Below are 57,671 nucleotides of genomic sequence, written 5' to 3'. Positions count from 1 at the left end.
GCGCTTGCGGAACCCGTGGGAGAACACCATGGCCAGGCTGCGCAGCTGGGTGCCGGTGCCCTTAACGATGTCGCCGATATACTTGAACATGGGTCAAATCCTCACTGGGCCGCGACGGCTGGCGCGTTGTAGAGCACGAGCGCAGCGGTCACCAGCAAATTGATCAGGGTCAGCGGCAGGCAGAACTTCCAGCTGAAGTCCATCACCTGGTCATAGCGTGGGCGCGGGATCGAGGCGCGCAGCAGGATGAACAGCATGATGAAGAACGCGGTCTTCAGCGCGAACCACAGGAACGACAGCTGCGGCAGGATGCCGAACGGGCCGTGCCAGCCGCCGAAGAACAGGGTTACCAGCAGCGCCGAGATGAGGATGATGCCGATGTACTCACCGACGAAGAACATGCCCCATTTCATGCCGGCATACTCGATGTGGTAGCCGTCGGCCAGTTCCTGTTCCGCTTCCGGCTGGTCGAACGGGTGACGGTGAGTCACGGCGACGCCAGCGATGAAGAAGGTGCAGAAGCCGAAGAACTGCGGAATGATGAACCACAGGTTCTGTGCCTGGTAGTCGACGATGTCGCGCATGTTGAACGAGCCCACCTGCACCACCACGCCCATCAGCGCCAGGCCCAGGAACACTTCGTACGACACGGTCTGGGCCGAGGCACGCAAGCTGCCCAGCAGGGCGTACTTGTTGTTCGACGACCAGCCGGCGAACAGCACCGCGTACACCGACAGGCCGGCCATGGCGAAGAAGAACAGCAGGCCGATGTTCAGGTCGGCGACGCCCCAGGTCGGGGTGATCGGGATGACCACGAAGGCGATCAGCAGGGCGCTCATGGCCACGACCGGTGCCAGGGTGAAGATCACGCGGTCGACGAAGGGTGGGTTCCAGTCTTCCTTGAAGAACATCTTCAGCATGTCGGCAGCGATCTGGAACATGCCGAACGGGCCGACGCGGTTCGGACCGTAACGGTCCTGCCACCAGCCCAGCAGGCGACGCTCGACGAAGCTGAGCAGCGCACCGGAGACCACCACCGCCAGCAGGACCACGATGGCCCGCAGCACGGAAAGGATCACATCGATCACTTCGGGGGTGAACCAGCTCATTGTGCTGCCTCCTGCAGACCTTCGACGGATGCACCGAAGATGGCCGGCGGAATGCCGGCCAGGCCTTTCGGCAATGCGACCAGGCCAGCGCCCAGCTGTTCATTGATGCGCAGCGGCAGGCGCAGGGCCACACCGCCGACCGTCAGGCTCAGCAGGGCGCCGTCGTTGACACCCAGGCGGTCGGCTTCGGACTTGGCCAGGGCCACGTAGGCAGCCGGGATGCGCTCTTGCACCGGGGCGGCGCGCGAGGAGCTTTCTTCGCTGCCGAACAGGTGGAAGAACGGCACCGCAGTCCAGCTGCCACGGGCCGGGTTGAAGGCCCCCGGAATGCGGGTGAACCAGTTCAGGCGGTCGCCTTGCGATTCGATCAGGCGTACGCCCGGGTCACCGGCGCGCAGGTGGCCACCGACCTCGTCCTGGAACTTGTTCCAGGCCTGCGGCGAGTTCCAGCCCGGCGACCAGGCGAACGGCACCTGCTGGCGCGGTTCGGCAGAGCCCGAGTAGCCTTCCATGGAGAAGGCGAACGCGGTGTCCTTGTCCTGCGGGGTACGCGGCTCGTGCACGCTGATGTTGGCGCGCATGGCGGTACGGCCGGAATAGCGCAGCGGTTCGCGGGCCAGCTTCAGGCCCTTGATGCGGAACGCGGCAGACGGCGCGGCGTTGACGATGCCGGCCAGTTGCGGGGCGGCTTCGGCGCAGGCGCTGGTGACGTGGTCCAGCTGGGTCCAGTCGACCGGCTTGTTCAGCAGGGTGGCACGCAGGGCGTGCATCCAGCGCCAGCCTTCGTGAACCAGGATGCTGCTGTCCAGGTACTGCGGGTCGAACACCTGGAAGAAGCGCTGGGCACGGCCTTCCTGGCTGACCAGGGTACCGTCGCCTTCGGCGAACGAGGCAGCCGGCAGAACCAGGTGCGCGCGGTCGACGGTCGCGGTTTTCGAGTGGTCGGCAACGATCACCACCTTGGCCGCGGCCAGGGCTGCGTCGACCTTGGCGGCCGGTACGCGGGCGTACAGGTCGTTTTCCAGCACCACGATGGCGTCGGCCTTGCCGCTGATGACGGCATCCAGCGCAGCGTCGACGGACTCGCCACCGAGCATGGCCATGCCCAGGCTGTTGGCTTCAGGCACCACCAGGCTCAGCGAACCGTTCTTCTCACGCAGCTTCAGGGCCTTGGCGATGTTGGCCGCGGCTTCGATCAGCGCCGGGTCGGCCAGCGAGGTACCGGCGACTACCAGTGGGCGCTGGGCAGCGACCAGGGCGTCGGCGATGCGCTGGGCCAGTGCTTGCGCTTCGGCGTCCAGGCCGGCAACGGCAGGCGCGCTCGGGTCGATGGCGTGGGCCACGGCGAAACCGATGCGGGCCAGGTCGGCCGGGGCGGCGTGCACGCATTCTTCGGCGACGTCGTCCAGCTTGGTTTCCGCCAGCGAAGCGATGAACAGCGGGTACAGCGCGTGCTGGCCGATGTTCTTCACCGCCGCGTCGAGCCACGGCTGCACCTTCATCGCTTCGGCCATGGCCTCGGCCTTGCCCTTGGTGGCCTGGCGCACGGCCAGGGCGACGCGGGCAGCGGTCTGGGTCAGGTCTTCGCCGAGCACGAACACGGCGTCGTGGTCTTCGATGTCGCGCAGGGTCGGCACTGGCAGCGGGCTGTTGTTCAGCACGTCGAGGGCCAGACGGACGCGGGCCAGCTCGCCGGCTTCGATACCCGAGTAGAAGTACTCGGCGCCGACCAGCTCACGCAGGCCGTAGTTGCTTTCCAGGCTGGCGCGCGGCGAGCCGATACCGACGATGGTACGCCCGCGCAGCAGGTCGGCGGCCTTGTCCAGGGCAGCGTCCAGGCTCAGCTTGGTGCCGTCGGCCAGTTGTGGCTGGCGTGGGCGATCCTTGCGGTTGACGTAGCCGTAGCCGAAGCGGCCACGGTCGCACAGGAAGTACTGGTTGACCGAACCGTTGAAGCGGTTTTCCACCCGGCGCAGTTCGCCGTAGCGCTCGCCCGGGCTGATGTTGCAGCCGCTGGAGCAGCCGTGGCAGATGCTCGGGGCGAACTGCATGTCCCACTTGCGGTTGTAGCGCTCGGAGTGGGTCTTGTCGGTGAACACGCCGGTCGGGCAAACCTCGGTCAGGTTGCCGGAGAATTCGCTTTCCAGCACGCCGTCTTCGACGCGGCCGAAGTACACGTTGTCGTGGGCGCCGTATACGCCCAGGTCGGTACCACCGGCATAGTCCTTGTAGTAGCGCACGCAGCGGTAGCAGGCGATGCAGCGGTTCATCTCATGGGCGATGAACGGGCCGAGGTCCTGGTTCTGGTGGGTACGCTTGGTGAAACGGTAGCGGCGCTCGTTGTGGCCGGTCATTACCGTCATGTCCTGCAGGTGGCAGTGACCGCCTTCCTCGCACACCGGGCAATCGTGCGGGTGGTTGGTCATCAGCCATTCGACGACGCTGGCGCGGAACGCCTTGGACTCTTCATCGTCGATGGAGATCCAGGTGCCGTCGGAGGCAGGGGTCATGCAGGACATGACGATACGACCACGGGTGTCGTTCTCGTCGGTGTACTGCTTGACCGCGCATTGCCGGCAGGCGCCAACGCTACCGAGCGCCGGGTGCCAGCAGAAATAAGGGATGTCGAGGCCGAGCGACAGACAGGCCTGTAACAGGTTGTCTGCACCGTTGACTTCGAGCGCTTTGCCGTCTACGTGGATAGTGGCCATTGTTCAAAGTTCTTCGTTGGCCCGCGTGAGCGGGCGTGGCTAATGGAAATCGGTGAGCTTGCGACACGCCACGAATGAATCGGGCCTGTCGGCAAGCTGGCGAGTGGCACGGACCACTCGCCTAATCATCTTGTTATGCGCCGACCACGATCGGCCCGGCCTGGATTGGCTTGGCCAGGTCCGGGCGCAGGGTGTCGCCAGCGGATGCTGGAGCGACCCCGGCCTCGAACTCGGAGCGGAAGTATTTGATGGCACTGCCCAACGGCTCGACGGCACCCGGTGCGTGAGCACAGAAGGTGCGGCCTGGGCCGAGGAAGTTGACCAGGCCCAGCAGGGTCTCGATGTCTTCGGCGCGGCCCTGGCCTTTTTCCAGTGCGCGCAGCATCTTCACGCTCCACGGCAGGCCGTCACGGCAGGGCGTGCACCAGCCGCACGACTCGCGGGCGAAGAACTCTTCCATGTTGCGCAGCAGCGAAACCATGTTGATGCTGTCGTCCACCGCCATTGCCAGGCCGGTACCCATGCGGGTGCCGACCTTGGCGATGCCACCGGCGTACATCTGCGCGTCGAGGTGCTCGGGCAGCAGGAAGCCGGTACCGGCACCGCCTGGCTGCCAGCACTTGAGCTTGAAGCCGTCGCGCATGCCGCCGGCGTAGTCTTCGAACAGCTCGCGGGCGGTGACGCCGAACGGCAGTTCCCACAGGCCCGGGTTCTTCACCTTGCCGGAGAAGCCCATCAGCTTGGTGCCGTGGTCTTCGCTGCCTTCGCGGGCCAGCGACTTGTACCAGTCGTTGCCGTTGGCGACGATGGCCGGCACGTTGCACAGGGTTTCGACGTTGTTGACGCAGGTCGGCTTGCCCCACACGCCCACGGCGGCAGGGAAGGGCGGCTTCGAGCGCGGGTTGGCGCGGCGGCCTTCCAGCGAGTTGATCAGCGCGGTTTCTTCACCGCAGATGTAGCGGCCGGCACCGGTGTGCACGAACAGCTCGAAATCGAAGCCGCTGCCGAGGATGTTCTTGCCCAGCAGGCCGGCGGCCTTGGCTTCCTCGATGGCGCGGTTGAGGTTTTTCGCTGCGGTGGTGTATTCGCCACGCAAGAAGATGTAGCCACGGTAGGCCTTCAGGGCGCGGGCGCTGATCAGCATGCCCTCGACCAGCAGATGGGGCTGTTGCTCCATCAGCATGCGGTCCTTCCAGGTGTTCGGCTCCATTTCGTCCGCGTTGCACAGCAGGTAGCGGATGTTCATGGATTCGTCTTTGGGCATCAGGCCCCACTTCACGCCAGTGGGGAAGCCTGCGCCACCACGGCCCTTGAGGCCGGAGTCCTTGACGCTCTGCACGATGTCGTCGGCCGACATCTGCGCCAGCGCCTTGCGCGCCGCGGCATAGCCGTTCTTCGACTCGTACTCGGCCAGCCAGACCGGCTCGCCGTCGTCACGCAGGCGCCAGGTCAGCGGGTGGGTTTCGGCCGTGCGCGCGATGCGGTTGGCCGGGCCGAAGGAAGTAATGGTCATACGTAACCCTCCAGCAGTTTGGAAACGCCAGCCGGCTGCACGTCACCGAAGGTGTCGTCGTCGATCATCAGCGCCGGGGCCTTGTCGCAGTTGCCCAGGCAGCACACCGGCAGCAGGGTGAAGCGACCGTCGGCGGTGGTCTGGCCGAGGCCGATGCCCAGCTCGCTCTGGATCTGGCTGACCACCGACTCATGGCCGCCGATGTAGCAGACCATGCTGTCGCACACGCGGATGATGTGGCGGCCGACCGGCTGACGGAAGATCTGGCTGTAGAAGGTGGCCACACCCTCGACGTCGCTGGCCGGGATGCCCAGTACTTCGCCGATGGCGTGGATGGCACCGTCCGGTACCCAGCCACGCTCCTTCTGGACGATCTTCAGGGCTTCGATGGACGCCGCGCGCGGGTCCTCGTAGTGATGCATTTCGTGCTCGATGGCCGAGCGCTCGGTTTCGCTCAGGGCGAAACGGTCTGTCTGGATAAGCGTGCTGTTCATGCTTAGCGGTCCACGTCAGCCATAACGAAGTCGATACTGCCCAGGTACGCAATGAGGTCGGCGACCATGCTGCCTTTGATCACCGAAGGGATCTGCTGCAGGTGCGGGTAGCTCGGGGTACGGATCCGGGTGCGGTAGCTCATGGTGCCGCCATCGCTCGTCAGGTAGTAACTGTTGATGCCCTTGGTCGCCTCGATCATCTGGAACGACTCGTTGGCCGGCATGACCGGGCCCCACGAGACTTGCAGGAAGTGCGTGATGAGGGTCTCGATGTGCTGCAGGGTGCGCTCTTTCGGCGGCGGCGTGGTCAGCGGGTGGTCCGCCTTGTACGGGCCTTCCGGCATGTTGCGCAGGCACTGGTCGATGATGCGGATACTCTGGCGCATCTCCTCGACACGGACCATGCAGCGATCGTAGGCATCGCCGTTGTGGGCCAGCGGTACTTCGAACTCGAAGTTCTCGTAGCCGGAGTAGGGGCGGGCCTTGCGCAGGTCGAAGTTGCAACCGGTGGCACGCAGGCCGGCACCGGTAGTACCCCAGGCCAGGGCTTCCTTGGTGTTGTACGCGGCAACGCCGATGGTACGGCCCTTGAGGATGCTGTTCTGCAGGGCGGCCTTTTCGTACTCGTCGAGGCGTTTCGGCAGCCATTCGACGAAGTCCTTGACCAGCTTGTCCCAGCCGCGCGGCAGGTCGTGGGCGACGCCACCGATGCGGTACCAGGCCGGGTGCAGGCGGAAACCGGTGATCGCCTCGATCACGGTGTAGGCGCGCTGGCGGTCGGTGAAGGTGAAGAATACCGGGGTCATGGCGCCGACGTCCTGGATATAGGTACCCAGGAACAGCAGGTGGCTGGTGATCCGGAAGAACTCGGCCAGCATCACGCGGATGGTGTCGACCTTCTGTGGCACCTTGATGCCGGCCAGCTTCTCGACCGCGAGCACGTACGGCAGGTTGTTCATTACCCCGCCGAGGTAGTCGATACGGTCGGTGTAGGGGATGAAGCTGTGCCAGGACTGGCGCTCGGCCATTTTCTCGGCGCCACGGTGGTGGTAGCCGATGTCCGGTACGCAGTCGACGATTTCTTCACCGTCCAGTTGCAGGACGATACGGAAGGCACCGTGCGCCGAAGGGTGGTTGGGGCCGAGGTTGAGGAACATGTAGTCCTCGTTGGCGCCCTGGCGCTTCATGCCCCAGGCTTCCGGGTTGAAGCGTGCCGATTCCTCTTCAAGCTGCTGCTTGGCCAGGGTCAGGCTGTAGGGATCGAACTCGGTGGCGCGGGCCGGGTAGTCCTTGCGCAGCGGGTGGCCTTCCCAGGTGGGCGGCATCATGATGCGGCTGAGGTGCGGGTGGCCGGCAAAGTCGATGCCGAACATGTCCCAGACTTCGCGCTCGTACCAGTTGGCGTTCGGCCAGATACCGGTCACGGTCGGCAGGTTCAGGTCGCCTTCGCTGAGCGACACCTTGATCATCACGTCGCTGTTACGCTCGATCGACAGCAGGTGGTAGAACACGCTGAAGTCGGCGGCTGGCAGGCCGCGGCGCTGGGTACGCAGGCGTTCGTCGACGCCGTGCAGGTCGTACAGCATGCTGTACGGCTTGGCCACGCCGCGCAGGAAGCTGAGCACTTCCTTGAGCTGCTCGCGCTTGACCCACAGCACGGGCATGCCGGTGCGGGTTTCCTGGGCGACGAATGCTTCGGCGCCAAAACGGTTGTGCAGTTCGACGACCACATCCTGGTCGTCTGCCTTGTAGGGCGGAATGAAAATAGCGTTGTCCGCTGTCATGGTCTCGGTCGCTTTGGGTCAACGTTAAGAATGAAGCCAGGCCGCCGGCTCCAGGGGAGCGGGCGGCAGGTCGCTGGATCAGACTTCGTCGGGGCTGCGCAGGTTGGTTACGGCGATGCGCTGCTCACGACGCAGGTCCTTCTGGGCTGGCATCTCGGCACGGTAGATGCCTTGATCACCAACAACCCAGGAAAGCGGGCGTCGTTCTTGGCCGATCGACTCCTGCAGCAGCATCAAGCCTTGCAGGAAAGCCTCAGGGCGCGGCGGGCAGCCGGGCACATAGACGTCCACGGGGAGGAACTTGTCGACCCCCTGAACGACCGAGTAGATGTCGTACATGCCACCGGAGTTGGCACACGAACCCATGGAAATGACCCATTTCGGCTCGAGCATCTGCTCGTACAGGCGCTGGATGATCGGCGCCATTTTGACGAAACAGGTACCGGCGATGACCATGAAGTCGGCCTGACGCGGCGAGGCCCGGATGACTTCGGCGCCGAAGCGGGCGATGTCGTGGGGTGCCGTGAAGGCCGTGGTCATTTCCACGTAGCAGCAGGACAGGCCGAAGTTGTACGGCCAGAGGGAGTTCTTGCGACCCCAGTTGACCGCGCCACGCAGCACATCTTCGAGCTTGCCCATGAAGATGTTCTTGTGGACCTGGTCCTCCAGCAGTTGATCGGTGACGGTTTCCCGTTCACCGACCGGGTACTGCTCGTTGGGCGCATCCGGATCGATTCTGGTGAGATTGTATTGCATGCCAAAGCCTCATTGTTTCAGCTTCGCTTGCCGCTTGCGGCGACCTTCGGGAGCCCAATCAAGTGCCCCGACGCGCCAAAGGTAGACAAGACCTGCCAACAGAATTGCTATGAAAACGAGTGCTTCGACGAATCCGGTCCAGCCGCTTTCGCGGACGGACACAGACCATGCAAAGAGAAAGAGGGCTTCGATATCGAAGATCACGAACAGCATCGCGACCAGATAGAATTTGGCGGACAGGCGCAGGCGGGCGCTGCCGACGGGCAGCATGCCGGATTCGAAGGGTTCGTTCTTGGCGCGGCCCCAGGCCTTGCTACCGAGCAGGCTGGACAGGCCGAGCATGAAGGCGCACAAGCCGACGACACCCAGGAGGAAGATGGCAAAGCCCCAGTTGTGGGCGATGAGTCCTGCCGAATCGGACATGCTAGAAATCCTTATACAGAGACCCAGCTCTGCAGTCTGAAATAAGTGTAGAGCGGCGACCTGGTGTCGCACGTGCAGTGACCAAATGTCGCAGCTGAATCAATCGCGCTGATTTTATGGGTAAACCCGGTGCAAGTAAAATTTCTGTCGCAAATTTATTCGTAGGATTAAGTACAAAACCCGCGCGTAACCGGCTGAAAGCCTTGAGGTTAGGGCATTGCATGCGGTTTTGTTAATTATGTTTCTTGCCGCTGGTAACGAAGGACAAAGTTCGTAATGATAATTGATATCATTTGAACTGATCCCTGATAATTCGGCTGTCCTGGACCTTGAAAAGTTCATCTGGCGGTTGCCCCTACTTGCAAACGCGAAAAACGCCTGTTCTAGCAACTTCCGACACCGCTCGCACCGCTCTGGGTCAATACTTTACCGATTGGCCGATGACTGGCCGATGAAGCGATTGCCCACTGGCCGAGCCAGTAGGTGAGGATGATCAGGTACGGTGCGGCGGCAAACGGGCTGACGAAGCGGTCGATGCCGATCAGGCTGTCGGAGCAGACGAACAGGCCGGCGCCGAGCGCGGCCAGGCCACCACGGGCCAGGGAGCGCCAGAGCATGGCGCTGATGGCCAGGGCGTACACTGCGACCGGGATCAGCAATGGGCCGAGGCCGTGGCTGGCGAGTACGCCGAACAGGGTGATGCCGGTGAGGGCGCTGAACAGCAATGCGGGCAGGGCGGGGCGCAAGGTTTGGCCGCAATAGGCGCGCAGGTAGGCCAGGTGGGCACAAAGAAATGCGACCAGGCCGAACACGAACAGGTCGGCGGGGATGGCCAGCAGGATGTCACCGAGTACCGAGAAGGCCAGGCCGAGGGTGATCCAGCGGCGATAAGGTGTGGCGGGAGCGCTACGCAGCCAGGCGATCAGGGCAAGTACCGGGATCGGTTTGGCGAGCAGGGCGAGCAGGGTGTTGTCGCTGGCCAGTGCACATATATAGAGGGCGGCGGCGGCCAGGGCGATTGTGGTCAGGTGGCTTGGACGGGGCATGGGCGGTCCTTGCGGCTGGGCTGCCACAAGCATAGACCTGATCCCGGGTTTTGCTTTGGCCTGTACCGGCCCTTTCGCGGGCATGCCCCCTCCCACAGGATCACCTCGGTCTTCAGGAATTGCGCAGTACTTGTGGGAGCGGGCGCGCGCGCGAAGAGGCCGGCGCAGGCGCTGCCGAATTTCGGCATAAAGCAGATTTGTCCCCTTCCATGTAGGCCATTTCCCAAACATACTCTTGCCGCCTTTTTTCCGTTGCTGCTGCTCTGGCGGCGCTCTAGTCTCGGCATGTCGTTGCTCACAACGATACGGCTTTGACAGGCCGAAACTGAAAGAAGGTGCACTCGCTTTGCCTCAATGGCGGCTATGCGTGTGGGCACGTTCGCGTGCGCCGGTCTTTCTTTCTTTCCACCGGTCTGTCAACCCGCGCATAGCTGCCACCCAACCGTTTGACAGCGGGCGGATGGTAGCCAAACAGGAAAGAAAGGAGCGAGTCATGCTGAAAGTTGTCCCCGATCCACCCCATAACCCCCATTCCCTCGAAGACACCCTGATCCAGGCCACCGACTATGCACTGTGCGCGGCGACCGTGGTGCATCAGGCCTTGCTGCTGCAACCCAAATCACCGGCCTCGATCCTGATGATGACCTCGATGCATGAGCTTGAGGCCCTGCGGGCTTTGCTTGAGTCGGCATTGATCCAGGCGCAGATGCACACAGAGCCTCGGACTTTGCACTAAGGCTTGTTTGATGTGTTGTCTGGGCGGGCCTCTTCGCGGGTAAACCCGCTCCCACAGGTTCATCACAAGCGCCAAGATTTGCACAGCACCTGTGGGAGCGGGTTTACCCGCGAAAGGGCCGGCCCAGGCAGTAGAGAATTTTCAGGGAATTGAACAATGACCACAGAAGACACCCAATTCACCGTCGGCAAAACCACCTTCTACCAAGGCGAGAACGGCACCCACCCACTGTTCCGCATCGAGCCAGGCATTTCCTGCCGTGACGCCCGCGAGCAATCTTCGGAGCTGATGGGCTACGTGCGCGAACTGACCATCACCGGCCTGATGGAAGAGAAGCCGATGATGATCTGGGCCGCCCACTACCTGAGCGCGATGGCCAAGGCGCTGATGGATGATGCCGAGCTGGGCATGAAGCACTGAGGTATCGCAGGACTGCGCGATCATCCCTGTACTCCTGGTGGGTTTGGTGCAGGCAAAAACAAAGGCCCAGGGCTTTCTCAAGCCCTGGGCCTTTATTCAACCGCAACCCACTATCAGTGGAACTGCTCTTCCTCGGTCGAACCGGTCAGTGCGGTCACCGACGAAGCACCACCCTGGATAACGGTGGTCATGTCGTCGAAGTAGCCGGTGCCCACTTCCTGCTGGTGCGCCACGAAGGTGTAGCCTTTGCTGGCATCGGCGAATTCCTGCTCCTGCAGCTTCACGTAGGCGGTCATGTCGTTGCGGGCGTAGTCGTGCGCCAGGTTGAACATGCCGTGCCACATGTTGTGGATGCCAGCCAGGGTGATGAACTGGTGCTTGTAGCCCATCGCCGACAGCTCGCGCTGGAACTTGGCGATGGTCGCGTCGTCCAGGTTCTTCTTCCAGTTGAACGAAGGCGAGCAGTTGTAGGACAGGATCTGGTCCGGGTATTCCTTCTTGATCGCTTCGGCGAAGCGGCGGGCTTCGTCCAGGTCCGGCTTGGCAGTTTCACACCAGATCAGGTCGGCGTACGGGGCGTAGGCCAGGCCGCGGGCGATGGCCTGGTCGAGGCCGGCGCGTACCTTGTAGAAGCCTTCGCGGGTGCGCTCGCCAACCACGAATGGCTGGTCGTACGGGTCGCAGTCGCTGGTCAGCAGGTCGGCGGCGTTGGCGTCGGTGCGGGCCAGGATGATGGTCGGTACACCCGACACGTCAGCGGCCAGGCGCGCGGCCACCAGCTTTTGCACAGCTTCCTGGGTCGGTACCAGTACCTTGCCACCCATGTGGCCGCATTTCTTCACCGAAGCCAGCTGGTCTTCGAAGTGCACGCCGGCAGCGCCTGCCTCGATCATGTTCTTCATCAGCTCGTAGGCGTTCAGCACGCCGCCGAAACCGGCTTCGGCGTCCGCCACGATCGGCGCGAAGTAATCGATGTAGCCGTCGTCGCCCGGGTTCTTGCCGGCTTTCCACTGGATCTGGTCGGCACGGCGGAAGGCGTTGTTGATGCGCTTGACCACGGTCGGCACCGAGTCGACCGGGTACAGCGACTGGTCAGGGTACATCGACTCGGCCGAGTTGTTGTCGGCGGCAACCTGCCAGCCCGACAGGTAGATGGCCTGGATGCCAGCCTTGACCTGCTGCACTGCCTGGCCGCCGGTCAGGGCGCCCATGCAGTTGACGAAATCTTTTTCTGGGCGGAAGGACGGGTGGGCACCTTCGGTGACCAGCTTCCACAGTTTTTCTGCACCCAGGCGGGCCAGGGTGTGCTCCGGCTGCAGGGAGCCACGCAGGCGAACGACATCAGCGGCGGTGTAGGTACGGGTCACGCCTTTCCAGCGCGGGTTCTCGGCCCAGTCTTTCTCGAGGGCTGCAATTTGCTGTTCGCGTGTCAGTGCCATGGAAATAAACCTCGTCGCATCGATCTTGGGGTAATTGTGCTGATGCTCGGGGCCGATCAGAGAAGCTGGCGGCTGTCCTGTTCGAGGAAGTGCGGCGGCGAACGCGAAGGCTCGAAGGGGAAGGGGATGCAGGCCAGGCGCAAGGAACTCCGGCAGGTCGGCTCGTGGTTGCCTTGCTGCGGTGCTACGCGATTGCCAGTACTGCGGTGATGCGCTTCCGTCCCTCGGGACAACTTCTTCGTTGCAGTCGCAATCCCGTCGAACCGCCTTGTGGGCCGTATAGACACGAGACGCCTCCAGGGGTGGGAGGAGCGCGCCTCGAAGGCCCTTGCCAGGGCCCCTGATTAGCGGGAGCGAGGCCATCATGCCCTTGGCAAAAAGACCCTGTCAAATGTTTTGTAGTGCTTTTTTGTGCTTACTACATCTTTGGTCTAATACGACTCGGCAGTCAGTTTCAAGGCCTTTGGTCGAGGCCTTGAATTGCCTGGGATCAGTCGACGAGGTCGACTTTTACCCGCAAAGTCATGTTTTCACCGCGCTGGGTGCTGTAACTGTGGCTGGAGGCACTGCGCTCGGCTTGGCTCTGCTGGTTGAACCCGGCCAGGGTGATCCATTCACCGAGCTTGCCGGTGACCGTCGTGTCGGTGCTCTGCACTTTCACTACATCGGCACGTTCCTGGCTGATACGGTCATTATTGGTGCTTATTTGCAGACGAACCGTATCGCCGCTCAGGCTTGGCGTAACGTAGAAACCCTGGGTCACGTTGCGGTATTCGGTGTTGCTCTGGAAGCGCCCGTAGCTGTCGGTGCTGGTGCTGGTAACCGGGATGCTCTGGCCAACCTGGATCAGCGCCGGCTGGCCTTCGCTGGCCTGCACCTGTTGCATGCCACCGTCGCGGTTGCTGGTGCCGTAGTGGATGACGCGCGCGTTACCGCGGTTGTCCTGGAAGTTGCTGTCATTGTTGTCGACGCTGATCAGCAGGCGCTTGGGGGCAGTGTCCAGTTGTTGCAGCAGGGCGCGCAGGTCGTCGATGCGCTCGGCGCTGGCGTTGACGATCAGCTTGTTCTCGAAGGCAGTGACGCTGCCGTCCTTGCCGAGGAACGCCTGCGCTGCCGGCAGCAGTTCGGCGCTGCTGCGGTGCTGCAGCGGCACGACCTCGGTGGCGGCGTGGACGGTAAGGCTGGTGGCCAGCAGCAGCGAGGCGAAAAGGGGGCGTAGCGGCATGTGGATGATCTCCGCGGGTGGAATCAACATGATGGCAAATTTGTAGCGCTTGTGCCGGGCCCAGGTCACAAGTTGCTGTTCATGCCGCTGAACCTTGGCGCTGGTCGGGCAGTCGCAATGACAGGAAAGGTGGGGGGCTGATCGCATGAAGCGCCATGTCATCGTTCTGGTGGCCATTTTCAGCAGTGCCGTGTCGGCGCAGCCGGACACGCTGCGCATCAAGCAACTGCAGCGTTGCGGTGATCTGTTGGGCGAAGGCGCACAGCACTGGTGCTTGCGCGCCGAGGGCCTGGGTGCCGTTGTGCCGACGGTTCGGCTGGGTGGATCGCAGCTCGCCCCGGCCGGCGTCGAGCGGCAAGGCGACATGCTCAGGCTGACCCTGGCCAAGGACGAGCAACGCAGCGCGCCGCTGTGGCTGCAAGACGGTGAGCGGACCAGCAACGCCGTCTGGCTGAGCACGCAGCGCAGCCACGTGGTCGCCGCAGGGCCTGGCGAAGTGGCGAAGAACATGGATGGCCTGACCACCTACCTCGACCTGGTCAGCCTGTTGATCGAGGAAAAGCACGATGGCGCCGCCGAAGCCCGGCGCATTGCCGACAAGTACGGTGCCCAGGTGGTCGGTGCCATCCCGCCGCTCAATGTCTACCAGTTGCGCTTGCCGGTGCGCGACCTGGTGCAGCGCGATGCACTGGTCCTGCGCCTCGGCACTGAGGTCAGCGTGGATGCGGTGATTGTCGAAGAATCCGCCCCCGAACGCGGCGAGGAGGGTGATGCTGGCGGCCAGTCGGCCATCGACCAGGCAGACGAGTGGGCCGCCAACCGTTTCATGGATGCGTTGTACTTCTACCAGCGCCGCATCCCTGCTTCCGGGGTGCCGGTGCAGCCAGTACGGGTGGGCGTGATCGAGCGCGAGGTGGACTTTGACGCGCCGCCATTCAGCGCCTACCGGGGTGCTTGCAACAAGGGGCAGACCTGCCTGTATGGCCCCGACGGCGATCGCCCGGGCAGCCATGGCAGCCATGTGGCCGGCATCCTGGCGGCCCGGGGGCAAGGCTTCCTGCCCGGGCTGGGCCGGCACAGTCCGGGCTTCGAGGTGATTGTCGGGCGCAACTCGGATGCCGGGATCACCGCCAATATCGCTGCCTCGGTGAACCTGGTCGAAGACGGCGTGCGGGTGTTGAACTGGAGCTGGGGCATCCACCGGGTCGGGGCGAAGAACGTGCAGGGGGATGAGGTCGAGTCACTGGTGCGCTCCGGGCTGGCGATGAGTGGCTATGAAGAGTTGCTCGAAGAATTCTTCCTCTGGCTGCGGGCCAGGCATCCCGACGTGCTGGTGGTGAACTCGGCCGGCAATGGTGCGTCCTGGTCGGGCACCGATGAATACCGGCTGCCTTCCTCGTTCGTCACCGAGCAGCTGCTGGTGGTGGGCGGGCATCAGCGCAGTGACCAGGCGGTGCCGGTCGAAGACCCTCGGCATGTCCGCAAGCGCCACAGCTCGAACATCGACATGCGCGTCGATATCAGTGCTGCCGCGTGCATTCGCCCGCTCGCCGCCGATCGGCCGCACTGCGGCACGTCATACGCCACGCCGTTGGTCACGGCCACCGTGGCGACCATGCTGGCGATCAACCCGGCCCTGACCCCGCAGCAGGTGCGCATGCTGTTGCGGCGCAGCGCCCTGACCCTGGGCGGCGAACAGGACTTCGAAGCCATGGATGCCGAGGACCTGACCGCGCCGATACTGCCTTCGGAGCGCGGCGGGCGGCTGGACCACCCCGACCTGGGGCGCTCGGCACGCCTGGACATGCAGCGGGCACTGGACCTGGCCATACAAAGCCGGGACCGGGTGCGCTGAACGGTGGCTGCTGGCAGACAAATTCCGTAACATCGCGCCCCTCGTTTTTCCCGTCCGCCCCGGACTGCACCACAGGATCCCCATGAAACCCGCCCGACTCCGCGCCGACCTGCTCGCCGGCCTGACCACTTCGTTCGCCTTGGTGCCCGAATGCATCGCGTTCGCCCTGGTGGCCCATCTCAACCCGCTGATGGGCCTGTACGGGGCGTTCATCATCTGCACCCTGACGGCGCTGTTCGGCGGCCGGCCAGGGATGATTTCCGGCGCGGCCGGCTCGATGGCGGTGGTGATCGTCGCCCTGGTGGTGCAACACGGTGTGCAGTACCTGCTGGCGACGGTACTGCTGGGTGGCGCGGTGATGATCCTGTTCGGCTTGCTGCGCCTGGGCAAGCTGGTGCGCCTGGTGCCGTACCCGGTGATGCTCGGTTTCGTCAACGGCCTGGCGATCGTCATCGCCCTGGCCCAGCTGGAGCACTTCAAGCAAGCTGGGCAATGGCTCAGTGGTACCCCGCTGTACCTGATGGTCGGGCTGGTGGCGCTGACCATGCTGGTGGTCTACCTGTTGCCGAAGCTGACCCGCGCGGTGCCGCCGGCGCTGGTGGCGATCCTTGGCGTCGGCGTGCTGGTGTACCTGCTCGGCCTGCCTACCCGCACCCTGGGCGACATGGCGCAGATTGCCGGCGGCCTGCCGCAGCTGGCCCTGCCCGACGTGCCGTGGAACCTGGAAACGCTGAAGATCGTCGCGCCGTATGCGCTGCTGATGGCCATGGTCGGCCTGCTGGAAACCCTGCTTACCCTCAACCTGACCGATGAAATCACCGAAAGCCGCGGCTTCCCGGACCGCGAATGCGTGGCCCTTGGCGCGGCCAACATGGTGTCCGGGCTGTGCGGCGGCATGGGCGGTTGCGCGATGATCGGGCAGACGGTGATCAACCTCAGCTCCAATGGCCGTGGGCGGCTATCGGGGGTGGTGGCCGGGGGCATGGTGCTGTTGTTCGTGCTGTTCCTGGCCCCGCTGATCGAACGCATTCCGCTGGCAGCGCTGGTCGGGGTGATGTTCGTGGTGGCGCAGCAGACCTTCGCCTGGGCGTCGCTGCGGGTGTTGCACAAGGTACCGCTGAACGATGTGCTGGCGATCATTGCGGTAACCGTGGTCACGGTATTCACCGACCTGGCCGTGGCGGTGCTGTTCGGCATCATCATCGCCGCGCTGAACTTTGCCTGGCAGCATGCGCGGGAGCTGTATGCCGACAGCCATGAAGACGGCGAGGGCGGCAAGCATTACCGGCTGCATGGCACGCTGTTCTTTGCCTCGACCACCGCGTTCCTCGAACAGTTCGACAGCGCCAACGACCCGGCCCGAGTCACGCTGGACTGCCAGCATCTGAGCTTTGTCGACTATTCGGCAATTGCGGCTTTGCAGACCTTGCGCGAGCGCTATGCCAAGGCCGGCAAGCATCTGCGTGTGGTGCATTTGTCGGAGCGCTGCAAGAAGCTGTTGAAGCGGGCGGGGGAGCAGCACTGAGAAGGGTTGTTGCCTGTGCTGGCCTCTTCGCGGGCGCGCCCGATCCCACAGGGATTGCATAACCCTTGAACTGCGCCCCTGAGGTTGGATTTTTGTCCAACATCAGGGGCGCACCTCACCCTTGTGGGAGCGGGCATGCCCGCGAACAGGCCGGTGCAAGAGAAGGACTTATTCCCCGCGGTTTTTCTTCACGATGGCATCGGCAATGCTCGCCGGCGCCTCGGCATAGCGGGTGAACTCCATCGAGAAGCTCGCCCGGCCCTGGGTCATCGAGCGCATCGAGGTGGCGTAGCCGAACATCTCGCCCAGCGGCACCTCGGCACGGATCACCTTGCCGGCTGGCGTTTCGTCACCGTCCTGGATCATCCCGCGGCGCCGGCTCAGGTCGCCGAGGATGTCACCCTGGTACTCCTCCGGCGTGACCACCTCGACTTTCATCACCGGCTCCAGCAACACCGCGCCGCCTTTCTGCGACAACTGCTTGGTGGCCATCGAGGCAGCGATCTTGTAGGCCATTTCGTTGGAGTCGACATCGTGGTACGAGCCGTCGTACACCGCAGCCTTCAGGTTGATCAGCGGGTAGCCGGCGAGCACGCCGTTCTTCATCTGCTCTTCGATACCCTTCTGGATCGCCGGGATGTACTCGCGCGGAACCACGCCACCGACGATCTCGTTGATGAACTCCAGGCCTTCCTTGCCCTCGTCGCCGGGGGCGAAGCGGATCCAGCAGTGGCCGTACTGGCCACGGCCGCCGGACTGGCGGACGAAGCGGCCCTCGATCTCGCAGGTGTTGCGGATCTTCTCGCGGTAGGCCACCTGCGGCTTGCCGATATTGGCCTCGACGTTGAACTCGCGGCGCATGCGGTCGACGATGATGTCCAGGTGCAGCTCACCCATGCCCGAGATGATGGTCTGGCCGGTCTCTTCGTCGGTGCGCACGCGGAATGACGGGTCTTCCTGGGCCAGCTTGCCCAGGGCGATGCCCATTTTTTCCTGGTCGGCCTTGGTCTTCGGTTCCACGGCCACGGAAATCACCGGGTCGGGGAAGTCCATGCGCTCGAGGATGATCGGCTTGTCCATGTCGCACAGGGTATCGCCGGTGGTCACGTCCTTCATGCCGATCAGCGCGGCGATATCGCCGGCGCACACGTCCTTGATTTCTGCCCGCTGGTTGGCGTGCATCTGCACCATGCGGCCGATGCGTTCCTTCTTGCCCTTGACCGAATTGAGCACCGCGTTGCCGGAGCTGAGCACGCCGGAATAGACCCGGGCGAAGGTCAGGGTGCCGACGAACGGGTCGGTGGCGATCTTGAACGCCAGGGCCGAGAACGGCTCGCTGTCGTCGGCGTGGCGCTCCAGGTGTTTCTCTTCGTCGTCCGGGGCGGTGCCCTTGATGGCGGGGATTTCCGACGGCGCCGGCAGGTAGTCGATGACGGCGTCGAGCATCAGTGGCACGCCCTTGTTCTTGAACGACGAGCCGAGGATGGTCGGTACGATTTCGTTGTTCAGGGTACGCTTGCGCAGGCCGGCCTTGATCTCCTCGGTGCTCAGCTCTTCGCCTTCGAGAAACTTGCCGAGCAGTTCGTCATCGGCCTCGGCCGCCGCCTCGACCATGTGCGCCCGCCATTCATCGGCCAGCGCCTGCAGTTCGGCGGGGATGGCTTCTTCGCGATAACTGGTGCCCTGGTCGGCGTCGTTCCAGTAGATGGCTTTCATCTTTACCAGGTCGATCTGGCCCTGGAAGTTTTCCTCGCTGCCGATGGCCAGCTGGATCGGCACCGGGTGGTGGCCCAGGCGCTGGTCGATCTGCTTGACCACGCGCAGGAAGTCGGCGCCCTGGCGGTCCATCTTGTTGATGTAGGCCAGGCGCGGCACGTGGTACTTGTTGGCTTGGCGCCACACCGTCTCGGACTGTGGCTCGACGCCGTCGGCACCGCTGAATACCACCACCGCGCCATCCAGTACGCGCAGCGAGCGCTCCACCTCGATGGTGAAGTCGACGTGGCCGGGGGTGTCGATGATGTTGAAGCGGTACTTGTGGGCGAACTGCTTGGTCGAGCCCTGCCAGAACGCGGTGGTCGCCGCCGAGGTGATGGTGATGCCGCGTTCCTGTTCCTGGGCCATCCAGTCCATGGTCGCGGCGCCATCGTGCACCTCGCCCATCTTGTGGTTGACCCCGGTGTAGAACAGGATCCGCTCGGTGGTGGTGGTCTTGCCGGCATCCACGTGAGCGACGATGCCGATATTGCGGTACAGCTCGATAGGCGTTGTGCGGGCCATGGCGGACTACCTGCGAATGGGCGGATTCCACCACGTTAGCAGACCGGCAGAATCCTGCCGTGCCGCCCGGCTGTCAGTCAGCCTGGGCCAGCAGCAGCCATTGGCCATCTTCTTCGCGGGCCAGGCCGCTGGCCGGCAGCAGGGCCAGCAGGCGAGTGTGCAGGGCGGCTTCGGTGAAGGTCTTGAGGGTGGTCAGGTCCAGGTTGCCGACCAGGTTGAGGTCGGCCTTGGTGTACGACAGCCAGGCCTTTTTCAGGGCCTGGGCGACGTCGCTGGCGGCCGTGCTGGCGAAGCGGCGGTGCCACGGGCGGCCGTCGAAGGTGAAGGTGTGGGTATGGCTGTAGCTGCTCTGCTCGCCACCTTCGGCGCAGCGATGGCAGCGGCACGGGCCTTCGCCGAAGGCATTGCGCAGGAAGCTGTTGAAGTCCACCACAGGCTTGAGGGACAGGCGTTTGTCGACTTCGAACAGGTCGGCGATCAGGGGTTCTTCGGCGCTCACTCGGCAATCCTCGTGTAGGTGGCGTGCATCGGCGGGCACCCTAACAGATCAGGCCCTGCAGATCACCTTTTGCAGGTCTGGCCTCTTCGCGGGCGCGCCCGCTCCCACAGGTACCGTGCACCTTCCTGTGGGAGCGGGCGTGCCCGCGAAGAGGCCAGTAGAGACAATAGAGACCACCTGCCGTACTCTACGCGCCCATACGCCTACACACCCACAGAGGTAACCCCGCTTGAGCACCAAGTACCCGTACATCGCCACCATCACCGTCAGCGCCGAAGACCGTGGTGGCGACGCCGAGGCCTCGGAAAACCCCAACATGCGCGTTGGCCTGGAAGCGGTGACCGAAACCCTGAAGAAGGTGCATTTCGTCGGTACGCTCGCAGCCCCGGAAAAGTCCGCCACGCACATCTGTGTGACCCTGGAGAACGGCCTGACCTACTACGGCCCGATCGTCAACGGCCACGCCGAACTCGAAGGCGGCTGGATTGCCTTCGAGTCCGACATGCTCACGCCGCAAGAACTCGGCCTGTAACCGTCAGCCCAGCTCCGCCAGGCACTGCTCGAGAATGTCCAGGCCGTCCTCGAGCACCGCGGCTTCGATGGTCAGTGGCGCCAGCAGGCGGATGATGTGCCGGGCCTTGCCGCTGGGCATCAACAGCAGGCCCCTGGCCCGTGCTGCCTCCAGCACCTTGGCCAGTTGCGCTGGCGCCGGGCTGCCGTCGGCATTCACCAGCTCGATGCCGCGCATCGCGCCGACACCGGTCAGGCGCCCGATGAACTGGCTCAGGCCCGTGGCCTTCCAGCGCTCGAAACGACGCACGATCGCCTGCTCCTGGCGCTCACCCCAGGTGGCGATGTTCTCGTCACTCATCTGCGCCAGGCTGGCCAGGGCCGCCGCGCAGGCGATCGGGTTGCCCGAATAGGTGCCACCCAGGCCGCCCTTGGGCAGTGCCGCGAGCAATTCCTTGCGCCCGACCACCGCGCCCAGCGGCATGCCACCGGCAATGCTCTTGGCCAGCAACAGCAGGTCTGGCTCGATGCCCAGGCGGGGGAAGGCGAAGCGCTGGCCGGTGCGGCCGAAGCCCGACTGGATCTCGTCGATGATGATCAGGATGCCGTGTTCGTCGCAGAAGCGGCGCAGGGCCTGGGCGAAAGCCGGGTCCAGGGCAAGGAAGCCACCTTCGCCCTGGACCGGCTCGAGGATGAATGCAGCCACGTCCTCCACCGCCAGTTCGACGCTGAACAGGCGCTCCATGGCCTTGAGTGCCTGTTCGCAGGTAACCCCGGTGTCGGCGCTGGGGTAGGGCAGGTGATAGACCGGCCCGGGCAGTTCACCGACCCGTTGCTTGTACGGGGCAACCTTGCCGTTGAGGTTCAGGGTGGCCAGGGTGCGGCCGTGGAAGGCGCCATCGAAGGCGATGACGGCGCGCTTGCCGGTGGCACCGCGGGCCACTTTCAGGGCGTTCTCCGCCGCTTCCGCGCCGCTGTTGGTGAGCATGCCGGCCAGTGCGTAGCTGACCGGCACGAACTCGCTCAGTTGCTCCATCAACGCCAGGTACGGGCCGTGTGGGGCGGCGTTGAAGGCGGAGTGGGTCAGGCGGCTGGCCTGGGCCTGGATCGCCTCGACCACCGCCGGGTTGCAATGGCCCAGGTTGAGTACGCCGATACCGCCGACGAAGTCGATGTAGCGGTTGCCGTCGGTGTCCCAGACTTCGGCATTACGGCCATGGGAAAGTGTGATCGGGTGAACGATGGCAATGGACTGGCTGATACTTTCCTGGTTCATGGGCACGCGGGACCTTGTTCGAATTTCTTACTATCCAAGCGTGTCGGCAGGTTATTCCGCAAACGAATTATTTGATTGGGGTCATTCCATGGATTCGTGATCTGGCCGTTGAGTTGTGTTGGCTGCGCCGGCCTCTTCGCGGGCGTGCCCGCTCCCACAGCATCACCACAGGTTCCGATACTGTGCAGTACCTGTGGGAGCGGGCAAGCCCGCGAAGAGGCCGGTACAGGTTAACTCAATCCCCCTCAGCCACCCGCTCGCGAATCCACTGCACGAAGGCCCTCACCTTGGGCACTTCGGCCGCATGCTCGGCATGCGCGATGAAGTGCCGGCCATTGCTCGCCACCGGGTGGTCCCAGGCCACCACCAGCTTGCCCTCGCTCAGCTCTTCGGCCACCAGGTAGCGCGGGATCAAGGCGATGCCGCAGCCGGCGATGGCCGCGCGAATGCACAGGTAGAACGTGTCGAAACGCGGCCCGTGGTAGCTGTTCTGGCTGTGCAAGCCCAGCCCCAGGAACCATTCGTGCCAGGCCTCCGGGCGCGACACGCATTGCAGCAGGCGGTGTTCGGTCAGTGCCTGGGCACTGTCGAACCGGTGGCTGGCCAGCAGCTGCGGGCTGCACACCGGTACCACTTCTTCGCTGAACAGCTCGATGCAGGTTGCCCCGGGCCAGGTGCCCTGGCCGAAGAAGAAGGCGATGTCGGCCTTGGCCTGGACCAGGTCGAATGGCTCCAGCTCGTTGCGGATGTCCAGGTGAATGCGTGGGTGGCGGTCACCAAACCCCTTCAGCCGCGGCACCAGCCAGCGCGCACCGAAGGTGGGCTGGGTGGCGATGCGCAGCACTTCGGTCTCGTCGCCGTAGCTGAGGATGTAACGGCTGGAAATGTCGATCTGGGTGAGGATCTTGTTCACTTCGGTGAGGTACAGCGCACCGGCCGGGGTCAGGTGCAGGCGGCGGCGAATGCGCTGGAACAGCGAGTGCGCCAGCATGTCCTCGAGCTGGGCCACCTGCTTGCTCACCGCGCTCTGGGTCAGGTGCAGTTCCTGCGCTGCGCGGGTGAAGCTGAGGTGGCGCGCGGCCGCTTCGAAGCACTGGAGGGCGGTGGTCGAAGGCATCAGGCGTTTGGACATGAGGGGCAAATACCGAGCAAAAAAGGAAGGAGTTCATTCCATAACGGAATCATGTGTTTCGAAAAGGTCGTTTGTTGACCCCGACCTATAGATTAATACTGACCTCGATCAACGATGACAACCGGTTGTGCGAAGAGGAGGTCAGTGGCTTTTTCCAGCGTCTGCAAAACAACAATAACCAACATCAGAAATTGACAAGAATTCTGCTTCAATCTTCCGCCGCTTTGCCGCGGCCGAGCCATTCGAGGGTTGTTCATGGCTTCGCTACACAACAACAAACAGCGCTCCTTGCAGCACGGCCTGACTTCCCGTCAGGTTTCCATGATTTCCATCGCCGGCATCATTGGCGCCGGCCTGTTCATCGGCTCTTCCAACGCCATCGCCACCGCTGGCCCGGCCATCCTCATTTCCTACGCCATGACCGGCCTGCTGGTGCTGCTGGTCATGCGTATGCTGGGCGAAATGGCCATCGCCAACCCCAACAGCGGTTCGTTCTCCACCTATGCCTCCGAGGCCATCGGCCCTTGGGCAGGCTTTACCATCGGTTGGCTGTACTGGTGGTTCTGGGTGCTGATCATCCCGGTCGAGGCGATTGCCGGCGCCGATATCCTGCATGCCTACTTCCCCGCTGTGCCGTCCTGGCTGTTCGCCTTCCTGATCATGCTGGTGCTGTCGGCTACCAACCTGATCAGCGTGAAGAACTTCGGTGCCTTCGAGTACTGGTTCGCCCTGGTCAAGGTGGTGGCGATCATCGCCTTCATCGTGGTCTGCAGTCTGGCGGTGTTCGGCGCCTGGCCGCTGGCCGAGGTGTCCGGGGTCAGCCGGCTGTGGGACCACGGCGGCTTCATGCCCAACGGCTTCGGCACGGTGCTGGGCGGCGTGTTGATCACCATCTTCTCGTTCTTCGGTGCCGAGATCGTGACCATCGCCGCCGACGAAACCGCCAACCCGAAAGACAAGATCCGCCGCGCCACCAACCTGGTGGTGTACCGCATCGCCATCTTCTACCTGGCGTCGATCTTCCTGGTGGTGTCGCTGGTGGCCTGGAACGACCCGGGGCTGAAAGCGGTAGGGTCGTTCCAGCGCGTGCTGGAAGTACTGAATGTGCCCGGTGCCAAGCTGCTGGTCGACCTGGTGGTGCTGGTGGCGGTGACCAGTTGCATGAACTCGGGCCTGTACACCGCGTCGCGCATGCTCTATTCGCTGGGTGCCCGTGACCAGGCGTTGAGCGTGACCAAGCGCATCTCGGGCGCCGGGGTACCGACCGTGGCGGTGCTGTTGTCGACCCTGGCCGGTTTTGCCGGTTGCCTGGTCAACTATGTGTTCCCCGGCAAGGTGTTCGGCTTCCTGCTGTCCACCACCGGTGCCATCGCCTTGCTGGTGTACCTGGTGATTGCCGTGTCGCAACTGCGCATGCGTGCCCGTGCCGAGCGTGAAGGGCGCCAGCTGGAGCTGAAGATGTGGCTGTTCCCGTGGCTGACCTGGCTGGTGATCGGCACCATCGTCATGGTCCTGGGCTACATGCTGTTCAGCGATGCCTACCGCTACGAGACGCTGATGACCGCAGGTGTGACGCTGTTCATCCTGCTGGTGTCGCTGACCCAGAAAGGCGGTAAGGCGGTCACCCAGCCAGCCTGATGTTTCTGCTTAAATGGGGGCGTTATCCGCCCCCATTCCAACAAGCACAGGAAGCGTATGAACGACCAGCCCCTTTCCCTCCAGGCCCTGGCTGCACCCGACGGCACCTGCTACGGCTGCGGTTGCTCCCATCCCAGTGGCCTGCACCTGCAAAGCCACTGGGACGCCGACGGCGTCCATCTGCTATGCCGGCATGCCCCAGACAGCACCTTCATCGGCTGGCCCGGCCTGGTCTACGGTGGTTTGCTGGCAATGCTGGTGGACTGCCACTCCAACTGGACGGCGATGGCCTACCACTACCGCGCCGAAGGCCGTGAAGCGGGGAGCCTGCCGCGTATCGATTGCGTCACTGGCACACTCAACCTGAGCTACCTGAAACCTACACCGATGGGCATCGAGTTGCTGCTCAAGGCCCGCGTGGAAGGTGAGGTCGGGCGCAAGACGCGGGTGCTCTGCGAAGTCTGGGCCGGCGATGTACTGACGGTCAGCGCCGACTCGGTGTTTGTGCGTGTGGACACGGAAAAGCTCAAGCTCAAGGCGCATGGCCAAGGCTGAGGGCGGCGCCATGCCGCCTGCCTGTTGAAAAATCGCACGTCTTTCAGCGATAGGTCCGATTTGGGCTTCGCGCTTTTCGCACTACTCTGGCCGCGTCTTCACCACAACAAGCCCAGGATGACCCGCACGTATTTCACGCTGCCCCCTTGCCCGGCCCGCTGACGCGGGCGGGCTTCTCACCGCCATCCTGGTTCATGCCCAACCTTCTGCATCGACACTCCGGCAACGGCGGCAACGCCGTGCCCGAAAGCTGTGCAGACGCATTCAAGGAGACCCTTCATGCGTGCCAGATCCACAGTCAAAAGCGTGCTCGTCGGCTCGCTGATGTTGCTCGGCGGCTGCGCCAGCGCCCTCATGCCCAGCGAGCAGATCGAACTGACGCGAAGCGCGGTCAATCGCGCGGTGTCTGCCGATGCCACGCAATACGCCCCGGTCGAGATGCGCGCAGCCCAGGACAAGCTCAGCGCCATGGAGCGCGCCCTCGGCCAGCACGACCTCGAACTGGTCCGCCGGCTGGCCGAGCAGGCCGAGGCCGATGCCCGCCTGGCCGAACGCAAGGCCATGGCCAGCAAACGCCAGGAGCAACTGGACACTGCCCGCAAAGGCATCGAGGTGCTCAGGCAGGAAATGCTCGAAGCGCCGCAGACCGTCATCCACTGAAGGACACCAACATGTCGAAACGCCCACTGTTTACCATGGTTTCGCTACTCGGCCTGCTGCTGGCCGGCTGCGCGGCCACGCCAGAAAACGCCCGCCTGCTGGAGGCCCGCGAAGCTTACTCGGTATTGCAGGGCAAGCCTGAATCCAGCCGTATTGCCGCGCTGGAAACCCAGGAAGCCTACATCGCCCTGGGCAAGGCCGAAGGGGCTTCGCTGAACGACCGGAAATCGCCCGACGTCGAGCAGCTGGCCTACCTGGCCCAGCGCAAGATCGACAGCGCCGAGCAGACCATCCTGCTGCGCCAGGCGGAAGCTGGCCTGCAAGGTATCGAGGCGCAACGTACCCAGGCGCGCCTGGACGTGCGCACCGCCCAACTGAAGGCGCTGCAGGCGCTCAAGGCCAAACAGACCGAGCGCGGTACCGTGGTGACCTTCGGTGATGTGTTGTTCGATACCGGCCGTGCGGAACTGCGGGGCAGCAGCCAGCGAAACATCCGGCAACTGGCCGAGTACCTGCTGGCCAACCCGGAGCGCAAGGTGCTGGTGGAAGGGTTTACCGACGCCACCGGTAGCGATGCCTTCAACCAGCAGTTGTCCGAACGCCGCGCCGGGGCCGTGGCCAATGCCCTGCGGCGCCAAGGGGTGGCAGCCGCGCGTATCACCAGCGTCGGCTATGGCAAGGAGTACCCGGTGGCGACCAATGCCGACGCGCAATCGCGCCAGCTCAACCGCCGCGTCGAGGTCATCATCTCGCAGGGGGCCGAGGCTGTAGTGCCGCGTTACTGATCGCCACGCGGGCGCGGCAGGGAGCCGCGCCTTCGCTCAGCTGCCTGGCGATGGTCAAACCGCGACGTTGTCCCTAAAGTGGTAGTTTTCATTCCTGCAGGGGCCAAGCATGACCGATCTGAGCGCATTCCCCATCACCCGTAAATGGCCGGCGCGCCACCCCGAGCGCTTGCAGCTGTATTCGCTGCCCACGCCCAATGGCGTGAAGGTGTCGATCATGTTGGAGGAAATCGGCCTGGCCTACGAGCCGCATAAGATCAGCTTCGACAACGATGACCAGCTGAGCGCCGAATTCATCTCGCTCAGTGCCAACAACAAGATCCCCGCCATCCTCGACCCCGACGGGCCGGGCGGCCAGCCGCTGGCGTTGTTCGAATCGGGCGCGATCCTGCAGTACCTGGCGGAAAAGAGCGGGCAGTTGCTGAGCCGCGACCCAGCCCAGCGCTACCAGACGATGCAGTGGCTGATGTTCCAGATGGGCGGCATCGGGCCGATGTTTGGCCAGGTCGGCTTTTTCCACTTCTTTGCTGGCAAGGACTACGAAGACAAGCGCCCGCGTGATCGCTATGTCAACGAATCCCGGCGCCTGCTCGGCGTGCTCGACCGGCATCTGCAGGGGCGGGACTGGATGGTCGATGACTACAGCATCGCCGACATCGCCATCTTCCCTTGGGTGCGCAACCTGGTGGAGCGCTACAACGCCCGCGAGCTGGTCGGTTTCGATCAGTTCAAGCACGTGCAGCGGGTGCTGGCGGTGTTCCTGCAACGGCCAGCGGTGCAGCGTGGCCTGAAGATCCCTGGCTGACTACCGCGATGCACCGGCCGCTCCTGCAAGGGCATGTCCAGCCTGTCAGAACAGGTGACGCAGGAGCCAGTACAGGCTCCCGGCCAACAGCATCGCCGCCGGCAAGGTCAGCACCCAGGCCATCAGCATGTTGACCAGCGTGCGCTGCTGAATCCCCGAGCCGTTGGCCACCATGGTCCCGGCCACCCCTGAACTCAGCACATGGGTGGTCGACACCGGTAGCCCGAACATGTCCGCCGCGCCGATGGTGCACATCGCCACCAGTTCGGCCGAGGCGCCCTGGGCATAGCTGAGATGGCTCTTGCCGATCTTTTCGCCCACCGTCACCACGATGCGCCGCCAACCGACCATGGTCCCCAGCCCCAGCGCGATGGCCACGGCCACCTTCACCCACAGCGGGATGTAGCGGGTAGCGTCGTCCAGTTGGGTCTTGAACAGCTGCACATGGCTGCGGGTGTCGGCATCGAAGGCCACCAGCTGGTTTTTCTCGATCAGGCGGATGGCTTCGCTGGTCAGGTACATGTCGTTGCGCACGTTGGCCATGGCTTCGGCCGGTACGCGCTTGAGCGAGCCGTAGCCCTTGACCTGCTGGCCGATCATGCCGGTCAGTGCCGCCAGCGCCGGCACCAGTTGCGGGCTGGCCGCGGGCTGGGAAATGAAGGCGGTCAGCACCTGGCGCGGGTCGGCCGGGGGCGCCTGCGGGGCACTGCGTACCAGTGCCTGGCGGGTGACTTCGGCAATGGCAGAAAACTGCAGCGCCTGCTCATTGGGCATGGTCTTGTTCAGCGCGTAGGCCATGGGCAGGGTGCCCACCAGAATCAGCATGATCAGGCCCATGCCTTTCTGCCCGTCGTTGGAGCCATGGGCGAAGGACACCCCGGTACAGGTCAGGATCAGCACGCCGCGGATCCACCACGGCGGTGCTGTTTGCCCTTGTGGCGCCTGGTACAGCGCCTTGCGTTTGACCAGCGCGCGCAATGCCACCAGCAACAGCGCGGCGCAGGTAAAACCGATCAGCGGTGACAACAACAGGGCATAGCCGACCTTGCTGGCCTGGGCCCAGTCCACCCCGCTGGTACCGTCACGCCCGTGCATCAGCGCATTGGCCACGCCGACGCCGATGATCGAACCGATCAGGGTGTGTGAGGACGAGGCCGGCAGGCCGAGCCACCAGGTGCCGAGGTTCCAGATGATGGCCGCCAGCAGCAGGGCGAAGACCATGGCGAAGCCGGCATACGAGCCGACCTGCAGGATCAGCTCCACCGGCAACAGGGCGATGATGCCGAACGCGACCGCACCGCTGGAAAGCAGTACCCCAAGGAAGTTGCACAGCCCCGACCAGACCACGGCAACCGGTGCTGGCAGGGAGTGGGTGTAGATCACCGTGGCCACCGCGTTGGCGGTGTCATGGAAGCCATTGACGAACTCGAAGCCCAGGGCGATCAGCAGCGCCAGGCCCAGCAACAGGAATGGCGTGACTGTGGTGATCACCGTGCCGCTGGCACTGACATCCTGTTTCAGGCTCCAGGTGCTGTAGGCGAGCCCGGCCAGCAGCAGGCCGAAGAATAACATCAGGGTGGCGCGGCCTGGCTTGTGCGCCAGCTGCGGGCGGGCGTCGTGTTGGGCCAGTTGCGGCTGGCTGGCCAGTGACGGGGTAGCCATGGGGGCTCCGGTTGGCGTTGGCAAAGGTGCCGAAGCCCTTGAGCATAGAAACAATTCGCCGTCTGGCCGTGACCTCGATCAATGAATTATCTAGGCTCAAGACAGACGGTAAAGGCAGGGAAAACCGATGATTCGCTGCAAGCGTGTCTACGATGCGGTTGAGGACGATGACGGCCAGCGTGTGCTGGTCGACCGCCTGTGGCCGCGCAACAAGCGCAAGCAAGACCTGCAGGGGCAGTGGTTGCGCGAGGTGGCGCCATCAAATGATTTGCGCAAGGCGTTTCACCAGGGCGAGGTGGATTACGCCGCGTTCGTCCGCCTGTATCGGCAGGAACTGGCAGCGCATCCTGAGTACTGGTACCCGCTGTTGGACGTTGCGGCCAAGGGCAACCTGACGCTGCTGTATGCGGCCAAGGACAAGGGCCATAACAATGCACAAGTGTTGGCAGACTGGCTGGAGGAAGAAGCGGACCGGCAACAAGCGGTTAGTTCACCGGTGTGCTATCTGCAGTAGAGGACGAGGAGGGGAGCAAACCCAGCCACCGCGGCTACAACCGAATGAATATTCAGCCACGGTGAATGGCGCCCATGCTGCAATGTGAGGTTAAATGAAGTGCATGGCTAACAGCCCCGTGTCAGCCTCTGGCTTCGATGTTGGCGACGTGGAGCTCGATGTCCGGATAGCCCTCGCTTTCTTGGAACGTACAGTTCGCCACTGCCCCGACGGTATGGTCAGTACGGTAACGACAATTGAGGTTGCCCTTGGCGGCAACCTGGTAAGGATGGCCATCGTTGGCGTCAAATATTTCGGATTCGATACGATATGGCCCCTTCGGAAAAGGGTGGAATGCGCCTACTGGGATAGATCGAGGTATTTTAAAGGTTAGGGATATTCGGAGGTCTTGGTCATCATTTTGTATGTTAAAGGAAGCGCCGAAATACAAATACAACTCTTGATCTTCTTCTAAAAGAAATAAACCCCCGTCCGTGGCAGTAAACTCCCTGGCCGGTTGGCCAGCAATTGTATAAGTGCCGTTAGCGAGGGCTCCGGTTGTGTGGGATTCTTTGTCAAAGCGGTAGCGAGCGGCGGCCTTCATGATGCTGCTCCAGGTTGTTGGTGGGCTGCTGCGATTATGGTTAGTGAACACCGGGCATTTTTAAACTGGCAAAAATGATAGTTTTTGCCTCAGACAATGCTTGACCCTGCGAGCCTCGGCGGAGGGCTGACTATGCGCCTAGAGCTGACCCCTGCAAATGCCACCCACCTGGCATTCGCTCGCGATCTCACCCGTTGCGCCATGCTGCCCTATTACAGTCAATACAGCCTGCTGTGGCTTGAAGAAGCCTTCAATGAAGCCTGGAGTTGGCGCGAGCAGTGGTTGGTCAAAGGGGACGCAGCAGTGCTGGGCTACTGCAGCCTCAGCCAGGACCGCCAGGCCCTGTTCATCCGCGAACTGCACCTGCTTCCCGAGTATCGCCGGCAGGGCGTCGGCAGCTGGGTGCTGGAGGAGCTGGCGCTATGGGCCAGGCAGCGCCGCCTGCCACTGCTGCGCTTGATGGTGTTTCGCAGCAACCCGGCTCGCCAGCTGTACCGCCGGCATGGCTTTGTGGAGATGGGTGAGGACGAATGTTTCGTGCGCATGCAGCGTACAATCGACTGATAGCTCAATGATGGCTTGTCGTCGCCGGAACGCATCGGCATAGTGGCTTCCGGTAACAGGAGAACCACCATGAATGGAATCGGGCCGCGGTTGCGGGAAGAGCGGGAACGACTGGGCATGACCCAGCGTGTGTTTGGCGATATCGGCGGGGTCGAACCCAATGCCCAGGGCAAGTACGAGAGTGGCGGGCGCACACCGCGGCTCGATTACCTGGCGGCATTGGCGGCCAAGGGCGTGGATGCGTTGTATGTGCTCAGCGGCACGCGCACCCCGGCACCGCTGGCGGGGCTGAGTACGGATGAGGCGGGTTTGCTGGCGGCTTTCCGGCAGTTGTCATGCGACGATCAGGCGGTACTTTGGCACCTGATGACACGGTTGACCGACAACGCCAGGCCAGCCCAGGCAGCGCGACCGCCCAGCGCTGAACGTCAGGCGTTTCTGACAGAAGGAATGCGTTAGGCCCACCATGCAAAATTTTGTTAAGGTGGCGGGATCCAATCGCCCTGCTGACGAGGTGTGTGCTTGATTAGGGTCCTAGTGGTTGACGATCACGATCTGGTACGAACCGGTATTACCCGCATGCTGGCCGACATCGACGGCCTGCAGGTGGTGGGTGAGGGGGACTCGGGCGAGTCGGCGCTCAAGCTGGCCCGCGAGCTGAAGCCGGATGTGGTGCTGATGGACGTGAAAATGCCCGGCATCGGCGGCCTGGAGGCCACCCGCAAGTTGCTGCGCAGCCACCCGGACATCAAGGTCGTGGCCGTGACCGTCTGCGAGGAAGACCCGTTCCCCACGCGCCTGTTGCAGGCCGGCGCCGCCGGCTACCTGACCAAGGGCGCTGGCCTTGACGAAATGGTCCAGGCCATTCGCCTGGCCTTCGCCGGCCAGCGCTACATCAGCCCGCAGATCGCCCAGCAGCTGGCACTGAAACCCTTCCAGCCACAGGGCTCGCCGTTCGATGCCCTGTCGGAACGGGAAATCCAGATTGCGCTGATGATCGTCGGCTGCCAGAAAGTGCAGATCATCTCCGACAAGTTGTGCCTGTCGCCCAAGACCGTCAATACTTACCGGTATCGGATCTTTGAAAAACTCTCGGTCACCAGCGACGTCGAACTGACCTTGCTGGCCGTTCGCCACGGTATGGTCGACGCAAGCCTGTAGAACCTCATGTCCCAAGTTTTCGATGCCAGCGCTTTCCTGGCGACCTGCAGCGGTCGCCCGGGCGTCTACCGGATGTTCGATGGCGAAGCCCGCCTGCTTTACGTGGGCAAGGCCAAGAACCTCAAGAAGCGCCTGGCCAGCTACTTCCGCAAGACCGGCCTGGCGCCCAAGACCGCCGCGCTGGTGGCGCGCATCGCCCAGGTCGAAACCACCATCACCGCCAACGAAACCGAGGCGCTGCTGCTGGAGCAGAACCTGATCAAGGAATGTCGCCCGCCGTACAACATCCTGTTGCGCGACGACAAGTCCTACCCCTACGTGTTTCTTTCCGACGGTGAATTCCCACGCCTGGGCATTCACCGTGGGGCGAAGAAGGCCAAGGGCCGTTACTTTGGCCCGTACCCCAGCGCCGGCGCCATACGCGAGAGCCTCAGCCTGCTGCAAAAGGCCTTTTCCGTGCGCCAGTGCGAAGACAGCTACTACGCCAACCGCACCCGGCCGTGCCTGCAGTACCAGATCAAGCGCTGCAAAGGGCCGTGCACCGGGCTGGTGGGCGCCGAGGAATACGCCGAAGACGTGCGCCACTCGGTGATGTTCCTCGAAGGCCGCAGCCAGCAGCTGGGCAACGAGCTGAATGCCGAGATGGAAAAGGCCGCCATGGCCCTCGACTTCGAGAAAGCCGCCGAGCTGCGTGACCAGATCGCCCTGTTGCGCCGGGTCCAGGACCAGCAGTACATCGAAGGTGGCAGCGGCGACGTCGATGTCATCGCCGCCTTCGTCAACCCTGGCGGCGCCTGCGTGCACCTGATCAGCGTGCGTGGCGGGCGGGTGCTGGGCAGCAAGAACTTCTTCCCGCAGGTAGGCATCGAGGAAGAGGTGGCCGAAGTGATGGCCGCGTTCCTCGCCCAGTACTACCTGGGCAACGCCGAGCGCGAACTGCCCGGCGAGCTGATCGTCAACGTGGTACATGAAGATTTCGAGGCCATCAGCGAAGCCTTGCAGACCCTGCGTGGCCGCGAGCTGGCGATCAGCCACCGCGTGCGTGGCACTCGCGCCCGCTGGCAGCAGCTGGCGGTGACCAATGCCGAGCAGGCCCTCAATGCACGCCTGGCCAACCGCCAGCACATGGCCGCGCGTTTCGAAGCACTGGCCGAAGTGCTGGGCCTGGACGAAGTGCCGCAGCGCCTGGAGTGCTATGACATCAGCCATTCCAGCGGCGAGGCCACGGTGGCCAGCTGCGTGGTGTTCGGCCCGGAGGGCCCGCTGAAGTCCGACTACCGCCGTTTCAATATCGAAGGGGTCACCGCCGGCGACGACTACGCCGCCATGCACCAGGCGCTGACCCGCCGCTACGGGCGCATCCGCGACGGTGAGGGCAAGCTGCCCGACGTGCTGTTGGTGGACGGTGGCAAAGGCCAGCTGAACATGGCTCGCGACGTGATGCAGGAGCTGGGCTTCACCGACCTGACCCTGCTCGGCGTGGCCAAAGGCGTGACGCGCAAGGCCGGCTTCGAAACCCTGTACCTGAACGACGTGCACCACGAGTTCACCCTCAAGGGCGATTCGCCGGCATTGCACCTGATCCAGCAGATCCGCGACGAAGCGCACCGTTTTGCCATTACCGGCCACCGCGCCCGCCGTGGCAAGGCGCGGCGGGTGTCGAGCCTGGAAGATGTGGCCGGGGTAGGGCCCAAGCGTCGCCGCGACCTGCTGAAACATTTCGGCGGCCTGCAGGAACTCAACCGCGCCAGTGTCGACGAAATTGCCAAAGCCCCCGGCATCAGTAAAAAGCTTGCCGAGTCGATTTATGCCAGCCTGCATAGCGAGTAGAATGCCGGGCTCAACCTGCGGCCAGTCGTATCGATGAATATTCCAAACCTGCTCACCGTCCTGCGCGTCCTGCTCATCCCGATTTTCATCCTGCTGTTCTACATGCCGTACCACTGGAGCTACATGGCTGCCAGCAGCGTGTTCGCCGTCGCCGCCGCTACCGACTGGCTGGATGGCTACCTGGCGCGTCGCCTGCAGCAGAGCACGCCGTTCGGCGCCTTCCTCGACCCGGTGGCCGACAAGCTGATGGTGGCAGTGGCGCTGGTATTGCTGGTGCAGACCCACGCCAACTTCTGGCTGACCCTGCCGGCGGCAGTCATCATCGGCCGCGAGATCGTGGTTTCGGCACTGCGCGAATGGATGGCCGAACTGGGGGCGCGGGCGCAGGTGGCGGTGTCCAACCTGGGCAAGTGGAAGACTGCCGCGCAAATGCTGGCGCTGGTAATCCTGCTGGCCAACCCACCGGCAGTGACCTTCTGGGTCATCCTTGGCTATGCACTGCTGCTGGTGGCAGCGGGGCTGACGCTGTGGTCGATGGTGCACTACCTGCTGGCGGCCTGGCCGCACCTGCGCGAAGGCTCGGAGCAGAAATAAAAGTTTTTTTGAATCAAGGGGTTGACGCCGTTTTGGAAATCGCTAGAATGGCACCCATCACGACGCGGGAATAGCTCAGTTGGTAGAGCACGACCTTGCCAAGGTCGGGGTCGCGAGTTCGAGTCTCGTTTCCCGCTCCAAATTATGAGCTTCAGAGTCCAGTAGGGTTCTGTAGCTGTTAGAAACATGAGCCTCAGCAGGCTGTGTGAAAACACCCTGGAAGGCAATTCAACAAACGCCCCGACTTGTTCGGGGCGTTTGCTTTTGTGCTGGAAAAAGTTCTGGCAGCCATCCAGTGGCGTCATCTTTCCGAGGCAGTCACCGGTACCAGGGGTGACATCGCCCACTAGCCATACCTATTGAGCTTTTTCTCTCGCATACCAGGCCTGCTGCTGTCGCTCAGCCCAATACCTCGTCCTCGCCGCGTATTACCGCATCCTCTCACACCTGAAGAATAAATCTGCTGCATTCGGCATGCCCTGGATACGCGGAAGAGAATTGTATTCCATCTTAATTGACATCAATTATCATTCACGAATAAGATCCCGCGCACCCAATTCCAGTCGGTTCATACAAGGGAATTCGCATGCCGATGGACAATGTCGATGAGTTGCTGGCCCTGCTGCAAAGCGATGCCCAGGCCCAGCCAGACCCGCTCCGCAGGCGCGCCCATGACGGCCCGCAGCCGCTCTCGTTCGCCCAGCAACGCCTTTGGTTCCTGCAGCGGCTGGCACCGCTTTCCACCGCCTACAACCTTACCCGCGCTTTCCTGTTCAGCGGTGAGTTGAATGTGCAGGCCCTGCGTCAGGCGTTCTCCGCGCTGGTCGCACGGCACGCTGTGCTGCGTACCCGTTTCATCGAGATTGACGGCGAGCCGCGCCAGCAGATCCTGGCCGATGCCACCTTCGTCCTGCACCAGCGGTCGTTCCCGGACGTGGCCGAGGCCGCGCGACACGACCATCTGCAGGGTTTGTTGAGCATCGAGGACGGCACCGCCTTCGACCTGTCCCAGGCCCCCTTGCTCAAGGTCGAGCTGATCCGCTACGACGCAACCTGCCACGGGCTGTTGCTGAAGATGCACCATATCGTCAGCGATGCCTGGTCCAACCCGATCCTGGTGGCCGACCTGGCCAGCGCTTATGCCCAGGCGCTGCGTGGCGATACGCCGCAGCTGCCAGCGCTGCCGGTGCAGTACGTCGACTACGCACTGTGGCAGCGTGAACGCCTGGACGGCGCGCAATACCAGGCCGACCTCGACTACTGGAAGCAGTACCTGGGCACCCAGGTGCCGGTGCTCGAGCTGCCCACCGATTATCCTCGTCCGGCGCAGCCAGGGCTGCGCGGGCAACGCCTGCGCTGGCAACTGCCCGCCGCGCAGGCCGAGCAGGTCCAGGCCTTCTGCCGTGCCAACGGCAGCAGCGCCCTGGTGATTCTGCTGGCCGCCTGGCAGCTGCTGCTGGCGCGCTACAGCGGCCAGCCCAGCTTCGCCGTGGGCGTGCCCCACGGTGGGCGCAACCACGAAGCACTCGATGGCTTGCTGGGCTTTTTCGTCAATACCCTGGTCTACCGCGTCGATCTCGATCCGCACCTGAGCGGCCGCGCGCTGTGCGAGCGGCTGCGCCATGAGTCGCTCGATGCCTTGCAACACGCCGAGCCACCGTTCGAATTGTTGCTCGAACACCTCGACGTGCAGCGCGATGTCAGCCGTACCCCGGTGTTCCAGGCCATGTTCAACCTCAGCAGCGGGGCAGCGGTCAATTTCAGCCTGCCCGGCTTGTACATCGAGCGCGTCCTGCCCGCCCAGGACAGCGCCAAGTTCGACCTCACGCTGGATGTCGCGGTGCGCCCCGACGGGATCTTCTGCGAACTGGAATACAGCCTGGAGCTGTTCGCCCCGGCCACCATCGAGCGCTTCGCCAGCAGTTACGGCCTGCTGCTCGATGGCTTGATGGGCCAGCCCGACACGCCAGTGTGGCAACTGCCGCTGCTGGCACCGGCGCAGCGCCAGCACCAGTTGCAGCGCTGGAACGCCAGCGAACTGGCCTTGCAGCCAGGGCAGGACATGCTCGCGCTGTTCGAGCGCCAGGTGCTGGCCGCGCCGCAGCGCTGCGCCCTGATCTGTGGCGGGGAGGCCCTGAGCTACGCTGAGCTCGACGCCCGTGCCAACCGCCTGGCCCATTGGCTGCGGGCCAATGGCGTGGCTTGCGACGAGCGGGTAGGCATCTGCCTGGAGCGCGAAGCCGAGCTGCTGGTAGCGCTGCTGGCCGTGCACAAGGCGGGTGGCGCCTACCTGGCGATCGACCCCGGGCAACCGGCTGCGCGCAACAGCGATATCCTCGGCCAGGCCCGGCCACGGCTGGTGCTGACCCGCGCCAACCTGCAGCAGGTGCTCGGCAATGCCGGCCGGGTGGTGCTGCTGGAAACCCTGGACGACGCCCTGAGCCAACTGCCGCAGAGCCCCCTCGGCCTGCCGGTGCACCCGCGCCAGCTGGCCTACACCTTGTATACCTCGGGCTCCACCGGGCGCCCCAAGGGCGTCGACATCGAGCGCGAGGCGTTCGTCAATTTCCTCCATGGCATCCAGGCCCATGTGCAGCTGAGCGCCGCCGACCGGCTGCTGGCGGTGACCACCCTGGGCTTCGATATCGCCGGCCTGGAGCTGTTCCTGCCACTGGTCCACGGCGCCACCGTGGTGCTGGCAAGCCGCGCCGACAGCCAGGACCCGGCGGCATTGCTGGGGTTGATGGCGCGCCATGGCATCAATGTGATGCAGGCCACGCCCGCCACCTGGCAGATGCTGGTCGAACACGACTCGCCGGCCTGGGCCGGCCTGCGCCTGCTGTGCGGTGGCGAAGCGCTCAAGGCCGAGCTGGCCGAGCGCCTGCTGGCGCGCAAGGTGCAGCTGCTGAACGTCTACGGCCCGACCGAAACCACGGTGTGGTCGGCGGCGCACGCGGTCGAGCAGGTGACCAGCGCGGTGTTGCCGATTGGCCGGCCGCTGGCCAACAACCGCCTGTATGTGCTCGATGACTACCTCGAACCGCTGCCGGTGGGCGTGGCGGGCGACCTGTACATCGGTGGCGCTGGCGTGGCCCGTGGTTATGCCGATCGCCCCGAACTGACCGCCGCCGCCTTCGTGCCCAACCCGTTTGCCCAGGCCTCGGCGCCAGGGGCGCAGGCCGGCAGCCGGCTGTACCGCACCGGCGACCGTGCACGCTACCGCGCCGATGGCAGCCTGGAGTTCCTCGGGCGCAGCGACTTCCAGGTCAAGCTGCGCGGTTTCCGTATCGAACTGGGCGAGATCGAAAGCGCGCTGGCAGCCTTGCCTGGGGTCACCCAGGCCGTGGTCGCGTTGCGCCAGGCGGCGGCCGGCCAGGACTTGCTGGTGGCCTACCTGTGCCTGGGTGCCGGCACCTTCGACAGCCTCGCGGCACAGCAGCGCCTGCGCCTGCAACTGCCGGCCTACATGGTGCCGAGCGCGTTCGTGGTGCTGCAGCGCCTGCCGCTGAACGCCAACGGCAAGGTCGACCGCAAGGCGCTGCCCGAGCCGCAATGGGACGCCGCCGCTGCCTGCGACGAGGCGCCCCTGGCCGGCCCGTGGCAAGAAGGGCTGGCGCAGATCTGGCGCGAGGTGCTGGGGGTCTGGCCGATCGCCCCGCGTGCCGAGCTGTTCCGCCTGGGCGCGCAGTCGCTGCAACTGGTGCGGATCCAGGCGCGGATCCGCCAGCAGTTCGCCTGCGAAATCGCCCTGGCGCAGTTGTTCGCCAACCCGGTGCTGGCCGACATGGCAGGGTTGATCGAGCAGGCCTGCAGCACGCCGGTCGTCGATGAGCTGGCCGAGATCGAAAAACTGTTGCTCGCCTTCGAGTAAGCCATTTGCGCCGCTAAACAGGCCACCCCGAGGATTTCGCATGCCTTTGTTTCTATCCCTGCTCAAGCGTCACCGTGGCCTGCTCGGCCTGGGCCTGCTGGCCAGCCTGGTCAGCGCGGCGGCCGGTATCGGCCTGATCAACGAGATCAACCGCTTGATCGCCGGCAGCGTCAGCATGACCCCAGCCCTGGGGGCGATGTTCGTCGGCCTGCTGGTCGTGCTGTTCGGCTTCGGTTTCGGCGCCCAGGCGCTGCTGACGGCACTGGGCCACCGGGTGGTCTACGAACTGCGCCTGCAGATGGTCAAGCGCCTGCTCGACACCTCCATCGAACAACTGGAAAAGATCGGTGAAGCCAGCCTCTATGCGACCCTGAGCAAGGACATCGTCAGCATCGGCCAGGCCTTCAACCGCATGCCGTTCGTGTTCTACAACCTGCTGCTGATGCTCGGTGGCTGCCTGTACATGGCCTGGCTGTCCTGGCAGTTGCTGCTGATCTGCGTGGTCGGCCTGGGCCTGGGCACCTGGCTGGCGCACGGCTGGTTCGCCCGCATGCGCCAGTTGATGCTGCGCGTGCGGGAAACCGACGATCGCCTGTATGCCGCCTACCAGGGCGCCATCGAAGGGCGTTTCGAACTGGCCCTCAATGCCCGGCGCAAGGAGCGCTTCTATGCCCTCGACCTGCAGCCGGCTGCCGAATATGCGCGGCGCAACGAGGTCCATGCCGACCGCTACTGGACCTTGAGCCTGAACTGGACCGTGGCGCTGATCCTGGCCCTGGCCGGCGGGCTGTTCGCCGCTGGCGCCTGGCTGGGGGTGGGCAATGGCGTGATCGCCGCCTTCGTGCTGGTGCTGATGTTCCTGCGCATGCCGCTCAACGACCTGATCGGCAGCCTGCCGACGCTGGTGGCGGGCAATGTGTCGCTGGCCAAGATCCACACCCTGGCCTTCGCCGACGAGCGCAGCGGGTTGATGGCCGACAGCGGCCAGCCCGACCCCAGCCAACCGCTGCTCGAACTGCAGGCGCTGAGCTATGACTACCCGGCGCAGGGCGATGACTACGGCTTCCGTCTGGGGCCGGTGAACCTCAGCGTCGCCAAGGGCGAAATCCTGTTCATCGTCGGCGGCAACGGCAGCGGCAAGTCGACCCTGGCCAAGCTGCTCACCGGCCTCTACGAACCCAGTGCCGGCGCGCTCAAGCTGCACGGCGTCGCCATCACCCCGGCACTGCGCGACTGGTACCGGACGCATTTCTCCACGGTGTTCTCCAGCTTCTACCTGTTCGAACGCCTGGTCGGCCCGCAGGGCGACTTCGACCCGCAGCTGGCCCAGGCCTGGCTGGAGCGCCTGCGCATGCAGCGCAAGGTCACCATCGATGCGCAGGGCGGGTTGTCTACCACCCGCTTGTCGCAAGGCCAGCGCAAGCGCCTGGCGCTGCTGGTGGCACTGGTCGAGGAGCGGCCGATCCTGTTGCTCGACGAGTGGGCCGCCGACCAGGACCCGGGCTTCCGCGCGTTCTTCTACCGCGAGCTGCTGCCCGAGCTCAAGGCCCAGGGCAAGACCATCATCGCCATCAGCCACGACGACCACTATTTCTCGGTTGCCGACCGGGTGCTCAAGTGCGACGGCGGCCAGCTCTATCCCTACGAGCATGGTGCGATCAGCACGGCGCCAACCGCTTCTTCCGTTCTGCCCGCGTCGGTGTAGCCGACGCAAAACACCTCACACCACATAAAAACAATGGCCCCAAAAGGCCACGCATAGGAGTTCGCGGTATGTGTCAAGTTGAAAAGGGCCGCCAGCCGAGCAAGACGGGGAGCTGGCTGCTGGCCCCGCTGGTGAGCAGCAGTGTGCTGCTTGCGCCGATGGCCTGGGCCGAGGAAAGCACCGAGGAGCAGGTGCCACCGTCTTCGATCACCTTGCCGGAGCAGACCATCGTCGGCATGCAGACCGAAGCACCGACGGTGTCGGTGGGCACCAAGGTACCGCTGCGCCTGAAGGAAGTGCCGCAAACCATCAACGTCATCGGCCAGGAACGCATCCAGAAGCAGAACCTCTATACCCTCGAAGATGCCTTGGGCAAAGTTGGTGGTGTGACCGTGCAGCGCATCGACGCCAGCCGCCTGAGCTTCTTCGCCCGTGGCTTCGAGATCACCTCGCTGCAGTTGGACGGCACGCCGACCACCATGGACAACCGGATCTTCCTGTCCCCGGACCTGACCATGTACGACCGCGTCGAAGTGCTCAAGGGGCCGGCCGGCAGCCTGACCGGCGCGGGCGGCCCCGGCGGCAGCATCAACCTGGTGCGCAAGCGGCCAATGGCCGACCCAGCGGTATCGGCCGAAATCAGCGCCGGCTCCTGGGATGCCTACCGCGGCATGATCGATGTCACCGGCCCGCTGACCGAAACCGGCAACATCCGCGGGCGCCTGGTGCTCAGCGAGAACAAGACGGCATTCCCCTACGACGGCAGCGGCAAGCGCGAGACCAACCAGGCCTACGGCATCGTCGATATCGACCTGACCCCGGACACGGTCTGGACCCTCGGTGCCAGCAACCAGAACACCGACATCCGTGGCGCCCAGCGTTCATTGCCGGCGTTCCGCTACACCAACAGCGCCGGCGAAGCGGCCATGTCGCTGCCGGATGTGTCGCGCAAGAACTTCTACGGGGCCAACTGGAACCGCGACTATTTCTGGAGCGCCTCGGTGTTCACCGAACTCGAGCACCAGCTTGGTGGCGGCTGGAAGACCAAGCTGTCGGTGCGCCATGCCGACAACAACTACGACCTGACCCAGGCCTACGCGCGCAACGGCGGGGGGATCGACCCGGCCGACAACCTGGTGTCGATGAACTCGATCATGTTCGACTACCGCGAAAAACAGGACGAAGTGGACCTGTACGCCGACGGCCCGTTCAGCCTGTTCGGCCGCGAGCACAAGCTGCTGCTGGGGACCAACTATTCGCGTTCGGAGTTCTCCTCCAACGGCGGTTACTATTCCAGCTATCTCGGCGATGTCGACTTGTACGACCCGCAGGCGAACTTCCCCTACCCAGCGTTCCCCGACTCCGATCGCCTGCCCACCAACGTCGCCAACAGCCGCACCAAGGCGGTGTACGGTAACCTGCGCCTGAGCCTCGCCGAGCCGTTGACCCTGGTCCTGGGCGGGCGCGTCACCTGGCTCGACATGCACCGCAGCCAGCACCAGCCCGAGGCCGGTTCGCCATCGGAAAAAAGCAGCCAGAGCGAGTCGCAGAAGTTCACCCCGTTCTACGGGCTGATCTACCAGCTGAACGACACCTACTCGCTGTATGCCAACTACGCCGAGGTGTTCAACCCGCAGCCGGTCAGCAACCTGGACATCAACAACAACATCCTCGAGCCGATCGAGGGCAAGCAGCACGAGCTGGGAATCAAGGGTGAGTTCCTCGACGGTGCGGTGAACGCCTCGTTGGCGGCGTTCCAGATCGAGGAAGAGAACCGTGCCATTCCCGACATGAACGACCCGTCGTCGCGGGCCGTGGTGGCCGGTGGCAAGGCCCGCACCCGCGGCTACGAGCTGGAAGTCAGCGGCCAGATGACCCCGGACTGGTTCCTCACCGCCAACTTCACCCACACCTACAAGCGCTACGACAGCCCCAACGAGCAGCTGCAGACCTACCTGCCGAAGAACATGCTGCGCGTCTGGACCCTCTACAAGCTGCCGGGCGAGTTCGAGAAGTGGAGCGTGCAGGGTGGAGTGAGCGTGGTCAGCGAAACCTACAACAAGCTCAACGTGCCGAGCATCGACATGCACGGCACCAAGCTGCAGCAGAGTGGCTACGCCCTGTACGATGCCGGTATCGGTTACCAGATCAACGAGAACCTGTCGGCCGACCTGCTCGGTACCAACCTGGCCAACAAGAAGTACTACCAGCGCATCAACACCTTCCAGGACGGCAACATCTTCGGCGACCCGCGCGCAGTGTCGTTCACCCTGCGTGCCAAGTTCTGAGGCGTGACAGCGGCGTGACCTGGCGGCATGCTGCGCCCTGGTCGCGCTGCACCTGATGCCGAACAAGGAGGCCCGGTTGAAACGACCCGTATCCAACACGGCCGCCAGGCGCGGCCGACAGCGTGCGCTATGGCTGCTGCTGGCCATGCTGCTGGCCTACCTGTTCACCTGGGCGCTCAGCGCCCAGCTCGCGTTGGCGCTGGCCTGGCTGGGGCAGGCGCGCAGCGAGGCGGTGCTGAGCAGTTCGCTCGCGGCCTTCGTGTCGTACCCGGCGCTGGTGCTGTGGCTGCTGTGCGCGCGCCGTGCCCGGCGTAACGCGCTGTGGCTGACCACCATCGCCTTGGCGCTGCTGGCCGTGCAGCGCCTGCTGGTGGAGGCGGGCTGATGTTCGACAGTGTTCGCCAGGCCATGCTGTGGGCACACCGGGTGCTCGGCGTGGGCTTTTCCGGGCTGCTGCTGATTGCCTTCTTCATGGGCAGCCTGGCGTTGTATGACCGTGAACTGGACAGTTGGATGCTGCCAGCGCTGCGCGTGGCGCCGGCCACCACGCCGTTGTCGCTGGACCGCCAGGTGCTGCCCCAGGTGGCCAGCCTGAGCGACGGCAAGGCACTGTTGCAGTGGTATGTCGAATTGCCCGATGCCCGCCGCCCGCTGGTGCGCTTCCAGGCCTGGAGTGTCGACCGCGAGGGCTTCAGCCGCTTTCTGCTGCCAGACGGGCAGGGCGCGCTGGAGGTGGCCGGCAGCCGTGGCGGCGACTTCTTCTACCGTTTGCACTACACCCTGAACCTCCAGGCCTGGAACCTCGGTACCCGGCTGCTGGGGCTGGCCGCCATGGTCGGGCTGATCGCCCTGATCGCCGGGCTGTGCATCCATGCGCGGCTGTTCCAGGACCTGTTCACCCTGCGCGCCAACAAAGCCCCCCGGCGCCTGCTCGACCTGCACAACCTCACCGGTGTGCTGGCCTTGCCGTTTCATGCGCTGATCCTGCTGAGTGGCCTGCTGATTTTGTTTCCGCTGTATCTGCCGTCGGCCATCGAGGCGCTGTACCCCGGCCAGGCCGGGCAGTTCGCGGTACACGCCGACGCTGGCTACAGTCGCCCGGCGACCGGCACCCCGGGGCCGCTGGCCTCGCTCGATGGCATGCTGACCCAGGCCCGCCAACAGTGGGGCGGGGGCGCACCGGCATTTGTCAGGGTGTGGCATCCCGGCGACGCCAACGCCTATGTCGAGATCAGCCGCAGCGTGGCCGACCGCCTGAGTGTGGACGGGCAAACCCTGTACTTCGATGGTGCCAGCGCACGCTTGCTGCATGCCGCGCGCCTGCCCGCCGCGGCGGCGACCCTCGATGTACTGGCTGGCCTGCATGTGGCGCATTTCCATCAACCGGCGCTGCGCGCGTTGTACTTTTTCGCCGGCCTCAGTGGTTGCGTGATGCTTGCCAGCGGCTTGCTGTACTGGTTGGCCAAGCGCCGCCTGCAGCAGCCCGGCCGGGAATGGGGCTCGCTGGTGATGACCCTGCTGTGCAGCGTACTGATCACCGGCATGCCGCTGGCCACGCTGGGCATGCTGCTGGCCAACCGTTGCTTGCCCTCCGGCCTGGCTGGGCGCGCCGACTGGGAAGTGCAGGTATTCTTCGGCGTCTGGCTATTGGCTGGCGTGCACGCCTGGTGGGCGATCGGCCGCTGCGCGCATGCTCGTGCCCCGTGGGCCAGCCAGTGCCTGGCGATCGCTGCCCTGGCGTTGCTGGCGGTGCTGGCCAATGCCTGGAGCACTGGTGATCATCTGCTGCGCGCGCTTGGCCAGGGCCTGTGGGCGGTAGCCGGGGTCGACCTGGTATTGCTGGCCTGCGCGGTGCTGGCTGGCTGCCTGGGCTGGCGCTTGCGACGACGCGCGGTGTTGGTGCATCGGTTGGCGGAGGTCAAGGATGCTTGAAGGGCTGCTCAGCGTAGCAGTGCTGGGTTTGCAACTGCTGGGGCTGTCGGCCCTGGCCCTGAGCCAGGCGCAGCATTGGCAGGGGGTAATGCAGCCACGGCGGTATCCCGGCACGCGAGGCTTGCGGCTGGCGGCGCTGCTGCTATCGGCGCTGGCCCTGTTGGTGAGCATGGGGGACCTGGGGCTGGCCATGGGGGCGCTGTTCTGGGTACTTGCGTTGCTGCCGTGTGGCCTGGCTGTGGCCCTGCTGCTGTACTGGCTGCGCGCCTGAAATTGGGTTTTTTGCCCAACGTCAGGGATGTAGGAGCGGATTTATCCGCGATCACCGGCAAGGCCGGTGCCATCCACCGCGTTGCCTGCATCGCGGATAAATCCGCTCCTACACGCGTGTGAACAGCGCCGGCCTCGGGTTTACGCGGTATCTGTAGGAGCGGCTTCAGCCGCGATCACCGGCAAGGCCGGTGCCATCACGCGTCGCCTGCATCGCGGATAAATCCGCTCCTACACGCGTGTGAACAGCGCCGGCCTCGGATTTAGGCGGTATCTGTAGGAGCGGCTTCAGCCGCGATCACCGGCAAGGCCGGTGCCATCCACCGCGTTGCCTGCATCGCGGATAAATCCGCTCCAACACGCGTGTGAACAGCGCCGGCCTCGGGTTTACACGGTATCTGTAGGAGCGGCTTCAGCCGCGATCACCGGCAAGGCCGGTGCCATCCACCGCGTTGTCTGCATCGCGGATAAATCCGCTCCTACACGCGTGTGAACAGCGCCGGCCTCGGGTTTACGCGGTATCTGTAGGAGCGGCTTCAGCCGCGATCACCGGCAAGGCCGGTGCCATCCACCGCGTTGCCTGCATCGCGGATAAATCCGCTCCTACACGCGTGTGAACAGCGCCGGCCTCGGGTTTACGCGGTATCTGTAGGAGCGGCTTCAGCCGCGATCACCGGCAAGGCCGGTGCCATCCACCGCGTTGCCTGCATCGCGGATAAATCCGCTCTTACACGCGTGTGAATAGCGCCGGCCTCGGATTTAGGCGGTATCTGTAGGAGCGGCTTCAGCCGCGATCACCGGCACGGCCGGTGCCATCCACCGCGTTGCCTGCATCGCGGATAAATCCGCTCTTACACGCGTGTGAATAGCGCCGGCCTCGGATTTAGGCGGTATCTGTAGGAGCGGCTTCAGCCGCGATCACCGGCACGGCCGGTGCCATCCACCGCGTTGCCTGCATCGCGGATAAATCCGCTCCTACACATGTGAACCGCGCCGGCTTCAGCCGACGCCGGACCTGTAGGCGCGGATTTATCCGCGATCACCTACGGGGACAGTGCCCCGCAGCTGCTCGTCAGGCGTGGCTGTAGCGGCTCAGCACGTTCAGCAAATCACCCAGTTGCGGGTTGAGAAACACCAGGCTGGCGGGTACCTGGGTCCCCCACATCTGCTGTACCCGCGCGCACAGCAGCACGGCCTTGAGCGAGCTGCCGCCCACCTCGAAGAACTGCGCCTGTTCATCCAGCGTCGCGAGCTCCAGCACCTCGCACAACAATGCTGCCAACTGTTCGCGGGCCGCCGGACGCTGCCCGGTCTGAGCCAGCGGCTGTGGCTGCAGGCGCTGCACCAGCGCCTCGAACGAAGCCGCCGGCTGGCCGGGCAGGGCTTCGAGCAGGGCCCGCAGGTCTTCGCCCAACGCCTCGATACTGGCCGGCAGGAACAGATCGGTGGCGTAGGTGAAGGTCGCGATCAGCCCCTCTTCGCGTTCGCTGACATCCAGCATCAGGTCGAACAAGGTGCTGCACTTGCCGTGCTCTTGCTGCAACGGTTCGATGCTCAGATTGCCAAACGCCGAAGAGCGCAGGTTACGCTCCTGGTGCAGGTCGAACATCACCTGAATCAGCGGCACGGCGTGTTGCTGGGCGCCTGGCAGGGCCTGCAGCAATTGCTCGAACGGCAGGTCCTGGTTGGCATGGGCATGCAGCAGGTTGTCGCGCACCTGGTGCAGCACGCTGTCGAAATGCGGGTTGCCCGAGAGGTCGGTGCGCAGCGCCAGGGTGTTGACGAAGAAGCCCACCAGCCCCTCCAGCGCCTGGTGATGGCGGTTGGCGATGGGGATGCCGATGCGAATTGCCGACTGCCGGCTGTGGCCAGCCAGCAACACGTTGAACGCCGCCAACAAGGTCATGAACAGCGTGCAGCCATGTTCGCGGCTGTAGGCGTGCAGGGCCTGGGTCAGCTGCGGGCCGAGCACCAGGCTGTGCTCGGCGCCGCGATGGCTGGGCAGGGCCGGGCGCGGCAGCATGCACGGCAACTGCAGCAGGCTGCGGTCCTGGCCCAGGTGGCGTAGCCAGAAGTCCAGCTGCGGCTTGAGTACCGTCGGGGTCAGCTCGCGGCGCTGCCATTGGGCGAAGTCGGCGTACTGCAACTGCGGCTCGGCCAGCGGCGAGGGCTGGCCGTTGCTGAAGGCGCTGTACAGCGCGACCAGCTCGCGGGTGAACACGCGCATCGACCAGCCATCGAACACGATATGGTGCAGGGTCAGCCACAGCACATGCTCATCGGCGGCCAGGCGTATCAGCCCAGCGCACAGCAGCGGCCCCTGCTCCAGATCGAAGCGCTGCGCGGCCTTGGCCTTGAGTTCCTGGTGCAGGCGCAGGTCGCGCTGCGGGGCAGGCAAACGACTCAGGTCGACCAGGCCCAGGGTGAAGGCTTCGGCGGGTTGCACCTGCTGCACCGGCACGGCACCGTCCAGCACGAAGGTGGTGCGCAGGCTTTCGTGACGCTGCAGCAGCACGCTGAAGCTGCGCTCCAGGGCCGGCAGGTCGAGCGCGCCGCGCAGGCGTACCGCCTCGGGAACGTTGTAGGTGGTGCTGCCAGGATGCAGGCGGTCGAACAGCCACAGGCGCTCCTGGGCAAAGGACAGGCGCAAAGGCGCCTGGCGCGGCTGTGCACTGATCGGCGGCAGCGTCGATGCTTCGGCCTTGGGCAAGGCCTGCTCGGCGAACGCGCCCAGGGTGGAATGCTGGAACAGCGCCCGCACCGGCACCTCGATGCCCAGGCTGCTGCGCAGGCGCGAGACCAGCCGGGTGGCGGTCAGCGAGTGGCCACCGAGTTCGAAGAAGTTGTCGTCCAGGCCCACCTGTGCGACTCCCAGTACCTCGGCCCACAGCGCCGCCAGCGAGGCTTCGTGCTCGTTGCGCGGTGCGCGGTAGCTGGCCCGGCGCTCACGCACCGGTGCCGGCAGGGCCTTGCGGTCGAGCTTGCCGTTCGGGGTCAGCGGCAAGGCGCCGAGCATCACGTAGGTGTTCGGCACCATGTGCTCGGGCATCTGCAGGCCCAGGTGCGCCTGCAGGGCGATGGCCCCGGGGCAGGCATCGCGGGCGACCACATAGGCGACCAGTTCCGTGTCGCCGGCATCGTTGGCGCGGGCGACTACCGCCGCCTCGCGCACCCCGGGGTGGCTGAGCAGGCGTGCTTCGATCTCGCCCAGCTCGATACGGAAACCGCGAATCTTGACCTGGTCGTCGAGGCGGCCGAGGAACTCGATGTCGCCCTGGGCGTTGACCCGGCCGAGGTCACCGCTGCGGTACAGCAGGCCAGCGCCAGGGTTCAGCGGGTTGTGCAGGAAGCGCTCGGCAGTGAGGTCCGGACGGCCCAGGTAACCCTGGGTGATGCCGGCGCCGCTGAGGTAGATCTCGCCAATCACCCCGGCAGCCACCGGGCGCAGGTGGCTGTCGAGCACCTGCACCTGCATGTTGGCGATCGCCTTGCCGATCGGCAGCACGCCGTGCTCGTCGCCACGGGCGCGGTAATAGCTGCACCACACGGTGCCCTCGGTCGGGCCGTACTCGTTGTACAGCTGCGCCTGCTTGCATTGCTGCTTATGCCGGCGGGCCAGGTTGGCCGGGCAGGCTTCGCCGGCGACGATGGCGCAGCGCAGGCTGCCCAGGTGCTCGGCGCCCTGTTCCAGCACCTGCGCGTACAGCGAAGGCAGCATCAGCGTGTGGCTGACCTGCCGGGCGGCGATCAGCCGGCCCAGGGCCAGGGCGTCCTGCACCTGGTCATCCTGCGGCAGGCACAGCTGCCCACCCTGGGCCAGGGTCCAGAACAGCCCGGCCACCGAACTGTCGAACGCCAGCCCCGAGACCAGCAGAAAGGCCTGCAGCGGCTCCGGGTAGGCGAGCAGGCGCGCCGAGGTGGAATGCACGGCGTTGCGGTGCGACACCATCACGCCCTTGGGGCGGCCGGTAGAGCCGGAGGTGAAGATCAGGTAGGCCAGGCTGTCGCCATCGGTCAGTGGTGCCGGGCGCTGGGTGGGCAGCTCGTGCTCGGCCAGGCGGTCGAGCCACAGGGTGCGGTAGTCGCCCTGGGGCAGGCGGCTCTCCAGGCTGCTCAGGCTCAGCAGCAGCGCGGCGCGGGTCTGCTCGAGCATGTCGCTGAGGCGCTCGGCCGGGTAGCTCGGGTCCAGCGGCAGGTAGGCGCCACCGGCCTTGAGGATGCCGAGGATGCCGACGATTGCCTCCAGGCTGCGGCCGATGAACAGGCCGACGGCCTGGCCGGGTACCAGGCCTGCCTGGCGCAGCTGGTGCGCCAGCTGGTTGGCCCGGGCCTCCAGCGCCTGATAGGTAAGTTGTGCCTCGCCGTGGCTGACCGCGATGGCGTCTGGCCGTGCCGCGACCTGTTGCTCGAACAACTGGTGCAGCAGGGTCGGCGCTGGCTGCTGCACCTCGGTGTGGTTCAGTGCTGCCAGCCAGGCCTGGTGAGCGTCACTGATGCCCGAAGCCTCGCCCAGCGCTTGCTGGCTGGCAGCGCTGGCCTGCCGGCACAGGGTGAGGAACTGGTCGAGCAACAGCCCGGCCGCGTCGGCGTCCAGGCGCGCGGCATCGTAGTGCAGCTGGAAGCTGAAGCCCTCGGGCTGCTCGAGCACTTCCAGCAGCAGGCTGTGGGCGCAGGCTTCACCGTGCAGCGCCAGTACCGGCCAGGCCGAGGCCAGTGGCCGGCGCAGGCGGAAGCCGAAGGGCGTGTCCTGGGCCTGGGCCGGCCACTCTTCCTGCCAGGTGCGAGCCTGTTCCAGCAATTGCGCGAAGGCCGGCAGGGCGTTGTCCAGGGTGGCCTGGTCGTCCGGCTCCAGGCGCAGCGGCAGGCGCTTGGCATAGGGCCCGAAGGCGCCCGCCGTGGCGCTGTTGCGGCCATCGTCGGCCCAGCCCAGCAACACCTGCGGCTGCCCCAGGTGGCGCTTGAGCAGTAGCGCCCAGCAGTAGCCGAACAACGCCTCAGGCGTGGCAGCGAGCCCGGCCAGGGCGCTGCCGATCAGGTCCTGGAAGGCGGCGTCCGGTGTGTGTGCAAGGCTGGCTGGCTGCGCCGATGCGGTGGCCTCGGCGCGTTGGAACGGGTGCAGGGTCAGGTACTGGTCGGCGGCTTGCTGGCGCTGCCAGAAGGCGCGCCCGGCATCGCTGTCGCTGCTGCCCAGGTGCTCGAACTGCCATTCGGCGAAGTCGGCGAACTGCACCGCTTCCTCGTCTGCAGGCTGACCCTGGTACGCCGCCTGCCAGGCGTCGAGCAGCAGTTGCAAGGTGGTGTAGTCGGCGTTGGCGGCTGGCACGGCCAGGCAGGCACGCAGCGGTGTGGTACGGATTACCGCCACTGCCAGGCTGGCCTGGCCCAGTGCCTCTTTCAACAAACCGTGCAGCGCCGCCTGCGACGGCTGGTCGGCGATTTCACGCCAGTCGATGTGCAGCTGTTCGGCGATCACCTGTACCGGCTGTTGCATGCCGGGGCTGGCCAGCAGCCGCGTGCGCAGGATCTCGTGCTGCTCCAGTACTTGCGCCAGGCTACTGCGCAAGCGCGCCAGGTCAGTGCCGTCAGGGACGGCGAAGGTCAGGTACAGGGCGTCGTCGCGCCCGTTGGCACGGGACCAGTGGGCATTTTGTTGCAGGGCAGGGCGGAAGCCCTCGATGGCGATGCTGGACATGTGTGAAAACCTTGAATGGTGGGCAGGGAAACCGTGAACCAGGCGCGCGCGTCAGGGCTTGAGCGCCACCTCCGTGCTGTTCAGGGCCTCGGCCATCGACACCAGGATGCGTCGCGGGCTGTCGTATTCGTTGCGGGCATGCACCGAGAGCATGTTGTCCAGCAGCAGCACGTCGCCGTGGCGCCAGGGGAACTCGGTCATGTGCTGCAGGTAGATGCCGCGCAGGTGTTCCAGCACCTGCGGCTCGATCGGGCTGCCGTCGCCGTAGAAGGTGTTCTGCGGCAGGTCGTCATCGGCGAAGTCGGCCTCCAGGGCGTCGCGCACGCTGGGCGGCAGGGTGCTGACGTGGAAGAACGTGGCGTGGTTGAACCACAGCGTCTCGCCGCTGCGCGGGTGGCGTACCAGCGCCGGGCCGACCTGGCGGGTGCGCAGGCGGCCGTCGGCCTTCCATTCGGTGTGGATGCCGACGCTGGCGCAGTAGGCATCGACCTGGGCGCGGTCGTCGGTCTGGAACACGGTTTGCCAGGGCAGGCCAAAACCATCGCCATAGTTGCGCACGTACATGATGCCCAGGCGGGCGAAGCGTTCGCGCACCTCGGGGTCGATGGCGCGGGTGATTGCCCGGGTGTCGCCGATCGGCGTTTCGCCGCGTGCCAGCGGGGCGATGTCGCACCAGAGGAAGATCTTCAGCGGGAACACCGGCGAGTAGGAATGCTCGTTGTGCGGGAAGATCCGCTGGTCCTTGGGGTAGTCGGTGGAGGTGTAGATGTTCAGGCGCGGGTCCACCTGGGTGCGCGGCGAGGCGCGGAACTTGTACTCCAGTGCGCCGCCGGACAACGCGCTGATGCAGTCGTCGAACGCCTGCGCGCTGGCCACCGGGAAGCCGCGGAACAGCAGCGCGCCGTGCTCGAGCAACTTGCGCTCGATCAGCTCGCGGTTGGCCTCGGCCCAGGCGACCAGGCTGACGCCGGGGCTGGCCGGTTCGCACACGGCGGTGTAGGCGCTGCCCGGGTTGAGCGGCGTGAAGCGGACCAGGGAATCCTCGTCCACACGGATTGGTTTGCGGCGCATGCCGCCCAGCTTGGCAATCGCGGGGCCGTTCATGTGTTATCCCTCCATAGAGTCGATGGTGATGCGGCTGCGGCGACGGCTGCCACCCAGGCGGGCCAGGCTCCGTTCGCTACGCGCGCTCAAGTGCTGCATGCGTTGTTCCTGCAGCTGCGCGCGCAGCGGCTGGAGCAGCGCTTCCACCGGCAGCTCGGGGGCCATCACCAGCTGTTCGAGCAGGCGCGTGAAGGCGCTGGCGAAGGCCTCGGCCGCGTGCTCGTCGAGCAGGTCGGTGTTGTATTTCAGGGTGCAGGCCAGGCCAGCCGGGTGCTCTTCCACGCTCAGGTGCAGGTCCAGCTGCGACTGGCCATGCTCGATGCGTTCGGGCAGCACCTTCAGGCCCGGCAATTCCAGGGTGCTGTCGGGTTGGTTCTGCAGCACCAGCTTGGCCTGGAACAGCGGGTTGTAGGCCAGGCTGCGGGCAGGGTTGAGTGCTTCGACCAGGCTGCTGAAAGGCAACGCCTGGTGGCTGAAGGCTTCCAGCACCTGTGGCCGCAGGCGTTGCAGCAGGGCGTTGAAGCTGGGGTTGCCGCCGACGTCGCCGCGCAACGCCAGCTGGTTGATGAAGAAGCCCACCAGGCCCTCGGTCTCGCTGCGTTCGCGGTTGGCCACGTCGGTACCGATCACCGCCTGGGTACGCCCGCTGTGCAGGTACAGGTTCAGTTGCAGCACACCCAGCAACCCCATGAACAAGGTGGCACCATGGCTCAGGCACAGCTGCCTGAGGGCCTGGGCCGGGGCCGCATCGACCTGGAACGCTAGCCGTGCGCCCTGGCCGCCGAGCACCTCGGGGCGTGGCCGGTAGCTGAACAGTTCGAGCGGCGCCAGCGGCTCGCCCAGGGCCTGGCGCCAGTAGTCCAGGTGGCGCTGGCAGGTCGCGGCGTCGAGCTGCTGGCGCTGCCAGGCGGCATAGTCGCTGTACTGCACCGGCAGCGCGGGTAGCGCGGCGCTGGCGCCGTGCAGCGCGGCGCGGTAGAGCTGGCCGAGTTCGCGCACCAGCACACCCATCGACCAGCCATCGGAGACGATGTGGTGCATCACCAGCAACAGCAGGTGCTGCTCATCGTCCAGGCGCACCAGGTGCAGGCGCAGCAGCGGGGCCTGGCGCAGGTCGATCGGGCGGGTCGCCAGCTCCACCAGCAGGCCTCGGGCGCTGGCCTCGCGCTCGGTTTCCGGCAGCAGGCCGAGGTCGTGCCAGTCCAGCGGCAGTTCGAGGCTGTCCTGCACCTTTACATACAGCGTGCCGTCGTCTTCGTGGAAGCTGCTGCGCAGCGCCTCGTGGCGCTGGCTGAGCGCCTGGAATGCCTGGCGCAAGGCGGCCAGGTCGAGGCGTCCGAGCAGGCGCGCAGCGCTGGGGATGTGGTAGGCCGCGCTGCCCGGTTGCAACGCCTGCACCAGCCACATGCCCTGCTGGGCATGGGACAGCACGCGGCGGCCATCGCTCGGCAGCGCGGCGACGCCGATGGCTGCCTGGCGGTCGGCACTGGCGTTGTCCAGCAGGATGGCCAGTTGGGCGATGGTCGGCGCCTCGAACAGGCTGCGCAGGGGCAGTTCCAGTTTCAGCACCTGGCGGATACGGGCCACCAGTTGCGCGGCCAGCAGCGAGTGGCCGCCGATGGCGAAGAAGTTGTCGTCCATGGCGATCGCCTGCTCGCCCAGCACTTCCTGCCACAGGGCCAGCAGCTGCTGCTCGCGCTCGCTCTGCGCGGCGCGCTGGTTGCTGCCCTGGGCGCTGTAGTCCGGCACCGGCAGGGCGGCGCGGTCGAGCTTGCCGCCGGGGGTCATGGGCATCTGTGCCAGGTTCACGAACGCCGCGGGGATCATGTAGTCCGGCAGCTGTGCGGCCAGGTGCTGGCGCAAGTCGCTGGCATCCACGGGGTGATCGTGGAACACCAGATAGGCCACCAGGCGGCGATCGCCTGGGCGGTCCTCGCGCACCAGCGCCAGGGCCTGGCGGACTTGCGGGTGGCTGCGCAGGTGCGATTCGATCTCGCTGAGTTCGATGCGGAAACCGCGCAGCTTGACCTGCTGGTCGATCCGGCCCAGGTACTCGTAGCTGCCGTCAGGCAAGCGCCGGGCCAGGTCGCCGGTGCGGTACAGGCGGCTGCCGGGCGGGCCGTAGGGGTCGGGGCAGAAGCGCTCGGCGGTCAGGCCGGGCACGTCGTGATAGCCACGGGCAAGCAGCTCGCCGCCGATGCACAGCTCGCCAGGGACGCCGGGCGCTGCCAGGTTATCATCGCGGTCGAGCAGGTAGTAGGCGCGCCCACGCAACGGTGCACCGATTGGCAATTGCAGCGGCAGCGGCTCGCGGGCCAGCAGCGCGGTGCAGTCCTGGATGCTGGAGACCACGGTGATTTCCGTCGGGCCATAGATGTTGAGCAGGCGCACAGCGCCCAGGCCGGCCTGGCGCCAGGCCTCGAGGCCGGCGCTGGGCATCGCTTCGCCACCCACGCTGACCAGGCGCAACGCGCCATAGGCGGCGTGCGGCTGGCGGGCGAAATCCTGTACCAGCTGGAACCAGTAGGCGGTGGTCAGGCAGGCGGCGACGGTGATGCGGTGCCGGTACAGGCGGGCATGGAACTCGTGGCTGTCCCACAGCTCCGGGCCGCGCACCACCAGCGCCGCGCCGCACACCAGCGGGGGGAACAGCTGGTCGACAAAGCCATCGAAGTTGAACGTCGAGAACTGCAACACGCGGTCGTCGGCGTCGATGCCGTAATAGGCGCGCGCCACTTCCGTGTAGCCGGCCAGCGAACGGTGGGTGACCGCCACGCCCTTGGGCTTGCCGGTGGAGCCGGAGGTATAGATCACATAGGCCAGTTGTTCGCGCTGTACCGGGCGCGAACTCGGCACCCCGGCCAGCGCCGGTGCGTCGGCGTCCAGGCTGGTGACGTCCAGGCACGGGCGCTGGTACGCCGCCATGCAGGGTGCGGTGTCCGGGGCCACCAGCACCAGGCAGATGTCGGCATCGTCGATCATGTGCGCCAGGCGTTCGCTGGGGAACTGCGGGTCGAGGGGCACGAAGGCCAGCCCGGCATTGAGCGTGCCGAACACGGCGGCGATGATGTCCAGGCCACGCGGCAGGCACAGGCCGATGCGCGCTTCGGCGGGCAGGCCCAGGGCCAGCAGGTGGCGGCTGATCAGCGCGGCACGCTGCTGCAGGGTGGCGTAGCTCCAGGTGCGGTCGTCGTGGATCAGGGCGATGCGTTGCGGCTGTTCGGCCGCTTGCGCCGCCAGCCGCAGGTGCACCAGCTCCGGCAGCGGGCCGAGGTCCAGCGCAGCCTGGCAGTCGGCAAGCAGGCGCTGTTGTTGCACGTCGCTGTACAGCGGCAGTTGTGCGATGCGCGTGGTGGGCGCCTGCGCCAGGCTGTGCAGCAGGGTGGCATAGCTGCGACCGTGGGCGGCCAGGGTAGCGGCCTCGAACAGGTCGGCATTGCCGGTCAGGGTCAGTTCCAGTGCGTCGCTGCGCTCGACCACGGTGAGCACCAGGTCGAATTGCGCAGTGATCTGTTCGCGCTCGATTTCCTCGACTGCCAGGCCGGGCAGTTGCAGGCGACGCGGGGTGGTGCCGTCAAGCAGGTTGAACATCACCTGGAACAGCGGCGAATGCTGCAACTGGCGCTCGGGCTCCAGGGCCTGGACCAGGCGCTCGAACGGCAGCTGCTGGTGGGCCAGGGCCTGGCGGCGGGTTTGCTCGAGGGTGTCGAGCAAGCTGTCGAAGCGCAGCTGGCCGTCGAGCTGGCAACGCAGCACCAGGGTGTTGATGAAGCAACCGATCAACCCTTCGGTCTCGACCCGGCTGCGGTTGGCCACCGGCACGCCGATCCGCAGGTCGGTCTGCCCGCTGAGGCGATACAGCAGCACGTTGAACGCCGCCAGCAGCACGCTGAACAGCGTTGTGCCACGGGCCTGGGCCAGCTCACGCAGGGCCTGGCACAACGGCGCCTCGATGCGCAACGTGTGGCGGCTGCCACGCCCGCTCGGCTGGCGCGGGCGTGGGTGATCGGTGGGCAGTTGCAAGGTCGGCTGCTCGGCGCCCAACTGCTCGCGCCAGTACGCCAGCTCGCTGGCCAGGGCGCTGTCGCCGAGGCCGGTCTGCTGCCAGGCGGCGTAGTCGTGATACTGGATCGGCAGGGCCGGCAGGTCGCTGTCGCGGCCCTGCACGGCGGCGCTGTACAGGGCGGAGAGTTCCTTGACCAGGATGCCCAGCGACCAACCGTCGGCAACGATGTGCTGGGCGCTGAGGACCAGCACATGCTCATCGGCAGCGAGCCGCGCCAGCAGGCCGCGCAAGGGCGCCTGGCCGAGGTCGAAGGGGCGGTTGCTCTCGCTGTCGATTAGCTGTTGCAGGCGCGCGCTGCGCTGTTCCTCGGGCAGCGAGGCCAAGTCCAGCTGGGCCAGCACCATCGGCAACTGCTCATGCACGGTCTGGCGTGCCTGGCCGTTGGCCTCGTCGAAGGTGCTGCGCAGGATCGCATGGCGGGCGATCAGCTGGTCGAAACTGCGTTGCAGCGCCGCGCTGTCGAGGCTGCCGCGCAGGCGCAGGGCTGCGGGCATGTTGTAGGCGCTGCTGGCCGGGTCCAGGCGGTGCAGGAACCACAGGCGCTGCTGGGCCCACGACAGCGGGTACGGGCCCGGCTCGCCAGCGGCGACGATGGGCAGGCGGCTGAGGGCGAAGCCTTGCGCGGCCAGGGCGCTGGCGAAGGCCTGGCGTTTTTCCGGGGCGAGCCTGGCGATACGCTCGGCCAGTTGCTGGGGATCGAGTTGCATGGCTTCAGCTCCGTGGCACAGTGGCGGACTGGGCGCGGGCCTGCAGGGCGGCACGCTCTTCGGGTGACAGCGCCGCGAGCTGGCGGCGCAGCTCGGCGATCTTCAGTAATTGGCCGGGCCGGCTTTCGCCGGCGCGCAGCGCTGCGCCCAGCGCCGCCACGCTCGGGTGGTCGAACACCAGCGCCGGCGCCACCTCCAGTTGCAGCAGGTTGCGCAGGCGGGTGCATAGCTTGATGACGATCAGCGAATGGCCACCCAGGTCGAACAGGCTGTCGTTGATGCTCACCTGTGGGCGTTCGAGCAATTCCTGGTACAGGTCGACCAGCAACGCCTCCAGGGCATCGCGCGGTGGCACCACGAGCTGTTCGCTGGCCGTGCTGTCGCTACTTGGCAGCGCGGTGAAATCGACCTTGCCGTTGGCCAGGCGCGGTAGTTCGGCCAGGCACAGCAGTTGCGCCGGTATCAGGTAGTCCGGCAGGCGACCGCGCAGCTCGGCCAGCAACGCGGCGCTGTCACGCTGGCTGACGGCATGCGCCAGCAACTTGCCGTCGCGGTACTGCACCACGGCCTGGCTGACCCCCTCCAGGGCCAGCAGCGCAGCTTCCAGCTCGCCGGGCTCGACGCGGAAACCGCGAATCTTGATCTGCTGGTCGACGCGCCCGGCCAGGTGCAACTGGCCGTTGGCCGCAAGGCGCGCCAGGTCGCCGCTGCGGTACAGGCGCTGGCCGGGTTGCAGCGGGTCGTCGATGAAGGCGTCGGAGGCCCGGTTCAGGTAGCCGCGGCAGACCTGCGCCCCGCCAATGTACAGCTCGCCCAAGGCGCCGATCGGCGCTGGTTGCAGGCCGGTCGGGGAAGCTTGCAGCAGGCGCACCCAGGTGTTGGCCAAGGCCTGTTCCAGCGGCAGCGGGCTGCGTGGGTCAGGCGTCTGGTCGAGGCTGTAGAGGACGCCGACCGTGGTTTCGGTGGGGCCGTAATGGTTGTGTACGCGGCTGGCCGCGGCCAGTTGGCCGATGCGCTGACGCAAGGCCGCAGGGCAGGCCTCGCCGCCGAGCACCAGCACCTGGGGCAGGGCGATGGCTGGCTGGCCGTCGAGCAGCGCTGCCAGGTGCGACGGCACGATTTTCAGGCAGTCGATCTGCCCGTCTTCGAGGAAGCGGGCGAAGGCGTTGGCATCCCGGCTGGCGTGGTCGTCCGCCAGCACCAGGCAAGCGCCGGTCCACAGCGCGGCATACAGGGTGGTATTGCCCAGGTCGGCGGCCACCGAGGAGATCAAGGCGAAGCGCTTGCATTGCCCCAGGCTCAGCGCCTCGCTGACCGCGGCGGTGTAGTTGAGCAGTTGGCCATGTTCGATCACTACGCCCTTGGGCTCGCCGCTGGTGCCGGAGGTGTACAGCAGGTAGGCGGCATCATCCAGGGCGATGTCGCTGCTGGCTAGCGCACCAGCAGGGGCTTCGAGCAATTCGCCGAGGGCGATGCCCTGCGCGCCGCCGATCACCAGCTGCGGCTGGGCGTCGGCCAGGATCCGCTGCTGGCGTGCCGCTGGCCAGGTTGGGTCCAGCGGCACATAGGCGGCGCCCGCGCGCATGACCGCGAGCAGCGCCAGCAGCAGTTGCGCCGAGCGCGGCAGCAGCAGGGCGACGGCCGCACCGCGACCGATGCCGCGCGCCTGCAGCACGGCTGCCAGGTGTTCGACCTGGCCATGCAACTGGCCGTAGGTCAGGCTGAGCGCGCCGTCCTGCAACGCCGCTGCATCCGGGGTACGCTGTGCCCAGTGGGCCAGGCGCGCGATCAGCGGGCGGCTACCGAAGTCGCGCTGCGGGCCGCGCAGGCGTTGCTGCAAGGCCTGGTGCGCCGGCGGGCTCAGCGGCAGTTCGAGAAGGGCACGCTGGGATGGTTGTTCGACCAGTGCCTGCAGCAGGTGCAGGTATTGCTCCAGCAGGCAGCGCAAATCG

General features: G+C 65.3%; 43 protein-coding genes and 1 tRNA gene (2 of these 44 cut by a window edge). 23 read left to right on the top strand and 21 right to left on the bottom strand.

Translation table 11 applies throughout. The features are described 5' to 3' along the window. The 9 genes from nuoI to HG549_RS17000 form a co-directional block, all read right to left on the bottom strand. On the bottom strand, positions 1-90 hold the beginning of the coding sequence (nuoI, locus tag HG549_RS17040; RefSeq protein ID WP_016488223.1) for an NADH-quinone oxidoreductase subunit NuoI. The gene continues 459 nt to the left of window position 1, outside the view; only the first 90 of its 549 coding nucleotides appear in the window; its start codon is at positions 88-90; the stop codon falls past the left edge of the window. Between the two features lie 11 nt (positions 91-101). Beyond that, on the bottom strand, positions 102-1,109 hold the full coding sequence (nuoH, locus tag HG549_RS17035) for an NADH-quinone oxidoreductase subunit NuoH (protein WP_170030740.1): 1,008 nt from the start codon (positions 1,107-1,109) through the stop codon (positions 102-104). After that, the gene (nuoG, locus tag HG549_RS17030; protein WP_170030738.1) at positions 1,106-3,820 is read right to left on the bottom strand and encodes an NADH-quinone oxidoreductase subunit NuoG; all 2,715 of its coding nucleotides are present in this window, start codon (positions 3,818-3,820) and stop codon (positions 1,106-1,108) included. The genes nuoH and nuoG overlap by 4 nt, the downstream gene beginning before the upstream one ends. A 133-nt stretch (positions 3,821-3,953) precedes the next feature. Further along, positions 3,954-5,333, bottom strand: a complete 1,380-nt coding sequence (gene nuoF, locus HG549_RS17025) for an NADH-quinone oxidoreductase subunit NuoF (RefSeq protein ID WP_170030736.1) — start codon at positions 5,331-5,333, stop codon at positions 3,954-3,956. Beyond that, entirely contained in the window at positions 5,330-5,827 is a 498-nt protein-coding gene (gene nuoE, locus HG549_RS17020) for an NADH-quinone oxidoreductase subunit NuoE (RefSeq protein WP_003251433.1), read from the bottom strand. The genes nuoF and nuoE overlap by 4 nt, the downstream gene beginning before the upstream one ends. 2 nt (positions 5,828-5,829) lie before the next feature. Then, on the bottom strand, positions 5,830-7,611 hold the full coding sequence (gene nuoC / locus HG549_RS17015) for an NADH-quinone oxidoreductase subunit C/D (RefSeq protein WP_170030734.1): 1,782 nt from the start codon (positions 7,609-7,611) through the stop codon (positions 5,830-5,832). A gap of 78 nt (positions 7,612-7,689) precedes the next feature. After that, positions 7,690-8,367, bottom strand: a complete 678-nt coding sequence (locus HG549_RS17010) for an NADH-quinone oxidoreductase subunit B family protein (protein WP_003251429.1) — start codon at positions 8,365-8,367, stop codon at positions 7,690-7,692. Positions 8,368-8,376: 9 nt separating this feature from the next. After that, positions 8,377-8,790 (bottom strand): NADH-quinone oxidoreductase subunit A, encoded by a 414-nt coding sequence (locus tag HG549_RS17005; protein ID WP_003251427.1) that lies wholly within the window; start codon positions 8,788-8,790, stop codon positions 8,377-8,379. Between the two features lie 383 nt (positions 8,791-9,173). Beyond that, the gene (locus tag HG549_RS17000) at positions 9,174-9,836 is read right to left on the bottom strand and encodes a lysoplasmalogenase (RefSeq protein WP_170030732.1); all 663 of its coding nucleotides are present in this window, start codon (positions 9,834-9,836) and stop codon (positions 9,174-9,176) included. Between the two features lie 493 nt (positions 9,837-10,329). Between HG549_RS17000 and HG549_RS16995 the strand changes: the two genes are divergently transcribed. Both HG549_RS16995 and HG549_RS16990 read left to right on the top strand, forming a co-directional pair. Beyond that, positions 10,330-10,572, top strand: a complete 243-nt coding sequence (locus HG549_RS16995) for a hypothetical protein (protein ID WP_170030730.1) — start codon at positions 10,330-10,332, stop codon at positions 10,570-10,572. Positions 10,573-10,728: 156 nt separating this feature from the next. Continuing rightward, positions 10,729-10,992: a DUF3077 domain-containing protein gene (locus tag HG549_RS16990; protein ID WP_170030728.1), complete on the top strand. Its 264-nt coding sequence runs from the start codon at positions 10,729-10,731 to the stop codon at positions 10,990-10,992. 113 nt (positions 10,993-11,105) lie between these two features. Here the strand turns inward: HG549_RS16990 and aceA are convergent, their stop codons facing one another. After that, positions 11,106-12,431, bottom strand: coding sequence for an isocitrate lyase (aceA, locus tag HG549_RS16985; RefSeq protein ID WP_170030726.1), 1,326 nt, complete (start codon positions 12,429-12,431; stop codon positions 11,106-11,108). A 490-nt stretch (positions 12,432-12,921) separates the two neighbouring features. Continuing rightward, positions 12,922-13,656: a secretin N-terminal domain-containing protein gene (locus HG549_RS16980; RefSeq protein WP_256665941.1), complete on the bottom strand. Its 735-nt coding sequence runs from the start codon at positions 13,654-13,656 to the stop codon at positions 12,922-12,924. Positions 13,657-13,801: 145 nt separating this feature from the next. Here HG549_RS16980 and HG549_RS16975 point away from each other — a divergent pair, with 145 nt between their 5' ends. Next, positions 13,802-15,511, top strand: coding sequence for a S8/S53 family peptidase (locus HG549_RS16975; RefSeq protein ID WP_170030722.1), 1,710 nt, complete (start codon positions 13,802-13,804; stop codon positions 15,509-15,511). A gap of 82 nt (positions 15,512-15,593) precedes the next feature. Continuing rightward, a complete protein-coding gene (locus HG549_RS16970; RefSeq protein ID WP_170030720.1) occupies positions 15,594-17,036 on the top strand; it encodes a SulP family inorganic anion transporter in 1,443 nt (480 codons plus the stop codon). A 168-nt stretch (positions 17,037-17,204) separates the two neighbouring features. Here HG549_RS16970 and fusA read toward each other — a convergent pair whose 3' ends face one another. Next, on the bottom strand, positions 17,205-19,316 hold the full coding sequence (fusA, locus tag HG549_RS16965) for an elongation factor G (protein ID WP_170030718.1): 2,112 nt from the start codon (positions 19,314-19,316) through the stop codon (positions 17,205-17,207). A gap of 73 nt (positions 19,317-19,389) precedes the next feature. After that, positions 19,390-19,815 carry a hypothetical protein gene (locus HG549_RS16960; RefSeq protein WP_170030716.1) on the bottom strand — a complete coding sequence of 142 codons (426 nt, stop codon included), beginning with the start codon at positions 19,813-19,815 and terminating at the stop codon, positions 19,390-19,392. Positions 19,816-20,044: 229 nt separating this feature from the next. Here HG549_RS16960 and HG549_RS16955 point away from each other — a divergent pair, with 229 nt between their 5' ends. Then, positions 20,045-20,347: a hypothetical protein gene (locus HG549_RS16955; RefSeq protein WP_170030714.1), complete on the top strand. Its 303-nt coding sequence runs from the start codon at positions 20,045-20,047 to the stop codon at positions 20,345-20,347. 3 nt (positions 20,348-20,350) lie between these two features. Here the strand turns inward: HG549_RS16955 and HG549_RS16950 are convergent, their stop codons facing one another. Then, entirely contained in the window at positions 20,351-21,601 is a 1,251-nt protein-coding gene (locus HG549_RS16950) for an aspartate aminotransferase family protein (protein ID WP_170030712.1), read from the bottom strand. Between the two features lie 235 nt (positions 21,602-21,836). Beyond that, complete coding sequence (gcvA, locus tag HG549_RS16945; protein ID WP_170030710.1) at positions 21,837-22,733, bottom strand: transcriptional regulator GcvA; 897 nt, start codon at positions 22,731-22,733, stop codon at positions 21,837-21,839. 255 nt (positions 22,734-22,988) lie between these two features. On the opposite strand from gcvA, the gene HG549_RS16940 reads away from it, so the two are divergent. The 5 genes from HG549_RS16940 (at position 22,989) to HG549_RS16920 (ending at position 27,176) form a co-directional block, all read left to right on the top strand. Then, positions 22,989-24,371 (top strand): amino acid permease, encoded by a 1,383-nt coding sequence (locus HG549_RS16940; RefSeq protein ID WP_170030708.1) that lies wholly within the window; start codon positions 22,989-22,991, stop codon positions 24,369-24,371. Between the two features lie 57 nt (positions 24,372-24,428). Next, positions 24,429-24,926: a PaaI family thioesterase gene (locus HG549_RS16935; protein WP_170030706.1), complete on the top strand. Its 498-nt coding sequence runs from the start codon at positions 24,429-24,431 to the stop codon at positions 24,924-24,926. A gap of 279 nt (positions 24,927-25,205) precedes the next feature. Beyond that, the gene (locus tag HG549_RS16930; RefSeq protein ID WP_170030704.1) at positions 25,206-25,586 is read left to right on the top strand and encodes a DUF4398 domain-containing protein; all 381 of its coding nucleotides are present in this window, start codon (positions 25,206-25,208) and stop codon (positions 25,584-25,586) included. Positions 25,587-25,597: 11 nt separating this feature from the next. After that, entirely contained in the window at positions 25,598-26,371 is a 774-nt protein-coding gene (locus HG549_RS16925; protein ID WP_170030702.1) for an OmpA family protein, read from the top strand. Positions 26,372-26,480: 109 nt separating this feature from the next. Further along, complete coding sequence (locus HG549_RS16920) at positions 26,481-27,176, top strand: glutathione S-transferase N-terminal domain-containing protein (protein WP_170030701.1); 696 nt, start codon at positions 26,481-26,483, stop codon at positions 27,174-27,176. Positions 27,177-27,221: 45 nt separating this feature from the next. On the opposite strand, the gene HG549_RS16915 is transcribed toward HG549_RS16920, so the two are convergent. Continuing rightward, positions 27,222-28,838 (bottom strand): inorganic phosphate transporter, encoded by a 1,617-nt coding sequence (locus HG549_RS16915; protein WP_170030700.1) that lies wholly within the window; start codon positions 28,836-28,838, stop codon positions 27,222-27,224. Between the two features lie 127 nt (positions 28,839-28,965). Between HG549_RS16915 and HG549_RS16910 the strand changes: the two genes are divergently transcribed. Then, on the top strand, positions 28,966-29,352 hold the full coding sequence (locus HG549_RS16910; RefSeq protein WP_170030699.1) for a DUF488 domain-containing protein: 387 nt from the start codon (positions 28,966-28,968) through the stop codon (positions 29,350-29,352). Between the two features lie 121 nt (positions 29,353-29,473). Here the strand turns inward: HG549_RS16910 and HG549_RS16905 are convergent, their stop codons facing one another. Then, positions 29,474-29,935 carry a hypothetical protein gene (locus HG549_RS16905; protein ID WP_170030698.1) on the bottom strand — a complete coding sequence of 154 codons (462 nt, stop codon included), beginning with the start codon at positions 29,933-29,935 and terminating at the stop codon, positions 29,474-29,476. Positions 29,936-30,067: 132 nt separating this feature from the next. Here HG549_RS16905 and HG549_RS16900 point away from each other — a divergent pair, with 132 nt between their 5' ends. The 12 genes from HG549_RS16900 (at position 30,068) to HG549_RS16845 (ending at position 44,151) form a co-directional block, all read left to right on the top strand. After that, positions 30,068-30,499 (top strand): GNAT family N-acetyltransferase, encoded by a 432-nt coding sequence (locus HG549_RS16900; RefSeq protein WP_170030697.1) that lies wholly within the window; start codon positions 30,068-30,070, stop codon positions 30,497-30,499. A gap of 69 nt (positions 30,500-30,568) precedes the next feature. Next, positions 30,569-30,958, top strand: coding sequence for a helix-turn-helix domain-containing protein (locus HG549_RS16895; RefSeq protein WP_170030696.1), 390 nt, complete (start codon positions 30,569-30,571; stop codon positions 30,956-30,958). A 63-nt stretch (positions 30,959-31,021) separates the two neighbouring features. Further along, positions 31,022-31,660: a UvrY/SirA/GacA family response regulator transcription factor gene (gene uvrY / locus HG549_RS16890; protein ID WP_003251380.1), complete on the top strand. Its 639-nt coding sequence runs from the start codon at positions 31,022-31,024 to the stop codon at positions 31,658-31,660. 6 nt (positions 31,661-31,666) lie between these two features. After that, positions 31,667-33,490, top strand: coding sequence for an excinuclease ABC subunit UvrC (uvrC, locus tag HG549_RS16885; protein WP_170030695.1), 1,824 nt, complete (start codon positions 31,667-31,669; stop codon positions 33,488-33,490). Positions 33,491-33,523: 33 nt separating this feature from the next. After that, complete coding sequence (gene pgsA, locus HG549_RS16880; RefSeq protein ID WP_170030694.1) at positions 33,524-34,084, top strand: CDP-diacylglycerol--glycerol-3-phosphate 3-phosphatidyltransferase; 561 nt, start codon at positions 33,524-33,526, stop codon at positions 34,082-34,084. A gap of 64 nt (positions 34,085-34,148) precedes the next feature. Next, positions 34,149-34,224: transfer RNA gene (locus HG549_RS16875), tRNA-Gly, on the top strand. A gap of 446 nt (positions 34,225-34,670) precedes the next feature. After that, positions 34,671-37,955, top strand: a complete 3,285-nt coding sequence (locus HG549_RS16870) for an amino acid adenylation domain-containing protein (protein ID WP_256665940.1) — start codon at positions 34,671-34,673, stop codon at positions 37,953-37,955. A 40-nt stretch (positions 37,956-37,995) separates the two neighbouring features. Beyond that, positions 37,996-39,660 carry a cyclic peptide export ABC transporter gene (locus tag HG549_RS16865; protein WP_170030692.1) on the top strand — a complete coding sequence of 555 codons (1,665 nt, stop codon included), beginning with the start codon at positions 37,996-37,998 and terminating at the stop codon, positions 39,658-39,660. 68 nt (positions 39,661-39,728) lie between these two features. Beyond that, a complete protein-coding gene (locus HG549_RS16860) occupies positions 39,729-41,948 on the top strand; it encodes a TonB-dependent siderophore receptor (RefSeq protein ID WP_170030690.1) in 2,220 nt (739 codons plus the stop codon). A gap of 76 nt (positions 41,949-42,024) precedes the next feature. Then, a complete protein-coding gene (locus HG549_RS16855) occupies positions 42,025-42,333 on the top strand; it encodes a hypothetical protein (protein ID WP_256665939.1) in 309 nt (102 codons plus the stop codon). Then, positions 42,333-43,880 carry a PepSY domain-containing protein gene (locus HG549_RS16850; protein WP_170030687.1) on the top strand — a complete coding sequence of 516 codons (1,548 nt, stop codon included), beginning with the start codon at positions 42,333-42,335 and terminating at the stop codon, positions 43,878-43,880. Before HG549_RS16855 ends, HG549_RS16850 begins: the two co-directional genes overlap by 1 nt. Then, positions 43,873-44,151: a DUF3325 family protein gene (locus HG549_RS16845; RefSeq protein ID WP_170030685.1), complete on the top strand. Its 279-nt coding sequence runs from the start codon at positions 43,873-43,875 to the stop codon at positions 44,149-44,151. The genes HG549_RS16850 and HG549_RS16845 overlap by 8 nt, the downstream gene beginning before the upstream one ends. A 1,071-nt stretch (positions 44,152-45,222) precedes the next feature. Here the strand turns inward: HG549_RS16845 and HG549_RS16840 are convergent. The 4 genes in view from HG549_RS16840 to HG549_RS16825 are tightly spaced (at most 51 nt apart) and all read right to left on the bottom strand, a layout consistent with a single transcriptional unit that may run on beyond the window. Further along, positions 45,223-49,842, bottom strand: coding sequence for a non-ribosomal peptide synthetase (locus HG549_RS16840; protein ID WP_170030683.1), 4,620 nt, complete (start codon positions 49,840-49,842; stop codon positions 45,223-45,225). Positions 49,843-49,893: 51 nt separating this feature from the next. Continuing rightward, complete coding sequence (locus tag HG549_RS16835) at positions 49,894-50,946, bottom strand: TauD/TfdA family dioxygenase (protein ID WP_170030681.1); 1,053 nt, start codon at positions 50,944-50,946, stop codon at positions 49,894-49,896. Between the two features lie 3 nt (positions 50,947-50,949). Continuing rightward, positions 50,950-55,719 carry a non-ribosomal peptide synthetase gene (locus HG549_RS16830; protein WP_170030679.1) on the bottom strand — a complete coding sequence of 1,590 codons (4,770 nt, stop codon included), beginning with the start codon at positions 55,717-55,719 and terminating at the stop codon, positions 50,950-50,952. Positions 55,720-55,723: 4 nt separating this feature from the next. Then, a protein-coding gene (locus tag HG549_RS16825) for an amino acid adenylation domain-containing protein (protein ID WP_170030677.1) crosses the window boundary here: on the bottom strand, positions 55,724-57,671 show its 3' portion. It continues 1,157 nt past the right edge of the window; 1,948 of the gene's 3,105 nt are visible here — the last part of the coding sequence; its start codon lies off the right edge, out of view; it ends in the stop codon at positions 55,724-55,726.

The organism is Pseudomonas sp. SK (assembly GCF_012975065.1).
GTDB lineage: Bacteria > Pseudomonadota > Gammaproteobacteria > Pseudomonadales > Pseudomonadaceae > Aquipseudomonas > Aquipseudomonas anuradhapurensis.
This window is presented reverse-complemented; position numbering and strand designations above follow the sequence as displayed.

What these genes read in the sequence shown, in the direction of transcription:
- nuoH (WP_170030740.1), bottom strand. Translation starts at nt 1,109, where the DNA reads ATGAGCTGGTTCACCCCCGAAGTGATCGATGTGATCCTTTCCGTGCTG.
- nuoG (WP_170030738.1), bottom strand. Translation starts at nt 3,820, where the DNA reads ATGGCCACTATCCACGTAGACGGCAAAGCGCTCGAAGTCAACGGTGCA.
- nuoF (WP_170030736.1), bottom strand. Translation starts at nt 5,333, where the DNA reads ATGACCATTACTTCCTTCGGCCCGGCCAACCGCATCGCGCGCACGGCC.
- nuoE (WP_003251433.1), bottom strand. Translation starts at nt 5,827, where the DNA reads ATGAACAGCACGCTTATCCAGACAGACCGTTTCGCCCTGAGCGAAACC.
- nuoC (WP_170030734.1), bottom strand. Translation starts at nt 7,611, where the DNA reads ATGACAGCGGACAACGCTATTTTCATTCCGCCCTACAAGGCAGACGAC.
- HG549_RS17010 (WP_003251429.1), bottom strand. Translation starts at nt 8,367, where the DNA reads ATGCAATACAATCTCACCAGAATCGATCCGGATGCGCCCAACGAGCAG.
- HG549_RS17005 (WP_003251427.1), bottom strand. Translation starts at nt 8,790, where the DNA reads ATGTCCGATTCGGCAGGACTCATCGCCCACAACTGGGGCTTTGCCATC.
- HG549_RS17000 (WP_170030732.1), bottom strand. Translation starts at nt 9,836, where the DNA reads ATGCCCCGTCCAAGCCACCTGACCACAATCGCCCTGGCCGCCGCCGCC.
- HG549_RS16995 (WP_170030730.1), top strand. Translation starts at nt 10,330, where the DNA reads ATGCTGAAAGTTGTCCCCGATCCACCCCATAACCCCCATTCCCTCGAA.
- HG549_RS16990 (WP_170030728.1), top strand. Translation starts at nt 10,729, where the DNA reads ATGACCACAGAAGACACCCAATTCACCGTCGGCAAAACCACCTTCTAC.
- aceA (WP_170030726.1), bottom strand. Translation starts at nt 12,431, where the DNA reads ATGGCACTGACACGCGAACAGCAAATTGCAGCCCTCGAGAAAGACTGG.
- HG549_RS16980 (WP_256665941.1), bottom strand. Translation starts at nt 13,656, where the DNA reads ATGCCGCTACGCCCCCTTTTCGCCTCGCTGCTGCTGGCCACCAGCCTT.
- HG549_RS16975 (WP_170030722.1), top strand. Translation starts at nt 13,802, where the DNA reads ATGAAGCGCCATGTCATCGTTCTGGTGGCCATTTTCAGCAGTGCCGTG.
- HG549_RS16970 (WP_170030720.1), top strand. Translation starts at nt 15,594, where the DNA reads ATGAAACCCGCCCGACTCCGCGCCGACCTGCTCGCCGGCCTGACCACT.
- fusA (WP_170030718.1), bottom strand. Translation starts at nt 19,316, where the DNA reads ATGGCCCGCACAACGCCTATCGAGCTGTACCGCAATATCGGCATCGTC.
- HG549_RS16950 (WP_170030712.1), bottom strand. Translation starts at nt 21,601, where the DNA reads ATGAACCAGGAAAGTATCAGCCAGTCCATTGCCATCGTTCACCCGATC.
- gcvA (WP_170030710.1), bottom strand. Translation starts at nt 22,733, where the DNA reads ATGTCCAAACGCCTGATGCCTTCGACCACCGCCCTCCAGTGCTTCGAA.
- HG549_RS16940 (WP_170030708.1), top strand. Translation starts at nt 22,989, where the DNA reads ATGGCTTCGCTACACAACAACAAACAGCGCTCCTTGCAGCACGGCCTG.
- HG549_RS16935 (WP_170030706.1), top strand. Translation starts at nt 24,429, where the DNA reads ATGAACGACCAGCCCCTTTCCCTCCAGGCCCTGGCTGCACCCGACGGC.
- HG549_RS16930 (WP_170030704.1), top strand. Translation starts at nt 25,206, where the DNA reads ATGCGTGCCAGATCCACAGTCAAAAGCGTGCTCGTCGGCTCGCTGATG.
- HG549_RS16925 (WP_170030702.1), top strand. Translation starts at nt 25,598, where the DNA reads ATGTCGAAACGCCCACTGTTTACCATGGTTTCGCTACTCGGCCTGCTG.
- HG549_RS16920 (WP_170030701.1), top strand. Translation starts at nt 26,481, where the DNA reads ATGACCGATCTGAGCGCATTCCCCATCACCCGTAAATGGCCGGCGCGC.
- HG549_RS16915 (WP_170030700.1), bottom strand. Translation starts at nt 28,838, where the DNA reads ATGGCTACCCCGTCACTGGCCAGCCAGCCGCAACTGGCCCAACACGAC.
- HG549_RS16910 (WP_170030699.1), top strand. Translation starts at nt 28,966, where the DNA reads ATGATTCGCTGCAAGCGTGTCTACGATGCGGTTGAGGACGATGACGGC.
- HG549_RS16905 (WP_170030698.1), bottom strand. Translation starts at nt 29,935, where the DNA reads ATGAAGGCCGCCGCTCGCTACCGCTTTGACAAAGAATCCCACACAACC.
- HG549_RS16900 (WP_170030697.1), top strand. Translation starts at nt 30,068, where the DNA reads ATGCGCCTAGAGCTGACCCCTGCAAATGCCACCCACCTGGCATTCGCT.
- HG549_RS16895 (WP_170030696.1), top strand. Translation starts at nt 30,569, where the DNA reads ATGAATGGAATCGGGCCGCGGTTGCGGGAAGAGCGGGAACGACTGGGC.
- uvrC (WP_170030695.1), top strand. Translation starts at nt 31,667, where the DNA reads ATGTCCCAAGTTTTCGATGCCAGCGCTTTCCTGGCGACCTGCAGCGGT.
- pgsA (WP_170030694.1), top strand. Translation starts at nt 33,524, where the DNA reads ATGAATATTCCAAACCTGCTCACCGTCCTGCGCGTCCTGCTCATCCCG.
- HG549_RS16870 (WP_256665940.1), top strand. Translation starts at nt 34,671, where the DNA reads ATGCCGATGGACAATGTCGATGAGTTGCTGGCCCTGCTGCAAAGCGAT.
- HG549_RS16865 (WP_170030692.1), top strand. Translation starts at nt 37,996, where the DNA reads ATGCCTTTGTTTCTATCCCTGCTCAAGCGTCACCGTGGCCTGCTCGGC.
- HG549_RS16860 (WP_170030690.1), top strand. Translation starts at nt 39,729, where the DNA reads ATGTGTCAAGTTGAAAAGGGCCGCCAGCCGAGCAAGACGGGGAGCTGG.
- HG549_RS16850 (WP_170030687.1), top strand. Translation starts at nt 42,333, where the DNA reads ATGTTCGACAGTGTTCGCCAGGCCATGCTGTGGGCACACCGGGTGCTC.
- HG549_RS16845 (WP_170030685.1), top strand. Translation starts at nt 43,873, where the DNA reads ATGCTTGAAGGGCTGCTCAGCGTAGCAGTGCTGGGTTTGCAACTGCTG.
- HG549_RS16840 (WP_170030683.1), bottom strand. Translation starts at nt 49,842, where the DNA reads ATGTCCAGCATCGCCATCGAGGGCTTCCGCCCTGCCCTGCAACAAAAT.
- HG549_RS16835 (WP_170030681.1), bottom strand. Translation starts at nt 50,946, where the DNA reads ATGAACGGCCCCGCGATTGCCAAGCTGGGCGGCATGCGCCGCAAACCA.
- HG549_RS16830 (WP_170030679.1), bottom strand. Translation starts at nt 55,719, where the DNA reads ATGCAACTCGATCCCCAGCAACTGGCCGAGCGTATCGCCAGGCTCGCC.